We start from the raw sequence: 56,259 nt of genomic DNA on the forward strand, positions 1-56,259 counted from the left end.
TGCGCGATGTCGCGTTCGCAGCTGGTCTTGATCAATTCCTTTTCGTGGCGCAGGTCGGCCAGGCCGCCCAGGCTCAGGATATTTTTTACTGGCAAGTAGGTGTCGCGGTACAGGGGGCTGGTCTTTGGCAGTTTTTCGCGGCCGGCGATCCATTGCACCAGCTGGCCGCCGGCCGAGTGGCCCATGGCGAGGATGCGGCGCGTGTCGATCTGGTATTCGGGCGCGTGCTGCTGCAGGCTGTCCAGGGCCGCGTGCATGTCTTCGTAGGTGCCCGGATAGCCGCCGCCTGGCTCGTCAACGCGGCGGTACTCGACATTCCACACGGCGATGCCTTGCGCCACGAGGGCGCCGGCCACGTTGCGCATCTGTTTGATGCCGCCGAAGGCCACCGTCCAGCAGCCGCCATGGACGAGCACGACGACGGGGAACGGGCCGCTGCCTTCGGGCTGGAACAGCTGCGCGTATTGCGATGGCGCGGGGCCATAGGCGATCTGCGCCGTGGGGGCGGGGCCGTTCAGGGCCAGGTAGTCGTCCAGGCTCATGGGGGCGGCGACGGCGCCGTGGACGGAGGCGAGCAGGGCGGTGGCGATCAGGGAGGACGGCAAGGAGGTAGGCATGCTGGGATTCGCTTGAGAAGAGAGCAACACTTTAGCATAGGGCCGCGTGGCCGCGGAGATCAAGCAACGCGCTGTTTTCCTCCTGCAAGAGCGTTGCCCCATGGTATATTTCGGCATCAGTTTTCCCCTTATCGACACGGTGCACGCAAACAACATTCTTTCCTTGCTGGACGCCGAGCATAGTGCGCTGGGCAGCATCGCGGCAGGCGCCGACCTGGCCCATGCTCTGGAACACTTGTTGCTGGCGCTGCAAGACCTGGCCGAGGGCGGCGCGCATGCCTGCCTCGTGCTCATCGACGAGGCCGACCGCTTTTGCGGCTTGTCCGCGCCCAGCCTGCCGCAAGACCTGTGCCTGGCCTTGCGCCACGGCGGCGACCAGCCGTCCCCGTTCGGCACGGCGGCCTTTTCCGGCGCGCCCGTGTATTGCGGCGACATCACGCGCGACGTGCACTGGAGCGCGGGACGCAAGGAAGCCATGCTGCACGGCTACCGCGCCTGCTGGGTCGCGCCCGTGTTTGGCGCCAAGGGGCATATCCTGGGCGTGCTGGGCCTGTTTTTCCAGGCGCCATGCCATCCCACGCAACCCGAAATCGAACTGCTGGCGCTGGCCGCGCGCGTGGCCGCGCATGTCATCGAGCGGGGCCAGCTGGAACAGGCGCTGCACGACAGCCGCGAACACTTTCATTACGCGATAGAACTCAACACGCAAGTGCTGTGGACGGCCGACGTCGACGGCAAGCTCGACTATGTGGCGCAGCGCTGGCGTGAATGGACGGGCGGCAGCGGCCTCGGTACCAGCTGGCTCGATGCCATCCACCCCGAGGACGTGCCCCATTCCCTGGCGGCGTGGAGCGAAGCGGTGGGCAGCTGCCAGCCTTTTGACGCGGAAATGCGCGTGCGCCGGCAGGACGGTCTGTACCGCTGGGTACATTCGCGCGCGTACTGCCGGCTCGACGAGCGGGGCAAGCCCGTGAAATGGTATGGCTCGTGCGAGGATATCGACGAGCACTGGCAGGCGCGCAATGCCTTGCTCGACAGCGAGGCGCAGTTCCGTTCGCTCGCCTCGACCATGCCCAACCAGGCCTGGCTGGCGCATGGCAGCGGCGCCACCTACTGGGTCAACGAACAGGTGTGCGAATACACGGGGCAATCGATGAAGTCGCTCGTATCGAACGGCTTTCGCCACTGCGTGCATCCGGACGACGTGCAGGCCACGCAGCTCAGCTGGGAACGGGCCGTCGCCACGGCCAGCGCCTACGAACACGAGTTCCGCTTGCGCCGCGCCAGCGACGGCGCTTACCGCTGGTTCCTGGCGCGCGCCTTGCCCCTGTTCGACGAGGCGGGGAAGGTGCTGCGCTGGGTGGGCACGAATACGGACGTGCAGGAACAAAAGAACGTGCTGGAAAAGATGGCCTACCTGAATTCCTCGCTGGAACTGGAAATGGCCAACCGCACGGCCGACCGCGACCGCATGTGGCGGCTGTCGACCGACATCATGCTGGTGGCGGACCTGGCCGGCATGATCATCGCCGTCAATCCCGCCTGGAGCAAGATTCTCGAGCGGCCGGAAATCGAATCGCTGGGCATGGATTTCATCAGCCTCGTGCATCCCGACGACCGCATGGCGGCCCTGCAGGACTTGTCGCGCCTGGCCCACGGCGCGCCCACCTTGCGCATGGAAAACCGCTACCGCCGGCGCGATGGCGGCTACCGCTGGATTTCCTGGACGGCCGTGCCGGCGCAAAAGCTGATCCACGCCATCGGCCGCGACGTCACCGATGAGAAAGAGGCGCGTCTGGCGCTGGTGCGCAGCGAGCAAGCCTTGTTGCAGGCGCAAAAGCTGGAATCGATCGGCAAGCTGACGGGCGGCGTGGCCCACGATTTCAACAACGTGCTGCAAATCATTTCCGGCAATTTGCAGTTGCTGAAGCTGACGGTGGCCGACAATCCGCAGGCGGCCAGGCGCCTCGATTCGGCCGCCTCGGCCGTCGAGCGGGGCGCCAAGCTGTCGTCGCAACTGCTGGCCTTTGCGCGGCGTCAACCGTTGAAGCCGCTGGTGACGGACCTGGGCCGCTTGCTGCGCCGCATGCACGAGCTGATCCGCCGCGCCCTGGGCGAGGCGATTGCCGAGGAAACCTTCATCAGCGAGGGTTTGTGGCATACCCTGGTCGACCCGAACCAGATGGAAAATGTGCTGCTGAACATGGCCATCAACGCGCGCGACGCGATGGACAAGGGCGGCCGCCTCACGTTTACCTTGAGCAATGTCACGCTCGACGCCGCCTATGCCAGCCTGCATGCCGATGTGCTGGAGGGGCAATATGTGCTGCTGACCATCACGGACACGGGCCACGGCATGGAGCGCGACGTGATCGACCAGATATTCGAACCCTTCTTCACGACGAAAAAGGAAGGCGAGGGCACGGGCCTGGGCCTGTCCATGGCGTACGGCTTCATCCGCCAGAGCGCGGGCCACATCAAGGTGCACAGCGCGCCCGGTGCGGGCACGACGTTTAAGATTTATCTGCCCCGTTCGCTGGAAAAGCTGGCCGAACCGCCGCCGGGCCTGACGGGCCCCGTGCTGGGCGGCGGCGAGACCATCCTCGTGGTGGAAGACGATGCGCCCGTGCAGCACACGGTGGTCGACATGTTGCGCGGCCTCGGCTACGACGTGCTGCATGCGGACGACGGCGCCTCGGCGCTGGCCCTGCTGGGCACGGGCGTGGCCATCGACCTGCTGTTTACGGACGTCGTCATGCCGGGTCCCGTCAGCAGCAAGGAGCTGGCGCAGCAAGCCAGGCTGCTGCTGCCCGAGCTGGCCGTGCTGTTTACCTCGGGCTATACGCATAACGCCATCATGCGGGGCGGGCGCCTGGACCCGGGCGTGGAACTGTTGAGTAAACCCTACCAGCGCGAAGACCTGGCGCGGCGCATCCGCCATTTGCTGGCCGACCGCCGCCTGGTGGGCGCGCCCGACCCGTCCGGGCGGCGCATCCTGCTGGTGGAAGACAATGACGATGCGCGCGAAATGACCACCGAGATGCTCAATATGCTGGGGCACACCGTGCACGGCGTGGCCAGCGCGGAGGCGGCCATGCCGCTCCTGGCCATGCCTGGCCTGGACGTGCTGGTGACGGATATCAGCCTGCCCACCATGTCCGGCCTGGAACTGGCGCGCCATGCGCGCGCGCACTGGCCGCAGCTGGACGTGGTGTTTGCTTCCGGACACGACTGGGGCGCCAGCCTGATGCAGGACGCCAGCGCGCGCTTCCTGCGCAAGCCGTTTGGCCTGGAGGAACTGGCCAACGCGCTGAAGGCGCGCCAGCTCGACGTCTACTGACCTGGCGGCAGCAAGGCCCGTTGCAATTGCTCGACGGTAAATGGTTTCACCAGAAAGCGCGCCTGCGGGTCCAGCACGCCGGAATTGGCGGGGGCATGGCCGGTGGAAAACACCACTTCCAGCTGCGGCTGCTCGCGGGCGGCCAGTTCGGCCAGCTCGGCGCCCGACATCTGCGGCAGGCTGATATCGGTCAGCAGCAGTTCCAGTCCCGGCGTGGCCAGCAGCGGCAAGGCTTCCTCTGCCGTGCCCACGGCCAGTACCGTGTGGCCGAGCATGGCCAGCAGTTCGCTCGTCATGGCGCGCGCATCGGCATTGTCTTCCACCAGCAGGATGTGCCTTCCCTCCGGCCGCGTCGGAGCGGGCTGCGGCGCCAGCTGCGCGCGGTACTGGTGCAGGGCCGTCACGTGGCGGCCATTGGCCAGCAGGTGGCGGATGCGCCGCGCCAGGTCCTCGCGCCGGTAAGGCTTGCTCAACAGTTCCACGCCCGGTTCCAATCGGCCGCCCTGCATGATGGCGTCCTGCGTGTAGCCCGAGGTAAACAAGACGGCCAGCTGCGGTAGCAGCAGGCGGGCCTGGCGCGCCAGTTCCGTGCTGGCCACCTTGCCCGGCATCACCACGTCCGTAAACAGCAGGTCGATGGGCACGCCGCTGCCGACGATGGCCAGCGCGCTTTCGCCATCGCTGGCGCGCAGCACGACGTAGCCGAGGCCGCGCAGCATGTCCACCACCGTCGTCTGCACCTGCACGTCGTCTTCCACGACGAGGATGGTTTCCTTGCCGCCCAGCACAGGACCGCCCAGTTGCAGCGGCAGTTCCGTTTCCGCTTCCAGCGAGCGCGGCAGGTAGATGCGGAAGGTGCTGCCGTGGCCTGGCAAACTGTCGACCGTCAGGTGGCCGCCGCTCTGGCGCAGGAAGCCGTACGCCATGGACAGGCCCAGTCCCGTGCCTTCGCCCTCGCTTTTCGTCGTGAAGAACGGTTCGAAAATCTTGTCCAGCAGCTCGGCCGGAATGCCCGTGCCCGTATCCGAGACGGCCAGCTGCACGTAGTCGCCAGGCGTGACGTCCGCATGGCGCGCCGCGTAGTCGCTGCCCAGCACGCTGTTGCTCAGTTCGATGGTCAGCTGGCCCTGGCCAGCCATCGCGTCGCGCGCGTTGATGGCCAGGTTGAGGATGACGTTTTCCAGCTGGTGCGGGTCGACCAGGGCGCGCCAGCAGTCGTCGGCCAGCAGCCAGCGCGTCTCGATGGTTTCGCCGGTGGCGCGCCGCAGCAGCTCTTCCGTCGAACGCAGCAGTTGCGCCAGGTCCGTCACCAGCGGCTTCAACGGTTGACGCCGCGCAAAGGCCAGCAACTGGGCCGACAGCTTGGCGCCCCGTTCCACGGCGGACGAGGCGCTGGCGATGCGCTTGGCGGCCAGCGGGTCGCCGTCCAGGGTCATCTGCAGCAGTTGCAGATTGCCCGAGATAATTTGCAGCACATTATTGAAATCATGGGCCACGCCGCCCGTCAGCTTGCCCAGCGCTTCGAGCTTTTGCGACTGCAGCAGGGCCATCTCGCTGTGGCGCAACGATTCCTGCATGCGGCGCAAGGTGCTTTCCGCTTCCTTTTCCAGGGTGACGTGGCGCCCCGTGGCAAACACCAGGTCGCCTTCGGTGGCCGCCACCCACGACAGCCAGCGGTGGCCGCCATCGCGGTGCCGGTAGCGGTTTTCAAAGCTGGGCATGGCTTCCCGCGATACTTGCGCCAGCGCCTGGCGCGTGGCGGCCGCATCCTCGGGCAGCACGAAGTCGAACAGGCTGCGGCCCAGCATTTCCTCGGGCAGCCAGCCCAGGATGGCGCCGGCGGCCGGGTTGACGGCGGCAAAGCAGCCGTCGGCATCGATGGCCACCATCAGGTCTTGCGCGCTGCGCCACAGCCGCTCGCGCTCGCTGTTGCGCGCGGCCAGGTCCGCTTCCAGCTTCTTTTCCACGGTGATGTCGCGCGCGCTGCAATACACCTTCTCGCCTTCGGGCACGGCCACCCACGACAGCCAGTGCCAGCCGCCCAGCTTGTGGCGGTAACGGTTTTCGAAGCGTAGCGCCGGCTGGCCCTGGTTGGCCGCTTCCCAGGCCGCATACGTGCGCGTCAAGTCTTCGGGATGGATCAGTTCAAAAAATTTCGTCGTGCGGATTTCTTCCGCCGACCAGCCCAGGGTGGCTTGCCAGGCGGGGTTCGAGTGCTCGAAATAGCCGTCGAGGTTGAGCACGCCCAGCAAGTCGGGGCTGACGTTCCAGGTGCGGCCGAACTCGCGCGTGCGCTCGGCCACCTGCGTTTCCATGCTGGCACTGAGGGCGCGCAGGCGCGATTCCGCCTGCGCCCGCAAGATGGTCGACCAGACCCGTTCCGACACTTGCACTGCCAGTTCGATCTCGTCCGCATGCCACAGGCGCGCCGCGCTGCTGTGCACGACGAACAGGGCCGCCAGCCGGCCTTCCTTGGCAATGGGAATGTTCAGGAAGGCGCGGATGTCCAGGCGCGTGAACGTGGCCAGCGCGGCCGGCATGGCCGTGCGCGGGTCGCTCGCCACATCGCTGACGGCCAGCGCCTGGCCGGCGGCCAGCGCATCGGCCAGGCGGGCGGCATAATCGCCGAGGAAATATTCGCCCGTGGCGCCCGGCGCCAGGCCGTCGCTCCACGCATGCTGCAGGGTGGGGCATTGCAGGGTCTGGTCGATATCGAAACAGGCCACTTGCTGGGCGCCCAGGCGCTGTCCCAGCAGCTGCGCCGACAGGGACAGGATCTCGCCCGTGTCTTGCAGCAGCCGCAGCCGGCGTTCCAGTTGCAGCAAGAAGGCGACGCCGCTGGCGCCGGCCTGGCTGCGGGGGGCGGGTGTGCTGCTCATGCGGGCCTCAGCTGCCGGCCAGCGGCAGGGTGACGCTGAACAGGGCGCCATTGCCGGGCTGGCTTTGCAGGGTGATGGCGCCGCCATGCGCATCGACCAGCTGCTTGGTGATGAACAGGCCCAGGCCCAGGCCGCCCGTGCGGTCCTGGTGCATGACGCGCTCGAAGGCGTCGAAGATGCGTTCCTGGTCGCGCGCGTTGATGCCGATGCCATGGTCGCGCACTTCGATGACGGCGCTGTTCTGCGTGTGCGCCAGGCTGATTTCCACGGGCTGCCCCTGGCCGTAGCGCACGGCATTGCTGATCAGGTTGACGACGATCTGCTCGACGCGGAAGGCGTCCCAGTAACCCTGGATGGGCTCGAAGGCCAGCACTTCCAGCACGCTGCCCGTGGCGGCCGCATACGGGCCCAGGTCGTCGGCCACGCGGCGCACCAGGCTGGTCAGGTCGACGGCTTCGCGGCGGATCGACAGCTTGCCGCTGGTGATGCGCGACACGTCGAGCATGTCGTCGATCAGGCGCACCATGCTGCGGATCTGCCGCCCGTCGCGCGCCACCATCTTGCCCAGCTTTTCAGGCTCGAAGGCGGCCAGGTTGCCCCGCTCGAGGTTGACGGTGCGCATCTGCGTCTCGAGGAACAGCGTGTTTAACGGCGTGCGCAGCTCGTGCGCCACCATGGACATGAATTCGTCGCGCAGGCGCAGCGAGCGCTGCAGTTCCGCCTGGGTGGCGCGCAGTTCCTTCAATAACGCTTCCTGCTGCTGGCGGCTGTGTTCGAGCGCCTGCACCTGGCGCCGCGTCTCGCTGCGCTGCTGGTGCAGGGCGACGAACACGTTGACCTTGCTTTGCACGGCATTGATGTCGAGCGGTTTGTGCAGGAAGTCGACGGCGCCGCTTTCATAGCCCTGGAAGGCGAAATTCATTTCCTTGCCGGCCGCCGTGACGAAGACGATGGGGATGTGGCGCGTCTTTTCCGTACCGCGCATCAATTGCGCCAGCTCGAAGCCATCCATTTCCGGCATTTGCACGTCGAGGATGGCCAGCGCGAAATCGTGTTCGAGCAGCAGGGCCAGCGCTTCTTCGCCCGACGATGCCTGGTAGACGCTGCGGTCGCTCTCGCGGATCAGCGCATTGAGCGCGCGCAAGTTTTCCGGCAAGTCGTCGACGATCAGCAGTTTGGTGCTTGTTTCATTCATCATGTTTCATTCCTGGCATGTGCCGTCCAGCGTAATGGGAAGCGGCGTGCGACGGCGCACGCTTGCGGTAGAGCTTTTCGGGACCCGGCAATGGCTCGAAGTCGGCGGCAAAGCGCGTGAAATGCGTGCTTTCCTTGCTGCCCAGGCCCAGGAAACCCCGGTGGCACAGCGAATCGTGGAACAGGCCCAGGGCCCGCTCCTGCAAGGTTTTATTGAAGTAAATCAACACATTACGGCAGCAAATCAATTGCGTTTCAATAAAAACGCTGTCCGTGGACAGGCTGTGGTCGGCAAAGTTGATCCTGTCGAGCAGGCGCTGCTGAAAACGCGCCGTGGCATGCTCGACCGTGTAGTACTCGTCCAGTTGGCCCAGGCCGCCCGCGGCCACGTAATTGGCGCCATACTCCTCGAGCCGGTGCAGCGGATACACGCCGCGCGCGGCCGTGGCCAGCGCCTGCGGATTGATGTCCGTGGCGTAGATCGTGCTGCGTTCGAGCAAGCCTTCCTCGTGCAGCACGATGGCCAGCGACAGCGCCTCTTCGCCCGTGCAGCAACCGGCCACCCAGATGGTCGGCGACGGGTAGGTCTTCAGCACGGGCACGACATGCTCGCGCAAGGCGAGGAAAAAGGCCGGATCGCGGAACATCTGCGTGACGGGCACGGTCAAAATCTGCAGCAGCCTGCCAAAGGCGGCCCCGTCGTCCAGCACCAGTTGCTGCAAGGCAGGCAAGTCGGCGCAATGGAAGCGCTCCAGCGCCTGGTTCAGGCGCCGGCGCTGCGAGGGCAGGGAATAGTCGCGAAAGTCGTAGCTGTAGCGCTGATAGATCGCTTCCATCAGCGCGTGCAGTTGCGCATCCGTGTAGCGCGGGAACATCAGCAACCTTCCATCGCGTGGCGTGGCATCAGATGCGTTCCATCTTCGGCATCCACACGCGCAGCAGCGAATACAGGCGGTCCAGGTCAATCGGCTTGGCCAGGTAGTCGGAGGCGCCCGCCTGCAGGCATTCTTCCTGGTCATTCTTCATGGCCTTGGCCGTAATCGCAATGATGGGCAGCTTGTTGTAGCGGCCATCGGCGCGGATCAGGCGCGTCGCTTCCAGGCCATCCATGCCCGGCATCATGACATCCATCAACACCAGGTCGATATCGTCCACGCTGTTGAGCTTGCTGATGGCTTCGAAGCCGTTGCGGCCGATTTCCACCACCACGCCTTTCTGTTCCAGCGCATTCGTCAGGGCAAAGATATTGCGCACGTCGTCGTCCACCAGCAAAATCTTGCGCCCTTCAAACACGCGCTCGCGGCTGCGTACCTGCTGCAGCATGCCCTGGCGCTCGCTCGACAGTTCAGATTCCACCTTGTGCAGGAAGAGGGTCACTTCGTCGAGCAGGCGTTCGGGCGAACGGGCGCCCTTGATGATGATCGAGCGCGAATACTTCATCAGGTCCGCTTCTTCCTCGCGGCTCAGGTTGCGGCCCGTGTAGACGATGACGGGCGGGAAGGAGCACAGCTCTTCATGCTCCATGCGTTCGAGCAATTCGTTGCCCTGGATGTCGGGCAGCTTCAAGTCGATGATCATGCAGTCGAAAATCTGTGTCTTCAGCAATTCCAGCGCCTGTTCGCCCAAGGCCACGGCCGTGATTTCCACGTCGTTGTCGCTGATCAGGTGCACCACGCTTTCGCGCTGGCGTTCGTCGTCCTCGACCAGCAGGATGCGCTTCATCTGCTGCGTGAATTTCGATTCGAGCTTGCGGAACACCTCCTTCAGCTGCTCGCGCGTGCGCGGCTTGGTGGCGTAGCCGATGGCGCCCAGCTGCATGGCTTCCTGGATCTGGTCGTTGCCGGAGACGATGTGCACGGGAATGTGGCGCGTCAGCGGGTTTTCCTTCAATTGCTGCAAGACCAGCAAGCCTGGGCGGTCCGGCAAGCCCATGTCGAGCAGGATGGCGTCGGGCAGGAATTCTTCGGCCAGGCGCAAGCCTTCGTCGGCGCCGTGCGCCACCAGGCAGCGGTATTGCATTTCATGCGCGAGGTCGAACAGGATGCCAGCAAACGACGGCTCATCCTCGATCACCAGCACGGAACGCTGGCCCGTCTTGGCCGGGGGCACGCTATCGCGGTCATCCTGGAAGGTTGGCAGCGGCACCGGCTTGGCGGCGGGGGCCGCCTTCGGTGCGGCGGCCGCGACTTTCGCGGGCGCTTGCGGCGCGGCGTGGGGTACTGCCGCCGCTTCCACCGTGCGTTCCGGCATGACGGCCGGCAGCACCAATGTAAACGTACTGCCCTGGCCTGGCGTGCTGGCCAGTTCGATGCTGCCGCCCAGCAAGGCGGCCAGGTCGCGCGAGATCGACAGGCCCAGGCCCGTGCCGCCATAGCGGCGGCTGGTGGTGCCGTCGGCCTGGTGGAAGGCGTCGAAAATCTTGTGCTGCTGGTCGTCGGCGATGCCGATGCCCGAATCCTGCACCTGGAAGCGCACCTGGCCGGCCGCATCGGCGCTCACGTGCAGCGACACGGTGCCCGCATCGGTAAACTTGATGGCGTTCGACAGCAGGTTCTTCAGGATTTGCTCGAGGCGCTGGCGGTCGCTGACGAAGGACGGCGGCGTGTCCGGCGCCACCTTGACGTCAAATACCAGTTTCTTTTGCTGCGCCTGGGCGCCGAACAGCATCCTCATGCTGCTGAGCAGCTCGTCGAAAGGCACGGCGTCCGGCGTCAATTCCAGCTTGCCCGCCTCGACCTTGGAAATGTCGAGGATATCGTTGATAAGGGTCAACAGGTCGTTACCGGCTGAATAGATGGTTTGCGCAAACGTCACTTGCTCGGGCGTCAGATTGCCGCTGCTGTTGTCTGACAGCAGCTTCGACAGGATGAGCGAGCTGTTCAGCGGCGTGCGCAGCTCATGCGACATGTTCGCCAGGAATTCGGATTTATAGCGGCTGGCCCGCTGCAGCTCGTCCGCGCGTGCTTCCAGCTGGGCGTGCGCCTGGCCGATGGCCATGTTCTTCTGGTCCAGCGACAGCGCCTGCACGGCCAGCTGCTCGTTCGACTGCTCCAGCGCCGCCTTTTGCTCTTCCAGGTGGGCTTGCGACTGTTCCAGCACGCGCGACTGCTCGCCCAGCTCTTCGTTGGCCGTGCGCAGCTCTTCCTGCTGCACTTCCAGTTCTTCATTCAATTGCTGCGTTTCTTCGAGTACATTTTGCAGGCGCTGGCGGTACAGGGCCGCTTCCAGCGAGGTGCCGATATTGGCGCCAATCAGGTTCAGCCATTCCTTGGCGCGGGCGCTGACGGGATGCGTAAAACCCAGTTCGATGACGCCGTTGACGACGCCTTCATTGTTGACGGGCGCCAAAACCAGTTCCAGCGGCGCGCCGCTGCCCAGGCTCGACGTCACGGTCAGGTAATTCTCGGGCACTTGCTGCACATGCTTGAGGCGCTTTTCGCGCGCCGTCTCGCCCACCAGGCCTTCGCCCAGCTTGAACACCTGTTTTTCCTTCACGCCCTGTTCGTTGAAACCGTACACGGCCGTGCGGCGCAGACTGCCATCCTCGTCGACGACGTACAGGGTGGCGACGGCCACTTCCAGCCGGTGGGCGAGGAAATCGAGCACGTGCCGTCCCAGCTGAGGCAGGCCCAGCTGGCCGCTCGTGTGGGCCGCCAGCTCCGTCTGTCCCGTGCGCAGCCATGCTTGCTCCTGCAGCACGTCGTTGTCCTTGCCGCGCTGCTCGAGCGCATCGTTATAGATATCGGACAGGCGCAGCAGCTCGCGCCGTCCCAGGTAGGCGAGCAAGCCGGACAATCCCAGGCTGAGGATCAGGAACACCACCACGGCCAGCATGGTGCGTCCTTCTGCCGAGTCGGCCCGCTCCTGGCGCAGGCGCTGCTCCATGGACAGGAAGGTGAGGAATTCGCGGCGGATTTCGTCGAATTCCAGCTTGCCTTCGCCTTGGCGCACGCGCGCGAGGAATTCCTGGTTGTTGCGGCGCTGGGCGATCACGGCTTCCGCGTACTCCATCCACTGGCCTTGCAGCGCGCGGATGCGGCGCAAGCGGTCCACCTGGATGGGGCTGTCGGAAACGAGCTCGAGCAGGGTGCTCATTTCCACGGCGATCTTTGCCTTGCCTGATTTATACGGCGCCAAAAACGTTTCATCGCCCGTCAGCAGATAGCCGCGCATGCCTGTTTCCAGGTCGACGGAGAGCTTCATGACCTCGTTCGCATTGCCGATCACCCGTTCGGAATGCTCGACCGAGCGCAGGGCCGACAGCAGGTAGGCGATCAAGCCGACAAACACGAGGGCCGTGACGACCCCGATAAGCAGCGGCAAGGTGACGTTGCGGGCGAGGATGCGGCGAAAGCTGAAGGAGTCGATCGGGGTCTTGGTATTCATCATGTCCGTGTAAGGCTGTCGCGAAAAAGTCAATTTTAATTGAAATGCAAGATTTCTTGTGGCCAAGCATAGCGTGCGCTAGCATAACAGCCTTGCGCCAAATTGCCGACTCGCAAGGCGGTGCAAAGCGCGCCAGCGCACAGATGATCTTCGGGGAAAATCAAGCTGGCCGCGATTGAGGCAGATCAAAGAGACAAGCGGTTCGCATCCTAAGATGCAGGAGGTGGCGGCGTCCCCGCGGATGACCGCCGTGTGCAAACCAGCCCTTGCAGGAGGACATCATGGCTAATCAATTGACCCGTCGCGATCCGCAAAACCCGCTGGCACGTTTCGACCCGTTCAGCGACATGGAAGATTTCATGCATGACTTTTTCGCGCCCGCCTTGCGCCTGCGCGATGCGGGTTCGTCACGCATGCGTGTCGACATTTCCGAAACCGAGCAAGCCTATCAGGTGCAGGCAGACATTCCAGGCGTCAACAAGGACGACATCAAGGTCTCCATCGACGGCAACCGCGTCTCCATCAGTGCCGAACTCAAGGATGAAAGGGTGACGCGCGACGGCGGCGGCAAGACCGTGCGCAGCGAACGCGAGTACGGCCAGCAATACCGCAGCTTCGTGCTGCCGCACGAGGTGGACGAGGCCGGTGCGCAGGCGCGCTATGAAAATGGCGTGCTGCTGCTGGAATTGCCGAAGAAGGAAGGCACGGGCGGGCGGCAGCTGGCGATACAGTAAGCCTGGCCGGGGCATGAAAAAACGCCGGACGGTGCCGGCGTTTTTTCAGTGCAGTGTGCGCTACACACACTATATATATGTCAGTCGCGGATTTCCAGCGCCCGGTTCAGGCTCAGGGCGGCCAGCGAGGCGACGGCGCCCGACAGCAGGTAGAAGCTGACATAGGCGAGGCCGAAGTTGGCCGACAGACCCAGCGCCACCAGCGGCGCGAAGCCGGCACCGACCAGCCAGGCCAGGTCGGACGTCAGGGCCGCGCCCGTATAGCGGAAGCGGGCAGGGAAGTTGGCCGTCACGGCGCCGGCAGCCTGGCCGTAGGACAGGCCCAGCAGGCTGAAGCCCACGAGGATGAACACGTCCTGGCCCGTATTGCCGCCGCCCATCAGGGTCGGCACGAAGGCGCTGAAGATGGCGATCAGTACGGCCAGCACGCCCAGGGTGGTGCGGCGGCCCACTTTATCGGCCAGCAAGCCGGAAATCACGACGCCGACGGCGGCCAGCACGGCGCCTATCATCTGGATTTGCAGGAAGTCCGGGGCCGAACGCGTCTGGTAGACGGAAATCCACGACAGCGGGAACACGGTGACCAGGTGGAACAGCGCATAGCTGGCCAGCGCTGCGAGTGCGCCGATCAGCACGTTGCGGCCCTGGCCGCGGCTCATTTCAAACACGCTCACGGGCTGCAGTTCGCGTTCGTCGAGCAGGCGCGCATATTCATTCGTCGACACCAGGCGCAGACGGGCAAACAGGGCGACCACGTTGATGGCGAAGGCCACATAGAAGGGATAGCGCCAGCCCCAGTCGAGGAAGTCTTCATCCGTCAGGCTGGTCAGCATGAACCAGAACAGGCCGGCGGCGATCAGGAAGCCGGTGGGCGCGCCCAGCTGGCCCAGCATGGCGTACCAGCCGCGCTTGTTTTCCGGCGCGTTCAGGGCCAGCAGCGACGGCAAGCCATCCCACGAGCCGCCCAGGGCCACACCCTGGCCGATGCGCAGCACGGACAGCCAGATGATGGCGGCAAAGCCCAGGTGGGAGTACGTCGGCAGGAAGGCGATGCCGGCCGTCGACACGCCCAGGAGGAAGAGGGCGAACGTCAGCTTGGCGCTGCGCCCCATGCGGCGCTGGATCTCCATGAAGATCACGGTGCCGAACGGACGGGCGATGAAGGCGAACGAGAAGATCAGGAACGCATATAAGGTTCCCTCCAGGCGTTCCTCGAACGGGAAGAAGACGCGCGGAAACACCAGCACCGAGGCGATGGCGTAGACAAAGAAGTCAAAGTATTCGGAAGCGCGGCCGATGATCACGCCGACGGCGATCTCACCGGGGTCGATATGCGATTCGACCGTGCCGGCCCCGCGTGCGTCGCGCAGGGAATGGGGGGAAAAGTCGGCGGGTACATCGCCGCTGTGTGTGCGCGTGCTGGACATGATGATCGTCTCCAATATCGTTTCGAGTTCGGCCAACGCGTAACTTACCCCGGGTGTCTCACGCCCGGAGCAGGACTATTCATTAGATAGTTGTAGGAGAAGTCCTCGACTACCAAGTGAAAGTCCGAGCAAGGGGTAGGACAAAACGTCCAATTGCCAGTGCGCTCCAGTGAGAATACAGTACCATATCTTCATCCCCTGTACTGGACTTTCCTGTATGTTTTCATTAAAAGTTCGTCGCGGACTGCTTCTTTTACCTCTCGCATTGTTGGCTGGTTGCAATACGGTGGTACTGAATCCGTCTGGCGACATCGCAGTTCAGCAAGGCAATCTGATTGTCATCTCGACATTGCTGATGCTGTTGATTATCGTTCCGGTAATCGCCCTGACCCTGCTGTTCGCATGGCGCTATAGAAAAAACAACACCGCGGCCAAATACGAGCCGGACTGGGACCACTCGACTCGCCTCGAGCTGATTATCTGGGGCGCGCCCCTGCTGATCATCATCGTGCTGGGCCTGCTGACCTGGATCAGCACCCACACCCTCGATCCATACCGCCCATTGAGCCGTATCGACGCCAACCGTCCCATTCCCGCCAGCCACAAGCCGATGATCGTCGAAGTCGTGGCCCTGGACTGGAAATGGCTGTTCATCTACCCGGAGCAAGGCATCGCTTCCGTGAATGAACTGTACGCGCCCGTCGATCGTCCGATCCGCTTCAAGATCACCGCGTCGTCCGTCATGAACTCCTTCTTCATCCCCGCACTGGCAGGTCAGATCTACGCCATGCCGGGCATGGAAACGCAGTTGAATGCCGTCATCAACAAGCCGGGTGTCTATAAAGGCTTCTCCGCGAACTACAGCGGTGCCGGTTTCTCGGGCATGCGCTTCAAGTTCCACGGCGTCAACGATGCGGACTTCGACAAATGGGTGGAATCGGCACGTGCCGGTGGCGGCGCGCTGAACCGCGACGACTACCTGTCGCTGGCCCAGCCTAGCGAACGCGATCCGGTGCGCCGTTACAGCGCCGTGCCTAACGATCTGTACAAGGCAATCCTGAACCGCACCATCGTTTCCGACGCCCTGTGCGTGACGCCGGTCGAGCCATACAAATTGACGATGGCAAAAAGCCCGGTAGCGGCCGTAACGGCAGTAGTCGCTAGCGATGCAGTGGTTGAAAAGGGCGTTCAAGCCAAGTAACGACTGCATGAATCCCGCAGCGCATTGCGCTGCAGATACTGGCGCCGCTTGCCTGGCGCCTCCCTTTTTTCTCTGAGAGTAACAATGCTAGACCATATTGATCTGACGAAGCTTATATTCGGCCGTCTGACTTGGGATGCAATTCCATTTCACGAACCTATCCTGCTGGTGACCTTTGCCATGGTCGCCCTGGGCGGTATCGCACTCGTTGCGGCACTGACGTATTTCCGCGTCTGGGGTACCCTGTGGCGCGACTGGATCACCAGTATCGACCATAAAAAAATCGGTATCATGTACATGATCCTGGGCCTCGTCATGCTGCTGCGCGGCTTTGCCGACGCGCTGATGATGCGTACCCAGCAGGCGATCGCCTTTGGCGACAATGCCGGCTTCCTGCCACCGCATCACTACGACCAGATCTTCACCGCCCACGGCGTGATCATGATCTTCTTCGTCGCGATGCCTTTCGTGACGGGTCTGATGAACTACGTGGTGCCGCTGCAGATCGGCGCGCGCGACGTGGCTTTCCCTTTCCTTAACAACTTCAGCTTCTGGATGACCACCATGGGCGCCGTCCTGGTGATGGCTTCGCTGTTCGTCGGCGAATTCGCCCGCACGGGCTGGCTGGCCTATCCGCCGCTGTCGGGCATCGTCGGCAGTCCGGACGTGGGGGTAGACTATTACATCTGGTCCTTGCAGATTGCCGGGGTCGGGACGCTATTGTCCGGTGTCAACCTGATCGCCACCATCGTCAAGATGCGCGCGCCTGGCATGACCTGGATGAAAATGCCCGTCTTCACCTGGACCGCGCTGTGCACCAACATCCTGATCGTCGCCGCCTTCCCGGTGCTGACGGCTGTATTGGCCATGCTGTCGCTGGACCGCGTTGCCGGCTTTAACTTCTTCACGACGGAACTGGGCGGCAACGCCATGATGTACGTCAACCTGATCTGGATCTGGGGTCACCCGGAAGTCTACATCCTGATCCTGCCGCTGTTCGGCGTGTTCTCGGAAGTGGTCGCCACGTTCAGCAGCAAGCGTCTGTTCGGCTACGCCTCGATGGTGTACGCGACCTGCGTCATCATGATCTTGTCCTACCTGGTATGGCTGCATCACTTCTTCACCATGGGTTCGGGCGCCAGCGTCAACTCCTTCTTCGGCATCACGACGATGATCATTTCGATCCCGACGGGCGCGAAGATCTTCAACTGGCTGTTTACCATGTACCGCGGCCGTATCCGCTTCGAACTGCCGATGCTGTGGACGATCGGCTTCATGGTCACCTTCACCATCGGCGGCATGACCGGCGTGCTGCTGGCCGTACCGCCAGCGGACTTCGTGCTGCATAACAGCCTGTTCCTGATCGCCCACTTCCATAACGTGATTATCGGCGGCGTGGTGTTCGGTGTATTTGCTGCAATTAACTACTGGTACCCGAAAGCCTTCGGCTACAAGCTCGACGTGTTCTGGGGCAAGTGCTCGTTCTGGTTCTGGTTCGTCGGCTTCTACCTGGCCTTCATGCCGCTGTACGTGCTGGGCCTGATGGGCGTGACCCGCCGTGTCAACCACTTTGAAGATCCGTCGCTGCAAATCTGGACCATCATCGCCTGGTTCGGCGCCGTCTCGATCGCGCTGGGCATCGGTTCCCTGCTGATGCAGTTCTATGTCAGTTTCCGCAACCGTCACGCCCTGCGCGACGTCACCGGCGACCCATGGGGCGGCCGTACGCTGGAATGGTCGACGTCGTCGCCACCGCCAGACTATAATTTCGCCTTCACGCCACAAGTGCACGAACTCGATGCATGGACTGACATGAAGAAACACGGTTACCAGCGTCCGACGTCCGGTTTCACGAAGATCCACATGCCGAAGAACACCTGGGCTGGTTTCGTGATCGCCGCACTGTCCGCACTGGTCGGTTTTGGCCTGATCTGGCAAATGTGGCTCGTCGCCAGCATTGGCTTCGTGATCATGATGGTCACCATCATCGTCCATACCTTTAACTACAAGCGCGATTACTACATTCCTGCGGAAGAAGTGGTCCGTACCGAAGACGCTTATACTAAATTGCTGAGCAGCCATGTCTGATACCATCGCCCATAACACCGGCGCCGCTGGCGCCGCACCAAGCACGCGCAGCTACTTTGTGCGCGAGCACCACCCGGAAAACGGCAGCCTGCTGGGTTTCTGGCTCTACCTGATGAGCGATTGCCTGATCTTCGCCTGTCTGTTCGCCACCTATGCAGTGCTGGGCCGCAGCTATGCGGACGGCCCGACGGGCGCCGCGCTGTTCGACCTGCCGCTGGTGGCCGTCAACACGGCCATGCTGCTGCTGTCGTCGATCACCTACGGCTTCGCCATGCTGGCCATGCAGCGCAAGCAATTGCGCAGCACCCTGGTCTGGCTGGGCATCACGGGCCTGTTCGGCCTGGCCTTCCTGTCGCTGGAAATGTATGAATTCATGCATCTGATCCACGAAGGCGCCGGTCCGCAACGCAGCGCGTTCCTGTCGTCGTTCTTTGCCCTGGTCGGTACCCACGGCTTGCACGTGACGTTCGGCGTGATCTGGCTCGTGACCTTGATGTTCCAGTTGAACAAGCATGGCCTGACCCCGGAAAACGGCCGCCGCATGATGTGCCTGTCGCTGTTCTGGCACTTCCTGGACGTCATCTGGATCGGCGTCTTCACCTTTGTCTACCTGATGGGAGTGCTGCCATGAGCGACCACCACACACACGGCGATAGCCACCACCATGACAACCACGATCATGGCAGCCTGAAAAGCTACGCCATCGGTTTCATCCTGTCGGTGATCCTGACGGCCATTCCGTTCTGGCTGGTGATGACGAAAGCCATCACCAACTCGGGCACCATGGGTCTGGTCCTGCTGGCGTTCGCGGCCGTTCAAGTGGTGGTGCACATGGTGTACTTCCTGCACATGAACACCAAGTCCGAAGGCGGCTGGAACATGATGGCGCTGATCTTCACGATCATGATCGTGGGTATCGCCATGGCCGGTTCCCTGTGGGTCATGTACCACATGAACCACAACATGATGCCGGATCTGATGCCTGAGTACATGCATACGAAAACGGCTCCATGATGAGTAATACGCGCCCAAGCAACACCGGGCGCGCCCCTGGCGCCGCATCGCAAGATGCCGCGCCAGGCCCACGCGGCATGGCTGTGCGGTATGCGCTAGCCTTGCTGGCGGGGATCTTGTTTGCCGGTTTCTGTGCCCTGGGCACCTGGCAAGTCAAGCGCCTGTTCTGGAAGCTTGACCTGATCGAGCGCGTCGAACAACGCGTACATGCGCCCGCAACGGACGCGCCTGGACCCGCAGCCTGGGTCAGCATCACGCCACAAACGGATGAATACCGCCACGTGCGACTCTCCGGTACCTATCTCCCCATTTTGAATACCCTGGTGCAGGCAACGACGGCATTGGGCAGCGGCTATTGGTTAATCACGCCCTTGCGCCTGACCGACGGCAGCACCGTACTCGTCAACCGCGGTTTCGTGGCCAAGCGCGCCGGCATCGCCGCCGGCACGCCGCCCGGCATCGTCGAGGTCGACGGCTTGCTGCGCGTCAGCGAGACGGGCGGCGGTTTCCTGCGTGAAAACAGTCCCGCCACGCAGCACTGGTATTCGCGCGACGTGGCCGCCATCGCCGCCTCGCACATGCTCACCAACGTGGCGCCGTATTTCGTCGATGCGAAGGAAAAATCGGAAACGGCCGTTGACGCCCCCGTCGGCGGCCTGACCGTGATCTCCTTCCACAACAACCATCTCGTGTATGCGCTGACCTGGTTCGCCCTGGCCCTGATGGTGGCCGGCATCACGTGGTGGATCGTGCGCGAGGACAAGCGCCGCCGCGCGCGCCGTAGCGCCGCCACGCAAGAAAGCGACCATGCCGGGCAGGATTGAAATCCTGCCCAACCGCGAAGTACTGGAGCGCGGTACGGTGGCGGCCGAGATGGAACATCCGGCCGGCCACCAGAACATGAAGCTGCTGATCCAGCTGCGCTGGCTGGCCGTGATCGGCCAGATCAGCACCATCTTCGGCGTGGGCGTGGGACTGGGCATCGCCTTGCCCGTGCCCTACATGCTCGAAGTGCTGTCCTGCCTGATCGCCTTCAATCTGGCCAGCCTCTTGCGCTGGCACGAACGCCAGCCCGTTTCCAATACGGCCCTGTTTCTGGCCCTGCTGGTCGACGTCACCGTGCTGACGGCCCAGCTCTACCTGAGCGGCGGCATCAGCAACCCGTTTGCCTTCCTGTACTTACTGCAAGTCATCCTCAGCGCCGTGCTGCTGGAAGTGTGGTCGACCTGGATCATGGTGGCCATTACCAGCCTGTGCCTGGCCGGCCTGGCCTTGCTGCCGGGCCCCCTGATCCTGCCGATCGACCCCGAACGGGGCTTTTCCAGCCTGTACGTGCAGGGCCTGCTGATCTGTTTTATTTTGAACGCCGCCTTGCTGGTGGTGTTCATCACGCGCATCAACCGCAACCAGCGCGCCGGCGACGCCAAGGTGGCCGATTTGCGCCAGCGCGCGGCGGAAGAAGAGCACATTATCCGCATGGGCCTGCTGGCCTCGGGCGCCGCGCACGAGCTGGGCACGCCGCTGGCGACCTTGTCCGTCATCCTCGGCGACTGGCGCCGCATGCCGGAACTGAGCAAAAACAGCGAATTGCTGGAAGAAATCACGGAAATGCAGGCGCAATTGCAGCGCTGCAAGAGCATCGTCAGCGGCATTCTGTTGTCGGCGGGCGAGGCGCGCGGGGAATCTTCCGTGAAAACGACGATCAATACCTTCCTCAACGACCTGGTCGACGAGTGGCGCAGCAGCCGCCCGATCCAGGATTTCGAGTACGATAACCGCATCGAGCACGACGTGCCCGTCGTCTTCGATTCGACCCTGAAACAAACCATCTGCAACGTGCTCGACAATGCGCTGGAAGCGTCGCCCGAGTGGCTGCGCTTCGAAGCGACGCGCGAAGCGGACGCCCTGCACCTGGTCGTTACCGATGCGGGCCCCGGCTTCGAGCCGTCGATGCTGACGCACCTGGGCAAGCCATATCAAAGCAGCAAGGGCAAGCCCGGCGGCGGCCTGGGTCTGTTCCTGGTGGTCAATGTCGCGCGTACCCTGGGCGGCACGGTGACGGCGCGCAACCGGGTGCAGGGCGGGGCGGTGGTGCACCTGGCCTTGCCGCTGGCGGCCATCAAACTGGAAAGAGAAAGCGACCACCATGCAGGATGACCGTCTGTTACTGATCGTGGAAGACGATGCCGCGTTTGCCCGCACCCTGGGCCGCTCGTTCGAACGGCGCGGCTACCAGGTCATCCTGGCCACCAATTTCGACGAGGCGAGCGCCTTGCTGGAGCAGCATTGCCCCGACTACGCCGTCGTCGATTTGAAACTCAATGGCAATACGTCCGGCCTGGCCTGCGTGCAGATGCTGCACCAGCACGACCCGGAAATGCTGATCGTCGTGCTGACGGGCTACGCCAGCATCGGCACGGCCGTCGAAGCCATCAAGCTGGGCGCCTGCCAGTACCTGGCGAAACCGTCGAACACGGACGACATCGAAGCGGCCTTCGGCCATGTGGCCGGCAACGCCGACATCGAACTGACGAATCGCGCCACCAACATCAAGACCCTGGAATGGGAACGCATCCACGAAATGCTGGCCGAGACGGATTTCAATATCTCGGAAACGGCGAGAAGGCTGGGCATGCACCGGCGCACCCTGGCGCGCAAGCTGGAGAAGCAGCGGGTCAAGTAGACATTTCGGTAGTCACTGCGCAGTGTGGTCGTTCTCGAATGTCAGTTCGATCGTACTGTCGTCGCTCCAGTCCTGCTCCCGCAACGGCGGCGTGAACGACGAGCCGCTGAATGGCACGGGCGCGCTTTTGCCGTTGAAACTGATCGTCGCAGCCGTGATGCGCCGCCCCTCGGCAAAGCTGTAGGTGCCTTTCTGCGACACAAAATTGCAGGGCCCGCCCATTGCGCTCATCATGGTGCGCATGGCGAAAGGCAAGGTATCCTTGTCGATGGCCCAATGGACTTCGCAGGCCAGCCGCAAGTCGCCCAGACGGCGCAGCGTGTCGCTGGTCGCCGGGCTCCTGACGTAGGGAATCCACCTGACCGAGCCCGCCTTGCGGTTCACTGTCAGCTCGGCCTTGTCGTACAGCGGACCCTGTCCGACGGGCAAGCTGAAGATATTGCGCTCCTCCAACGGTATCGCCATGCCCGCCTCGTCGCTTTCCAGCCTGAGCGCGATGCCATGCATGTCAACGTCGGCACGGCGCGGCTCCAGGATGAATTTCAACTCAGTGCCGGGCGCCAGCGCATGCTTTTCCTCGAAGCGTTCGACGCCCTTGAGCATGGCACTGTAGGGCTTCCAGTCCGGATCCCGCATGCCTTTTACGTTGACGGACGCCGCCGCCTCCTGGCTGGCCTGTTCCGCGGCTGGTTCCGTATCAGCGCAGGCCTGCGCCGCAGCACCGCACAAACACAGCAGAAGCCCCGCTCTTTTAATGGCACGCATACCCGATCTTTCTATTCATCAATGAAAACGTGAGTGTAGAAAAAAACACAGGGACGAGCAGGTTTTTAAGACAGAGCGTCAATTGGGATGAATGAAGTGCTTGAAACCGCTGTTTTCCCGGATTCGATGGCAAGATATCGCATAGCCGCCGGACTGGCCGCCGGATACATAACAAAATAAGGCCATTATGCCGGCACCCGCCACTCCATCTTCTGCACCTGAATATGCGGATGGCTTTCCAGCGCTTCCCATTCCGGCAAGAACACAAAGCCCTGTTTCTGATAGAACGCTGCCGCGCGGGCATTCTCGGGCGCGACGTCGAGTACCAGCCGGGAATGGCCATTGTCCACCGCGCATTGTTTCACGGCGTCGACCAGGCCTTGTGCCACGTCCAGGCCGCGATATGCGGACTGTACCCACATGGCGATCAAATGGCACTCGCCATTGCCGGCCACCACTTGCGCGGCCAGGCCGATGGCTTGTTCTCCATCAAAGGCAAGGAAAAACGTGCGCTGCGGCGTGCTGACGGCGCGCTGCCGCCAGTCGGCATCGGAAAAACGGGCCGCGCTGGCGTGGCTGGCGCCAAAGGCCGTGGGGGCATCGAGCAGCGCGGCCAGGCGCGTGGACTTCAGCGCCGGCCAGTCGGCGGCGCTGGTGGGGCGGATGATGATGCGGTTCAAATCTGTGACATTTCTTCACTTGTGGGCACGGCCGTGGACGAGGAAATCTTCTTGTACGCTTCCGCCAGCATCTTGACGGTCGCCACGTCGTTCACGCTGCGCGCCTCGATGACTGTCTCGCCCGCAGCGATGGTGACGTCGCCGTTCGCATAGCTGGCGGGATAGCGCCGCTCGGTGATCTTGTTGGTCAGCACATTGCGCGCGTAGCGCAGCGCCACGAGCCGCTCGCCTTCCTGCCTGATGACGACATAATTGGGCACGGTGGTGCGTTCCAGTTTCCAGGTTCCAATAAAGTCTTCGACGGGGGCGGCGGCGGCGTGCAGCGAGCAGCAGGCGGCGAGGGCGCCCAGGAGCAGTTTTTTCATGGTGTTGACAGCCTATGCAAAAGTGGCCTGCGGTGCAGGAAAATACGTCACATATGCTTGAATGGCGTGGCGCTACGCTCCATGCGTCGCCCGCCATTTAAGTATTTGGCAATATTAACAGGTACGCGGGCTTGCGCATTCGTATTTGTTGCGTGCGACCTAAGATTGGTCCCACACTTCAATGCTCAGCAGTTGCCCGGGCGTGCACGCGGCAATACGCTGCGGATACACGGTAATGCTGCCGGGCCAGCCCGTCAGCTGATCTTGCGGAAACTCGCCCTCCTGCGCTTCGGCGATGCCCGCCAGCAGCAGGGGCGCGATGACGCCGGCCTGGGCCGTGTAGCGGTTGGGAAAGCCGTTGAAGGCCAGCTGAGTCGCCTTGCCTTGCTGGCACAATTGCGCGATCCAGTCGGCGCCGAACAGGCCCGCTTCCCAGCTGGCGAGAAACGCATCCTTGTTGACTTTCGTCATATCGGCCATTTGCTCCGGCGTTTCCGTCGAGATAATCGTCCACCAGCCTGACATGGGTATTCCTTGTGAAAAGTGAAAATTAACGGGTCATGGCGCGGCGCAGCAGGTAGCTGAGGCCATCGACGGCGGCCACCATCAGCAGCATGGCGACGATGACGGTGGCGGCGTTCTGCATCTGGAACAGCGACAAATGGTACTTCAGCATCTGCCCCAGGCCGCCCGCGCCGACGACGCCGAGGATGGCGGCGGCGCGGATATTGTTCTCCCAGCGGTACAGGGTGTAGGACATCATCTGCGGCCCGCACTGCGGCAAGGTCGCGTACAAAAAAGCCACGGCGGGGCGGGCGCCGTTGATGCGCAGGGTGGCGGCCGGCAAGGGCGGGCAATTTTCAAAGGCATCGGCAAACAAACGGCCCAGCACGCCCACCGTGTGCAGGGCCAGCGCCAGGGTGCCTGCGAACGGGCCCAGGCCGGCGGCGATCAGCAGGATCGAGGCCCACACCAGTTCCGGGATCGAGCGCAGCACATTCAACACGCCACGCGTGGCGTTGCGCGCCAAGTGACCAAAACGGCCGCTGGCGGGCAGGGCCAGCAGCGCGCCCAGCAGGGCGGCGATCACCGTGCCGATGGCCGACATGGCCAGGGTTTCGAACGTGGCCACGCCGACTTTCATCAGGAAGGGGCTGGCCAGCTCGGGCGGGGCGAAGCCGTGCAGGAAATCGGCGCTCGTGCGCACGGCGTCGGCGCTGAAGAATTCTCCCCATTTCAGGGGCAGGGTGGCGAAGCTGGCGATGACCAGCAGCACTAAACCGGCCAGCAAGGCCCAGGTCGACCAGCGCACGGGAGGGGAAACCGGGAGCATGGATGTGTCGCCCTTCATGCCAGCCTCCGGCGCAGCATGGCGGACACGGCATCGGCGCCCGCCACCAGCAGCACGAACACCATCAGCATGGTGGCCAGCTCATTGCCTGCCATCATCTTCATCGATTCATCCATGCGCTGGCCCAGGCCGCCCGCGCCGACAAACCCCATGACGACGGAGCCGCGGATCGCGCATTCCCAGCGGTAGATCGTGTACGACACCAGTTCGGCGGCCGATTCGGGCAGGGCGCCGTACAGCAAGGCCTTTAATCTGCCGCTGCCGTTGTGCAGTAAAGCGTTGCAGGCGGACGCATCCGACGATTCGAGGATTTCCGCGTACACCTTGCCCAGCATGCCGCAATACGTGAGGGCGATGGCGATCACGCCGGCCGTCGGCCCCAGTCCCACGATGCGCACCAATAACAATGCCCACACGAGTTCAGGCACGCTGCGCAGCAGCACCAGCAGCGCGCGCACGCAATGGCGCACGCTGGCGGCCAGCGGCGACACCTGGCCGGAGCCGATGCGCGAAATCGACAAACGCTCCGTCACCAGCAAGGTCAAGGGGATGGCCCCCAGCATGGCCAGCGCCATGCCTGCCGTGGCCATGGCGATGGTTTCCCAGGCGGACGTGGCCACCAGTTGCAAAAATTCCGGCGTGTGGGCGGGCGGCACGAAGCTGGAAATAAACTGCCAGGTGGCCGCCAGGCTTTGCGCATCCCAGAGTATCCACGGCTTGAACTCGGCCTGCACCAGCATCGGCCACAGCACGAGCAGGACCACGACCGTGATGGCCAGGCGGCCGCGCCAGGCGGGATCGCGCGGCATGGCGGTATTCTTCAGCAAAGGGGCCTCGCGGCGTCCAGTTGCGCTGCGACCGATTCGAACTGGGGCGCAGGATCGGCCTCGTTGCGGTACAGTTCGGCGATCATGGCGTCGCTGACCTCGGAGCCAGGCAGGTCGAAGACGATCTGGCCGTCGCGCAAGGCGACGATGCGCGTAAAGCAGGCGCGCGCGATGTCCACCTGGTGCAGGCTGCAGATCAGGGTGGCGTTGCGCGCCGTCGCTTCCGCCTGCAGCACATGGATCGTCCGCAAGGCCAAGGTGGGGTCGAGCGCGGACAGCGGTTCGTCGACGAGGAAGAGTTGCGCATCCGACACGAGCGCGCGCGCCATGCCGCAGCGCTGGCGTTCGCCGCCGGACAGGCGGTCGACCCTGGCGTACAGCTTATCCTGCAGATTGAATTTACCTAAAGCCTCCCACGCGGCGCGCGGATCGACGGGTGCCAGCAGCGAGCGGATGGCCGTCCACAAGCTCCATTGCGGCAAGCGGCCCGCCAGCACGGCGTTGACGACGCGCTGGCGCGGCGGCAGCGGCGGCGTTTGCGGCGCCAAAAACAGGCGCGCGCGCAAGGCGTGGCGTTCGCCGTTGGCAAGTTGCCAGGGAGAACTGCCGAGTATGCTCAAGCTGCCGGACTCAGGGCGCAGCGCGCAGGCCAAGGTGTGCAGCAAGCTGGTCTTGCCGGCGCCGGAAGGGCCGATCAGGGCGATCTGTTCGCCCTGGGCCACGTCCAGGTCCACGTCGCGCAGGGCCAGCGCACTGCCGGCGGCACCCGCGTGGTGGACGCAGACCTTGTGAAGTTGGAATGTCATGCGATGTTCGGTGTGGGGGGGGCGGTGGTGTGTCGGATGACGCCATGCGACGGCAGCGTAGGTCGGATTAGGCCGGAGGCCGTAATCCGACAACATTGTTGGCATTATCGCTTGTGTCGGATTACGCGGCTTTGCCGCTAATCCGACCTACGATAAAACGCGTCGACGTCGTTTACTTCAACAGCTTCGCATCGCGCGCGGCCGCTTCGATATCCTTGTAGTTCTCGGCCTTGGTCGGAATGAACTTGGTGGCGCGCTGCAGCTCGAGGATTTCCTTGCCTTCGGCCGTCGATGGGTCCAGCGCCAGGAAGGCGTCCGTCAGCTTCTTGCGCACGACGGGATTCATGTCGGCGCGCACGCTCCAGTTGTAATCGTAGTAGCCCGGTGTCGTGTAGAACACGCGCACCTTGGCTGGGTCGACCTTTTTCGCTTCGACCAGCTTTTCCCACACGGAAATGTTCAAGGTGCCCGCATCGACCTTGCCGCCGGCGACGGCGGCCACGGTGGCGTCATGCGCGCCCGAGAACGCGATGCGCTTCATGTCCGTGTCCGGGTTGATCTTGGCGGCCAGCAAGTAGTAACGGGGCATCAAGTGGCCCGAGGTCGACGATTCCGAGCCGAATGTGAAGTTCTTGCCTTTCAGGTCAGACAATTGGTTGATGTCCTTGCTGGTGGTCACGAACACGGAGCGGAATTTCGTGTCTTCCTCGCGCTGCACCAGCGGCACGATCTTGCCGCCGCTGCGCACGTTGGCTTGCACGAAAGTAAAACCGCCGAACCAGACCATGTCGAGCTTGTGATTGATCAAGCCTTCCACGGAGGCTGCGTAATCGGTGACGGGCGTAAATTCCACCTTCATGCCCAGCTTTTTCTCCAGATAGCTGCCCAGCGGCTTGAACTTGCGCTGCAATTCCGTCGGCGCTTCGTCGGGGATGGCGGACACACGCAATACCTGCTGCGCCTGCGCCAGGCCGCTGTGGATGGCCAGGGTGGCGGCGACGGTGGCCAGGATGGCGGGGAACTTGTTGGAGAACGTGGTCATGGGAATGCCTTTGAAAGATTGTTCATTAATATACGGAAACACCGGTCGTGCCATCCTGCATCTCGCCGATGACGACGGCGTCGCCAAAGCCTTCGGCGCGGAAAATCGCCAGCACTTGCTCGACGGCTTCCGGCGCACACGCCACCAGCAGGGGGCCGGCCGTTTGCGGGTCCGTCAGGATCGCCTTGTCGATGGCGCTGAGGCTGCCGTCCAGCGCCACTTGCGCGCCGTAGCCCTGCCAGTTGCGGCCCGAGGCGCCCGTGATGTTGCCATTCTGCGCCAGTTGCTGCACTTGCGGCAGCAGCGGCACGTCAGCCATGGCGATACGCGCCTGCAACTTGGCGCCGCGCGCCAGTTCCAGGGTGTGGCCCAGCAAGCCGAAGCCCGTCACGTCCGTCAGCGCATGCACGCCGTCGAGCAGGGCCAGTTTCTTGCCCGGGGTATTCAATTTGGTGGTGTTGTCGATCAGCGAGGCGTAGCCGTCCGCGTCGAGCGCATTCTTCTTCAGCGCGGCCGACAGGATGCCCACGCCGATCGGCTTGCCCAATACCAGTTTATCGCCGGCGCGCGCGCCCGCGTTGCGCTTCACTTGCGACGGATGCACCAGGCCCAGCACGACGAGGCCGTAGATCGGCTCGACGGAATCGATGGTGTGGCCGCCCGCGATGGGGATGCCGGCCTGGGCGCAGATGGTTTCGCCGCCTTTCAAGATGAGGCCGATGGTTTCCACGGGCAGCTTGTTGATCGGCATGCCGACCAGGGCCAGCGCCATGATGGGCGTGCCGCCCATCGCGTACACGTCGGAAATGGCGTTGGTGGCGGCGATGCGGCCGAAGTCGAAGGGATCGTCGACGATGGGCATGAAGAAATCGGTCGTGGCGATCAGCGCCTGCTCGTCGTTGAGCTGGTAGACGGCCGCGTCGTCGGAGGTTTCTATGCCGACCAGCAATTCCTTCGGCAGGGGAAAGCCACCGCTGCCCTTTAAGATGTCGGCCAGCACGCCGGGCGCAATCTTGCAGCCGCAGCCGCCGCCATGGGCAAATTCGGTCAATCGGATGGGTGTATTGGATGTTGCTGCGCTATCGGACATGGTCGTCATCCTGCTCAAAAAGGTCACTAAAAGCTGCGCCGGCGCTTACGCGGCGCTGGCGGTACGGGGTTCGCCGACGATAGCACATAATGCGCGCGCGGCTTGCTCAAAGGCATGTTCTGAAATATCGGGCAAGACCAGCGGCGTCGCCTGGGCGTAGCGGCTGAAGTTGCGGGCGATCGATTGCCGGTAGACGGGGTCGTAATGCTGGACCAGCAGTTCTTCCACCAGTTCGGCCATCTGGCCTGCCGTCGCCAGCTGCTGCCAATGGGCAATTTTCTCCTTGCCATGCAGCTGCGTCAACAGGGCCAGCTGCACGTTCAGGCGCTGTGCATCGCCGACGAAATGCGCATAGTCCTGCATCAGCAATTGCACGCGCTGGGCCGTATCGAGCCGCACGTCCGTGCAGGCGGCCGCGCGCATCTTGTCCATCAGCGCGTCGGGCACGCGCACGCGGCCCACTTTCTTGCTTTCCGATTCGATGAAGACGGGCAATGCCGGGTCGAACTGGCGCAACTGCTGCCACAGCGCGCTTTCGAACGCCTTTTGCGAGGGCTGGTCTTCCTCGGGCAAGCCGCCCAGCACGGAACCGCGGTGCGCTGCCAATTGTTCCAGGTCGATCACTTGCGCGCCTTGCTTGTCCAGCACTTGCAGCAAGCGGCTCTTGCCGCTGCCTGTCGGGCCGCACAGCACGTTGATGAAGTCGAAACGCTCGGGCAGGGTGGCCAGTTCGGCGTTCACGTGGCGCCGGTAATCCTTGTAGCCGCCGTCGAGCTGCGTGACGGGCCAGCCGATGCGCGCCAGGATGTGCGCCATGGCGCCGCTGCGGTTGCCGCCGCGCCAGCAGTAGACGAGCGGCTTCCAATGCTGCGGATGAGCGAGGAAACCGTCTTCGATATGCCGCGCGATATTCTTCGCCACCAGCGCCGCACCCAGCTTCTTCGCTTCGAAGGCACTGGTCTGTTTATACAGGGTGCCGACGCGCACGCGCTGTTCGTCGTCGAGCACGGGCAGGTTGATGGCGCCCGGCAAATGATCTTCCGCGAACTCGGACGGGCTGCGCACGTCGATGATGGCGTCGAATTCATGCAGGCGTGGCAGGATGTCGCTGAAGGGAAGGACTGCGGGGTATTTCATCGTGGCGCGGCTGCTTGGAATGGGGAAAGACGTATTATCCCCGATAAAGGCCGCCGGCGTGGGGCTTTGGCGCCGCCTTTCACACTTCGCGTGCCGGGCCGGCGTCCCGCATGCCCGTGAAGAACTGCACCAGGCTGTGCGGGGCATCGTCGCCGAAGCACAGGCGCAGGATGCGCTCCGACTCGGCCGCGGCCGCGCTGCTGCGCGCAAACAGGGCCGTTTCATACGCCAGCAGGGCCGCCGCCACGTCGCTTGGGTGCGCGGCAAGCGCCTGCGCCAGCTCGGCGCCGTCCAGCATGGCCAGGTTGGCGCCTTCTCCAGCCGGGGCCATCAGATGGGCCGCGTCGCCCAGCAAGGTCACGCCCGCCACGCGCTGCCAGCGGTGGCCGGCGGGCAGCATATGCACGGGACGGGGCACGGGCGGCGTGTCCGCGTCCGTGATCAGGGCCGTGAGCGCCGGCGTCCAGCCGGCAAACTGGGCGGCGATGGCTGCCCGCGCGGCGGCCGGGTCGGCAAAATTGATGCCTGCCAGCCACTCCTCGGGTTGACTCAGGGCCACATACGCATGCAGCACGCCATCGGCTTCGCGGTGGGCCTGGATGCCCTTGCCTGGCGCCAGCGCGAACAGGGCGCCGGCGCCCACGGCTTGCGCGCTGGCCGGATGGCGGCGGTCGCTGTCGAACAGATACGTTTCAATGAAAACAATGCCGCTGTAGGCGGGCTGCGCGCTGGAGAGCAGCGGCCGCACCCGGGACCAGGCGCCGTCCGCGCCCACCAGCAGGTCGCTGGCCGCCGTGGCGCCATGCGCAAAGTGTAAAAGGTGTTGGCCGCCGTCCAGCGTTGCGATGCCTGTCAATTTGTGGCCCCAGCGCACGCAGCCGTCAGGCAAGGCATCGAGCAGCATGCGGCGCAGCTCGCCGCGCGGCACTTCGGGGCGGCCGCCCGTGCCGTCGTCGCCTTCGTCGTGCAGAACCGTGCCGTGCTGGTCGAGCACGCGGCTCGCTTCGCCGCCCGCATGGATGAGGGCGCGGAAGGCGTCATGCAGGCCGGCCGCCCGCAGCGCTTGCTGGCCGCTTTCTTCGTGGATATCGAGCATGCCGCCCTGGCGGCGCGCCTGCGGCGATGCATCCGCTTCATACACGGTGGCGGCGATGCCGTGGACGTGCAGCACGCGGGCGAGCATCAGCCCGCCCAGGCCCGCGCCGATGATGGCGATATGCATGGTGATCCTTCAGATGGTTTTCAAAACAATGATGGAACAACGTTCCAGAGGAATTTTGCGGCAAGCCAGCATCTGTGTCAAGATAGGCTATGCCCCATACCGTAACGACCCCACCACGACGCGCCGACTCGCTGACGCGCGACACCATCATCGACGCCGCCATCGCCCTGCTCGACACGGCGGGCGAGGGCGGCCTGACCTTCCGCGCCCTGGCCGCGCGCCTGGCGACGGGGGCGGGTGCCATCTACTGGCACGTGGCCGACAAGGACGACCTGTTCACGGCCGCCAGCGACGCCATCGTCGCCCGCGCCATGCAGGCCGCCCCGTCCGGCGATACGCCGCAGGCGGGCATCCGCGCCGTGGCGCTGGCCATGTTCGAGGCCATGGATGCGCATCCGTGGCTGGGCTCGGCCCTGTCGCGCGCGCCGGGCCAGCTGCCGACCGTGCGCATCCTGGAACGCCTGGGCCGGCAGGTCGATGCGCTGGGCGTGCCGCAGGACCGGCAGTGGATGGCGGCTTGCGCCTTGCTCAATTATCTGCTGGGCGTGAGCGGGCAGAATGCGGCCAATGCCGTCATCGCCCGGGAACGGGGCCTGGAACGCGCGCATTTCCTCGACACCCTGGCGGGCGCCTGGTCACGCCTCGATGCGCAGGCGTTTCCGTTTGCCCGCAAGGTGGCGGGCCAGCTGCGCGCGCACGACGACCGCGCGGATTTCCTGGCGGGAATCGACCTGATCGTGCATGGCATGCAGGCGCTGCAAGCGGGCAGCTAGCCCAGCAAATGTCCCAGCAGCGGCGCCAGCAGCACCGTCACGACGCCGGAAAAGATCATCGTCAAGCTGGCCACTGCGCCTTCTTCCGTGCCCACGCGGCGCGCCACGGACAAGCCAAAGCCGTGCGCGGCCGCGCCGTATGGGGCGCCGCGGGCGATGCGCATGCGCAAGGGCAGCAGTTTTAACAACGGCTTGCCCAGCATCAAGCCGAACAAGCCCGTCATCACCACGAAGATGCCCGTCAACTGCGCCGAGCCGCCCATGTGGCGCGACGCTTCCAGCGCGAACGGCGTCGACACGGAACGGGCCAGCAGGCTGCGCGCCATGTCGCCGTGCACGCCAAATACCCGGTCCAGCAGCAGGGTGGCGGCGACCGATGCCACGATGCCGGCGCAGCTGCCCAGCGACAAGGCCAGCCAATGCTTGCGGATCAGCTTGCGCTCCTGGAAGATGGGCAGCGCAAACGCGATGGTGGCCGGACCCAGCAGCCACGGCAGCCAGCGCGTCTCGCCGAAATACGTGGCGAACGGCGTCGACGTGGCCTGCACGATGACGATCAATATCGCCGAGGTGCAGATGGCGGGCGTCAGCAAGAAGTGCGGATGGCGGCGGTGCACGGCCTGGTTGGCATAGAACAGCACCAGGGTCAGCAGCAAAAACAGCAGCGACAGCAGCAGGGTGCTCATGCTGCCGCCCGGGCTCTGCGCTGGCGCAGCAGTTTATTCAGGCGCAGCTTGCGTTCATAGCGGCATACCCATTCCACCGTCAGCGCCGTGGCCAGCATCACGCTGGCAAAGCCCAGGCCGATATTTACGAACAGCATCAAGCCCTGCGACTTCAACAGTTGCGTAAATTGCACCACTGATACCACCAGCGGTATGAAGAACAGCAGCATATTGGCCAGCAGCCAGTTCGCGCCCAGTTCGATGGCGCTGGGGCGCACCCAGCCCGCCAGCAGCAGGGCCACCAGCACGAACAGGCCCACGACGCCGCCCGAAAACGGCAAGTGCAGGGCGGACGCGGCCGCGTCGGCCAGCCACCAGGCGGCAATCAAGATACCCACTTGCCACGCGGTCTGCGCGGGCTGGCGCCAGACGGGGGCGGAGGGCAGGGCGGCGGTGGAACAAGGGACGGCTTTCACGGCGAGCTTTCAAACGGCTGGGGAGGTTTTCATTGTAGTGAGCCCACATCAAAAGATAAAATGACTTAAACTCATGATTATCATTCGGTATTGGAATGCATCATGGATATCCGCTCCCTGCGCTACTTCGTCGAAGTGGTCGAACAGAACAGTTTTACGCGGGCGGCCGCCAGGCTGCACGTGACCCAGCCCACCGTCAGCAAGATGATTGCCCAGCTGGAGCAATCGCTGGACCTGGCCTTGCTCGACCGCGCGGGCAAGCGTTTTACCCTGACGGACGCCGGCAAGGTGGTGCTGTCGCGCGCGCATGAGCTGCTGGCCCTGCACGCGGAGCTGAAGGTGGAATTGCGCGACCTGCAAGAACTGGAGCGGGGAGAATTGCGGGTCGGCGTGTCGCCGCAGACGCACTCGACTCTGGCGCCATGGCTGGCCGAATACCACCAGCGCTATCCGGGCATCGAGCTGAAAATGTACGAGAGCGGCACGCAGGCCATCGAGCGCGACTTGCGCACCGGCACGGTGGAACTGGGCACCATGCTCGACTACCCGGGCAATGCGGCCACCTGGCAGGATTTCGAAGCCTTGCCCCTCGTGCGCTCGCCGCTGTGCCTGCTGGCCGCGCCTGGCTCGCCGTGGCAGGGCCGCGCTGCCGTCGCCCTGGCCGAGCTGGCCGACAGCCCCTTCATTTTCTACGGCGCCGCATTTGCCCTCAACGACATCGTGCAGGATGCCTGCCAGCGCGCCGGTTTCGCGCCGCGCATCACGGGCCGCAGCGGTCAGTGGGACTTTATCGCCTCGCTGGTGCGGCTGGGCGTGGGTGTGTGCCTGCTGCCGAAGATGTATTGCGATACGCTTGATGCCGCGCAATTTGACGTGATTCCCTTGGACGGCCCGCCCGTGGAGTGGAATTTGATGCTGGCCTGGCGCCGGGGCGGGCGGCTGTCGTTCGCGGCGCGCGCCTGGCTGGAGCTCGTCAGGGCGCGCATGGCGGACGCGGCACGTTTACAATAGACGAATCCCAACTTCCGCCCGACCCGATGAACATCAACGTCAATACCAGACTCAAACGCACGGCCGGCTCATTGCTGCTGGGATTGTTATGCACCGTAGGCCTGATGAGCGAAATGGGCTACGCCCAGGCCGCCTTGCCCGTATATGGCTATTTCGTCAAGAATACCTATCCGCACGATCCCCAGGCGTTCACGCAGGGCTTGCTGTTCAAGGATGGGCATTTATATGAAAGCACGGGCCAGAACGGCCAGTCTTCCTTGCGCAAGGTGGAGCTGACGACGGGCAAGGTCTTGCAGAAAAGCATGCTCGATAAAAACGTGTTTGGGGAAGGCATCACCGACGTGGGCGATGAAATCCTGGGCCTGACGTGGATTTCGCAGACCGGCTATGTCTTCGACCTGAAGACCTTCAAATTGAAACGCAAGTTCAGCTACCAGGGCGAAGGCTGGGGCCTGGCCAGTGACAGCCAGTTCGTCTACATGAGCGACGGCACGGCCGCCATCCGCGTGCTGAATCCGAAAACGATGGCCGAGGTGCGCCGCTTCGAGGTGAAGGCCGAGGGCCGCCCCATCGAGCGGCTGAACGAGCTGGAAATGGTCGATGGGCAACTGCTTGCCAATGTGTGGGGCGCGGACGTGATCGCCCGCATCGACCCGGCCAGCGGCAAGGTTGTCGGCTGGATCGACCTGACGGGCTTGCTGCCGCCCGAGCAGCGGGGCACGGCCAATCCCGACGCCGTGCTCAACGGCATCGCCTGGGATGCACGGGGCAAGCGCTTGTTTGTCACGGGCAAACTCTGGCCCAAGCTGTTCGAGATCGAGCTGATCGAAATCCAGCGCCGTTGATGTTGGCTATCGGACAGTGTTGCTGGCGATGAATCGTTTATGATGGCATCCTTCGCCCGGTGCGACCTTCACAGGATGCCATGTTGTCCCTATCTTTATGCCGTCTGGCGGCTGCCGCCAGCTTGCTTGCCGCCGTCCTGCCCGCCGCGCAGGCGCAAACATCATACGTGCCGGTGATGCAGCAATACGGCGACTTTGTCGTCACGCGCGATCGCCACGACCCGCTCGTTACCTTGACTTTCCGCAAGCACGGTTATTGGCCCGGCGGCGCGCGCGAAGTGGTGGAAGTGCGGCCCCTGGCGGCCACGCGCGAGGGCCAGCCCATGCTGCTGGCATTCACCAAGGGTTATACGGGTCAGGGCACCATCCTCATCGGCGTGCAGAATGGCGAACCGCTGATGCGCCCCATCAGCCCCCTGCAGCGCGACAACATGGTGCGCACGGAGCGCGACCCCGAATGGGGCGTGCCGCAGCCGGGCCGTCCCGAGATGCTGCTGTTCGCCCGCGACGGCCGCGCGCTCGATACGCGCACGGGCGAGCTGCTGTGGTTTGACGTGGCTGGCGGCGTCACCGGCGATTACGCGTCCGCCATGCTGGTGTCCGTCTCGCCCGACGGGCGGCGCGGCGCGTATCTGACGAATGCGCTGACGAAGGTGGGGATCATCGTCGCCACGCGCGACGACGGCGTGGCCGGCGTGCTCGCTTTGCCGCCCGATACCTATCAGCGGTGGCTGAAACCGCTGTCGGATGCCGCTGCCGCGCAGGCGGGCGCCGCCATCAAGGCGCGCCAGGGCCGCACGGATTCAAACCGCATCCGGCGCGAGCTGGAACTGGCCTGGTTCGGCCAGCAATTTCAATGGAAAGAAGGCAAGGGCGGCTGGCAAGTGACGGGCCTGGGCCTCGCTTCCGCGCCGCCGGAGGGAAAACAGCCATGAGCATACCTAGACTGATCGCCGGCTGCCTCGCCGCAGCCCTGCTGGCCGGCTGCGTGCACAGCGAGATCGCCCCCAGGGATTATCTGGCGCAAGACATCGACAAGAGCCAGGCCCTGGTGGAAGTGGACGTCGTCATCGGGCAAGCGCCCGATGACAAGCTGACGTCGCGCATGACGGCGCGCAACAGCGTGGAATACGGGGGCGCGCCGCATATCGTCGTGCCGTTCTACCAGAAGGGCCTGGGCTTCGACCAGGGTTTCGCGGGCACCTATATGTTTGCCGTGCCGTATCCGATCGCCAAGGTCGAGACGGCCACGGCCAGCAGCCGCGTCTTCGGCCAGAAACTTGACGGGCAGCAGCCGGGCAGCCCGCGCTACCGTTTCCGCGTGCCGGGCAAGGCGCAGTGGAACAGCAATGAAACCTTCATGCTGAGTTTTGCGCGCAAGGGCCGCCGCGAAGAAATCACTTTCCGTTTCAGCAACGAGCAAAGCTGCCCGTCCGCCTTCCTGGCCACCACGCCAAGATATGGCTTTCCCATCAAGGTCGTCGCCACCTTCAAGGACAATAAAGGCTGCCTGAAAGTGTGCGACAGCCGCGACCAGTGGCCCGGCTTTTGCGCCTTCCAGCCGCCGCCGGCCGCCTGACTATCATCATGCAAGCGCCGCGCCGGCGTTGGACGGCGCGGCGCTTATACACGCGCGCGTTTTGCCGATTCTATTCAATTGTCATCGAATGATGGCGTAAAACGCCTATTTTCACGGCCAAAGCGCAGCTGAATTGATGCAGATCAATGCCTGGAGCAGTGCATAAATCTTGCCGCAAAAATATCTTTCTCAGGCGTATGATTTCTGTGCCGTGAGCAGCGCACGCAGATGGCGCGGCGCGGCCCGATATCCGAAACGCATCCTTCCTGTGGAGAGACAGAATGAAAATGCCCGTTTTAGGAAGCACCCAGGCCGCCATCAGCAACCGTCCGCTCGACATGCTGGCCACCGACACTGCCGCCGTGCGCGCCATCGCCCAGGCGGCCGTCAGCGTGGAGCTGTTCACGATTCCCCTGTACATGGCCACCATGTATTCGATCCAGGGCACGCACCAGATCAACTCGAAAGGCATCACCTACTACGAAGGCCGCCAGTGGCCGGGCATGGGCACCACGGCGCGGCCCGAACTGAAGGAGCAGAAGGCTTTCAATATCATCTTCAGCGTCTTCATCCAGGAAATGCTGCACCTGCAGATGGCGGCCAACCTGGCCACGGCCATCGGCACGGCGCCATGCTTCACGGGCTCGGAGCTGCAATCGCAAGACCACGGCTGGACCTGCTACGGCAAGGACTGCACGCTGATCCCGCACATCGTCGACTTGCAGGACACGGCTGACTACCGCCACGTGCGCGTCAACCTGGAAGAGCTGAACGACAACCAGTGCGACCTGTTCCTCGCCATTGAGCAGCCGGAACAGCAGGCGCGCGCCCAACTGGCGAAGTTTGACGCGCACAACCACACCAAATATTTCCCCGAGGTACCGTTCGTGGGCTGGACGCCGGGCAAGCACGTGCATGACCTGCCCCTGTTCGGCACCATCGGCTACATGTATGAATGCTATGCGCGCTACATCAGCATCGAATACACGGATGGCCAGACCTTGTGGCACAAGCTGTTCGTCAACGGCTCGGTGCAGCAGGACATGTTCAACAGCCAGGTGCAGGGCCATGCGCGGGCCGAGTTTCCCAAGTTCGACACCTGCTTCGGCCCGCAGGACCAGGATGGCGGCCAGACGGGCTCGTTCAACAAGGCCATCGACATGATGGCGGCCATCACCGACCAGGGCGAGGGCAGCGATACGGCCATCCAGCGCTACCGCCGTGACGCGGCGCAGCGCCTGATGGCCGTGCAGCCCGACTACCGCGAAGACCTGGCCGCCCTGAAGTGCGATTACCCGTCCTACGCGAACAATGGCAAGGACGCCGAATCGCGCGATGCGGCCGCGCGCCACGACAGCGCCCCGTTCGACCATTACGAGCGCTTCGGCCAGGTCAAGGCCATGCTGCCCGTGCAGACCTGGGCCGGCTGGCACAGCGAAGGGGGGCGCTGGAGCGAGGCCATGCTGACCAACGAGCGCTACAACCCGGCCACCGCGCCGAAGAACATCCCCGCGCCCGCTGCCGTGGCGGGCGCCCTGAACCGCCTGAAGGACGCCGGCGGCACCCTGCAAATGCTGAGCACGGTGGCCACGGGCGCAATCTATGGCATCACTTCCGTGCTGGACAAGTACTGGCTGAACCAGAAACTGGAGTTTCCGTATCCGTCGATGGTGGGGGCGGGCGACCGCATGGCCATCTGCTGGGCCGTGCTGGGCCAGGCGCCGAACCTGGCGACGGGCGTGCCGCTGGCCGAGAAGGGCGTGCTGTACCACGCCTGCCAGGGCATGCATCTGGAGGGCGAGGCGTCGTCCACCTGCGCCGCGCTGGCCGTCTACCACACCTGCCGCGGCTCTAACGGCTGCCACGCCCAGGGCGGCTGCGGCTTTGCCCAGCCCGACACGGGCGGCTCTTCCTGCGGCCATTCGGTCAAGGCTGCCGCGGCGCCGGGCAGCGAGTGCTACGTGCCGCCACCGCCACCGCAGGACGATCAAGTCTACAGCGCGCCCAGCGACAACAAATGCGGCGGCTTCGGCGGCTGCGCCGTGCCGATTTCGGCCTCGCAGCTGTATCCGAACACCACGAAGAAGGACCCGCCCGAACCCGCCACCATGACCCTGTACGATTTCGGTCCCGCGCCCGAGCACCGCAGCATTCCGCTGGGCCAGAGCATGCGCTTCGCGCTCGGCGACAATGTCTACGACAAGGCCTGGGAAGCCTACGGCAAGGTGATGGCGGCGCGCGGCACGCCGGTGGGCGCGCCGCCGGCGCCCACCGACCTGCGCCTGGCCTTGCCTCCGTCGACCTGATGCGGGGCATCCTGCACGAGGCGCGGCCGCGCCTGGGCCTGCCGAACCTGGGCCTGGGCGTGGGGCTGCGCCCGCCCCATTACGCGCACATCCTGGAACACGGTCCGCAGGTGGACTGGTTCGAGATCATCAGCGAGAATTTCATCGACAACCACGGCTATGCGCGCCATGTGCTCGAGCAGGTGGCGGCGCAGGTGCCCATCGTCATGCATGGCGTGTCGCTGTCGATCGGCAGCAGCGATCCGCTGAGCCTGGCCTACCTGCGCAAGCTGCGCCAGCTGGCCGCCGAGATCCGCCCCGCGTGGATTTCCGACCACCTGTGCTGGACGGGCGCCGCCTCGCTCAACAGCCATGACTTGCTGCCCTTGCCGCTGGACGAGGCCAGCCTGCGCCACGTGGGCGCGCGCGTGCGCCAGGTACAGGAATTCCTGGGCCGGCCCCTGATCCTGGAAAACCCCAGCACCTATGTGGAGTTTGCCCAGTCCAGCATGCCGGAATGGGAATTCCTGGGACGCCTGGCCGAGGAGACGGGTTGCGGACTTTTGCTCGACGTTAATAATGTCCACGTCAGCGCGCATAACCACGGCTATGACGCGGCCGCCTACATCCGCCAGCTGCCGCACGACCACATCGTGCAAATCCACCTGGCCGGGCCCACCGTCTGCGGCGACGTGCTGATCGACACGCACGACGCACCCGTGCCGGCCGCCGTCTGGCGCCTGTACGCGCTGGCGCAGCAGTTGACGGGCGGCGTGTCGGCCCTGCTGGAATGGGATGCGGATATCCCGCCCTATCTGCAGCTGCTGGCTGAACTGGACAAGGCGCGCGCGGCCGGGCGGGGAGAATTCGCCGACGCGGCGCCCGCCACGGCCAAGATTGCCGCCGCCGTCCCGGCGCCGCTGGGCTTTCACCTGGAGGCGGCCCATGCCCCGTAGCGCCGATGGGGATGCCCGCGCCCCGCTGGTGCAGTTGCAGGCGTGGTTTTTGACGGCCATGACGGCGCCGGGCGGCGTGGCGCGCGGTGCGCAGCTGGCCAGCGAGCGCCACGGCCTGACGCAGGAGCAAGTGCTGAAACGGGCGCGGGGCGGGCCGGCGCCACTGCACATCCATGCGGACGGCTACGTGCAGCGCCTGCTCGAATGCCTGCAAGCCGACTATCCCGTCTTGCGCAAGGTCATGGGCGACGAGCTGTTCGCCTTCTTTGCCCGCGCCTATGTCTGGCGCCACCCGTCCGCGTCGCCCACCCTGTATGACCTGGGCGGCGGCTTTGCCGATTTTCTCGCCGCCAGCCAGGGCGCGGCCGGCGCGCAGGGGACGGCCTTGCGCTTTCCCGTCGAACTGGCGCGGCTGGAGCGGGCGCGCAGCGAGGCGGGCAGGGCGCCGGGGCTGGAAAAGCGGGCGCAGCCCGTTCTGCCTTCCGGTCTGGACTTGCTTTTGGGAAATGCGCCGGCCTGGCGCCTGGCGCCGTGCACGCGGCTGCTGGCCCTGTCATTTCCCTTGTGTGCATTCTGGCAACAGGTGCAGGCCGCGCCGGACGCTGCCGTGCCGGCCCAGCCGCAGGCCAGTTCCGCTTACGTGGCCATTTCGCGCATGCATTACCGGCTTGCCATGCACGAGTTGCAGCCCTGGCAGTTTGACTGCCTGCAGGCGCTGGCCGGCGGCGCGCCGCTGGCACAGTGCGCGCGGCAGGCGGCACAGTCCAGCGGCAGGGCGCCGGACGAGGTGCTGGCCGACACCATGCTGTGGCTGCCCATGGCGGCCGCGGCCGGACTGGTCACCAGCACTGCCTGAGCGGAAAGCGGCGGACGCAAAAAAGGCCGATGAAAATCGGCCTCGATGACAACTGCAGGTGTTGCTTAGCGGTAAAACGCTTCGACTTTGCCTTTCAGCTTGATCTGCAGCGGACGGCCGCGGCGGTCGAGGGACTTGGTGGATGCGACCTTGATCCAGCGTTCGCTGATGCAATATTCTTCCACGTCAAGACGTTCCTTGTCGTTGAAGCGGATGCCGACGTCGTTCTCGAACACGGCTGCAACGTGGTAAGGGCTGCTCGGGTCGATCGACAGGCGATCGGGCAATGGGGGTAAGGTAGTGGTATCGTTCATGGGCGTAATTATCGCCCAGAATGCCGATCCAGACAACGGCCTTTCGCGCGCCATCTGTGTGGGCGGGTGCAAAATAGCGGGGCGGCCGTAGCACACCCATGGAGCGGCACGGCCACGCCGCACCGGTCCATGCTGCTACGGATGACCGGCTGACTTGCCGGCAATCACACTGCCCGGGAATCAGGATTTGTCGTCATTCTTGTGGCTTTGACGTCCCGCTTCCACGTGCTGCTCGTGCGTGCCGCCCCGAGAACCGGAGCCGGAACCCGATTGTTCGCTGCCGCTCCTGCCCTGGCCCGATTGCTGGCCCGACTGCTGCGAACCCGATTGCCTGTCGCCGTCATTCTTGTGGCTTTGGCGGCCCGCCTCGACATGCTGCTCGTGCGTGCCACCCTGGGTGCCGCCCGACGATTGGCGGCTGCCGGACTGCTTGTCCGACTGTTGGCTGCCCGATTGCTGTTTGTCCGATTGGCTGCCGGATTTGTCGTTGCTGTTCGAAGTCATGGTCATTCCCCTATGGTTAGTCTGCGTCATCATCCGGTCCGACATTGGGGCGGATGCTCCTGCCTGCGCTCCGGCGCCGTGCGGCACCGTTGCGACGATTCTCGCCGCCCGCGTCGGGCTTAACCATAGGGACACTCCTTGCCGCCACGTAGGAAAACTCCGTGGTAGCTGACAACCATTTCTAGATTTGCATTATCTACAGATGCCGCGTTTCCTGCGGCGGCGTGTCCCAGTCGTCATGCCAGCCATCGACAAAGGTGACGGGCGCCCGGGCCAGCTCGGCCACCGCCGCATCGTCGAGGCAGTTCACGCCGATGCCGACAAACGGGCCGCTGCGGGGCGAATCGCCGCGGCCAAACGGGCGCACCCCGCAGTGGCGGCAAAAATAGTGGCGTTCGCGGCCGGCGCCGAAGCGGTATTCGCTCAAGGCCTCCTCGCCGGCCAGCAAGCGGAAGTCAGCGGGCGGCACCTGGCTGGCCCAGCAGCGGATCTTCAGGCAATAGGAACAGTTGCAGCGCAGGCTGGGGTCCGCCAGGTCGATCTCGGCCGCGAAGCGCACGGTGCCGCAGTGGCAGCTGCCACGGTAGGTTTTTTTCATCGTGCCCACTCTACAGCGTGGCCGTGCTGTCATGCAACTGCTGGAATTGCGACAGCTGCTGCTGCATCAGCCGCGCATACTGGCCGCCCGCGCGCAGCAGCTGGGCATGCGTGCCTTGCTGGCAGATCTTGCCATCCTGCATGACGATGATGCGGTCGGCCTTGACGATGGTGGAAAAGCGGTGGGCGATGATGATGGTGGTGCGCCCTTGCATCAGGGTATCGAGCGCCCGCTGCACCAGCTGTTCGCTGGCCGCGTCGAGCGCGCTGGTGGCTTCGTCCAGAATCAGGATTTTCGGCGCGCGCAGGATGGCGCGGGCAATCGCGATGCGCTGCTTCTGTCCGCCGGACAATTGCACGCCCCGTTCGCCCACCACGGTGTCGTAGCCTTCCGGAAACGTCTCGATGAAGTCGTGGGCGTGCGCCAGGCGCGCCGCTGCCAGCATTTCGTCGCGCGTCACCTGGCGGTCCGGCACGGCAAAGGCGATATTGTCCGCGATGCTGCCGGAAAACAGGGCCGGCTCCTGCTCCACCACGGCCATCTGGCGCCGCAGCTGCGCCAGGCCCAGCACCCGCGCATCGATGCCGTCGAACAGCAGGCTGCCGGCCCCGGGCTGGTAATGGCCAAGTACCAGGCTGGCGATGGTGGACTTGCCCGCGCCTGAGGCGCCCACCAGCGCGATCTTTTCCCCGGCCCGGATGGACAGGCTGACGCCGTCGAGGGCCGTCGCCTGCATCCGCTCGGGGTAGGAAAAGCGCACATCGCGCAGCGCGATATGGCCGGCCAGCGGCGGCTGCGGCGCCGCGTCGGGCACGGGACGGTGGCTGCGCAGGATCTCGAAGATGCGGTCGGTCGAGCCCATGGTGCGCATCCAGGTGTTCCAGAATTCGCTGATGGAGCCGGCCGTGTCCGTCACCATGCTGGCATAGATGACGAAGGCCGTCAGCTGGCCCACCGTCAGCTGGCCCTGACCGATCAGATGGCCGCCGAAGCACAGGGTGGTCAGCAGGGCCACGAAGGCGAGCAGCCCCTGCGCGCCCTGGAACACGGCCAGCAGCCGCGTGCCGGCCAGCGACACGTCGAGCAGTTGCCGCATGGCTTGCGCATAGCGGGCCATGGCGCCGCCTTGCTGGTTGAAGGCCTGCACCAGGCGCGCATGGGCGAAATATTCCTGCGCCACCTTGCCGCTGGCGGCCAGGCTGGCGGAAATGGCCCGCGAACGCAGCCGGTAATTGCTGCCTGATAACTTACCGAAATACAGGCTGATGGGAATGAACAGGGCCAGCGGCAGGCTCAGCATGGGTGACAGCTGCAGCAGCATGGCGATGCCGCCCAGAAACACGCACAGCGAGCGCAAGGCATTGGCCGCGCCGATGGTCAGGCTTTCGTGCAGGGCCGACACGTCGGATGTGAGCCGGCTGTTCAGCTCGCCGCCATGGTGCTTGTCGAAGAAGGCGATGGGCTGGTTGATCACCACGTCGAACAGACGCCGGCGCACGCCCATGACGACCATGTGGCCGCTCGACTGCAGCAGGTAGAAGCGGGCAGCCGACGCCAGCGCATACAGCACGCTGAAGGCCAGCATGGCGGCCGCCATGCCGGGCGTGATGCCGCGCCGCGTCAGTTCCGCCACGTGGTCGATGAAATACGCGATGGCTTGCGGAAAGGCCAGCTGCGCGCCCACGGTGAGGGCCATGCACAGCAGGCCGGCGGCGATGCGCCAGCGCACGGGGTACAGCAGGCGCAGGCGTTCCAGGTGGGGAGCGGCATTCATGCCGCCTGCTCCTCGGGACGTGCTTCCTGTTCCAGCTGCTGCGCCAGGGCCAGCCAGTCTTCGTCGCCGATCAGGCCGCTCGCCTCAAGCATGCCCTCATGGTTGACAAAAAGATAGGATGGAGAGCTCATCAGCGGATTCAGGCGCCGGTAGTCGCGCAGGCTGACGCGTGCCGCCGCCGCCCGCAAGGGGCCGTCGGGCAGGAAGGCGCGCAGGCGGCGCGGCACTTCCTCGCTGAGCAGCCACACGGCCAGGCCCGCATCCCGCGCCAGCGGCAGCAGCCGTTCGATGCCGGCCAGCTTTTCCGCGCATTTCGGGCAGCGGCTGGCGAGGAACAGCAGCACGGCCGCCTGGCCGCCAGCGCCCGGCTGAAAAGGCGCGCCGCCAGCCAGCGCGCGGGCTGGCACGGCAGGCAGGGGCTCGCCCGGCGCCAGCGCCGCGGGCACGATGCGTTCGCGGCGGCTGGCGCGCAGCACGGCCAGGCTGAGCCAGATATTGCCGGCGATGGCGAACGCCAGTGCCGCCAGCACCAGTTGCAATGTGGTGGCATCCATCAGTCCGCCTTTGCCAGGGTGGCGATGTCGTGCAGGGAAATGATGGCCACGCAGGCGATGGCGGCCAGGCCGGCTGCCAATACAGTGGTGGCCACGGGCAAGGCCGTTTCCTGCGCCAGCGCACAGTAGGCGCCGTTGATGGCGACCGCCAGCACGTTGCGCAGCAGGTCGTAGTGCGACACGGGCCGCGCCGCTTCGCCGAAGCAGCTGCAGCGCACCACGCTGTGCGTGAAGTAGCGCCAGGCCAGCACGGCGGTGAGGGTACTGAGCAGCAATAGCGACAGCAGCATCGGCAGATGCGTGCCGCCGGCCAATATCCAGCCCGCCAGCAGCAGTTCGGCCGTGACCAGGGCTGGCGCGGCCCAGGCAGCGGCGGCGGGCGGCAGGCCGAACGAGGTGGCCAGGTTGCCGCGGAAGGCAGCATAGCTGCGCAGCTTGCCCACCCCGGCCGCCAACAGCAGCAAGGCGATGCAGCAGCGCGCAGTATCAGATAGCAATGCCGTCAGCATGGCGGCTGCGCTTGCGTAGTCCACAGGGGCGCGAAGCCGCCCGGACGCTGGCGCCGCAGCTGCACGCCGTCGCGCGAGGCCAGCAGCGCATCGTTCCACGCCTCGTCGGGCGCGCTGCGCAGGGCGCCGCCTATGCTCGCCTGCAACTGGACCGAGATGGCCCAGCCCAGCCGTTCAGCCTGGGCATCGCGCGCCATGTTCAGCCCCAGCTGGGCCAGCTCTTCGCGCGTCAAGGCATAGTTGTGCGAGTGGTATCCGGTCACCAGTTGCGCGACGATGGCGCGCCGCGCCTCTGGCGTGGCATCGGGCAATTGCCACGCCAGCAATTCCTCGCCGATCTGCGCCAGTTCCAGCGTGGTGCGGTAAAAGGCCGTCAGGGACGGGGGAAAGATGCTGCCGCACAGCAGGGACAAGGATTGCTGGCGCGCTTCGCCGGCATCGACGCCGAACCACTGCTGCGCCATGTCGCCGAAGACCTTGATGTCCAGGCTGGACATTGAGCCGCCGTCCACGCCGTCGAGCTGCGGGTCGATGGGCGAGAACAAGGCCAGGTCGCCGGCGATGATTTCGTCGGCGCCCAGGGCCAGCAGGGTGGCGGCCGACTGGCAGTGGAAGGGCACGATAAAGCTCAGGTGGCGCGCATGCTGGCGCAGCAGCAGGGCGATGCGGCGCGCCGCGTTGACGATGCCGCCCCGTCCGTGCAGCACCACGTCGAGGCGCGCCACGGGGCCGATGCCCTGGCACAGCTGGTACAGGGCGGGCAGCAGTTCCATGTCCAGGTGCGAGGCGGCCAGGACGATGGCGCGGCTGTCGCGCGCCTGCTCCAGTGCGCACAGCTGCGCCGGCAGCAGGGTCAGGTCTGGCTGTGGCATACGGCTCCTTCGATCAGGGTATCGGCAACGCTTTCCAGCAGGGGTAGGGCGGGCAGCAGTTGTTGCACATATAAAAATTGCCCGACAGGATTGTTTTCCAGGAAAACATACTCGCCCTCGGGCGTGACGATCAGGTCCAGCGCGCCGTACTCGAGACCATAGCTGTGCACGAAAGCGAGGCAGCGCTGGTGTATCTCGTCCGGCAAGGTGGCCGCCTCATAGCGGATGGGCGCCGACATGTCGCGCGAATCGATGGCCGTGCGCGCATCGTCCTGGGAATACAGGCGGGCGGCAAACAGTTTCTGGCCTATCACGGTGATGCGCAGTTCGTATTGCTTGGCGATATATTCCTGGAACTGGCAGCTCAGTTCGCCGACGGCGTCCAGGCTGTCGAGCATGGCGTCGTCGACGACGGTGGTGCCGATGCCCGCGCTGACCCTGTCTGCATCCTCGACGGTTTCGGCCGCCAGGGTGGGCGTGGACATGCTCTTGAAAATGATGGGCCCGCCAACGGCGGCGCGGAAAGCGCGCACGTCGTCGGGCACGTTGCTGATCATGGTGGCGGGTACGCGAAAGCCCATGCGCGCGGCCCTTTCCAGCTGTTCGCCCTTCCATTGCGCGCCGCGCAGGGCGAGAGGATGGCTGAGCCAGTAGCAATCGAGTCCGTACAGCACGCTGAAGATGGCTTGCTCCGTTTCCAGCCGGGCGTAGGCGCGCTCCTGCGGCGTCAGGTCGGCGCTGGCGTAGGCATAGTCGGCCGGCTTGCGCAGCCAGACGGCGCCCACTTGCCGCAGGTCCAGCCAGTCGCCGTCGGGCAGGCGGCGCAGGCGCGCGCTGGCCTGGCCGCGCAGCAGGCGCTGGCACAGCTGGTAATCGCGGGGGAAGGCATCGAGGTCGATACGGAAGGGGGCATGGCCGCGGGCGGCCAGGATACGGGAAACCAGGTCGGCATGCAAATCGCCGCTATGGCTGATAATCAATACCTTTTTATGCATTCAGGGGCCTGCGGCGAAGGAAAATAAAAGGCCTTGCCGTGGCAAGGCCTTCAGTTGGCTACGGTATCAGCAATACACGCCCGTATCGTTGGGCGCAAAGCGCGAACTGTCGCGCAGATTGTAATCTTCCGGATCGCCGTAATACGTGCAGCCGGCCACGGCTACGCCATCGCGCACCTGCCATGGTTGCTTGACTTCCTTGCCTGCCTCCTTTTCCGCCAGTTTGAAAGCAAACAGCTTGGTTTTATCGTGCATGAGATCCTCTATTAATGGTGGTGTTTCGATTTTTGCCGATAGCTACTTTTAAAAAATGGAATCTCCAATTGAAAGGCGTTGATATATTCATCGCGCGCGGAAAAGCCGCGCCGCACGGCGCCAGTTTGAATATGGGAGAATATAGGCAAGCCCCGCGCCCGGCGGGGTTATGGCGTGCCGGGAATCAGCAATACTGGCCGCTGTCGTTCGGCTTGAGGCGCGAAGAGTCGCGATATTGATCATTGGTGCCGACCGCGGTGCAACCGGCAACGGCGACGCCGTCGCGCACTTTCCAGACGGTGGCGGGCGCCGCTTGTTTTTCTACCTGTTTCTCAGCCAGCTTGAACGCGAACAATTTGGTTTGGTTTTGCATTGTACTATCCTCTTGTGATGGTTAAGTACTGCTTGCGCTGTATGCCATGGTATATGGCCATTCGATATTGGCGCCGGAATAAATAGGCGTCAACTCGAATTGAATCGTATTCGCGATTATATTTCCAGGATACTCACCAAATATCACGCGGTTCATTTATATTATTGCGGTGCGGTAGATAATAAAATGGCGCTTTAAATAAGGGGTGGGTCGTTTGATTATGAATGCGAAACGGATCGACCATGGCCGCGGCGAGGCACTATAATGGCGCCTGTTGAATGGATAAGGCAGGAGTCACTCTATGGAAATGGCGGTTACCGACAGCCTGCGGCAGCTGGCATACGCGCAGGCCGCGGCCTTCGTGCAAACGCTCGATCGGCGCGATCCTGTTGCGCTGCAACGCGACTGGGGCCTGTCGCCGGCCGTGGCCGCGGAGATCGTCGACATGCTCGACAGTTATTTTGCGCGGGCAGCGGCCCTGTCCCTGGCGCCGCTCGCGCAAGCGTTTGTGCCGGGCAAGGGCGGCCGTCCCGGCGTCGACGTGTATGCCACCGACGCCGGCCCGCTGGGCCTGGAATGCATGCTGCTGGCCGACGGCAAGCCGGGCGAAGCGATCTTGCACCTGGAAATGTCCGGCCACGATGGCGCGCTGCGCCTGCATTACCGATACATCGGATCCTGAGAGCACCATGACTGAACTGATCAGCGAAACACAGCAGCGCATCTGCGACAAATTCGGCTTGCCGGCGCAAGCGCCCGAGCCCATGGTGGCCCTGGCCATCGGCAGCCTGGCGCAGTCGCCCATCTACGGCACGCGCATCGTGCTGCCGGAAAACGGCACCATCAGCTGGTTCATCCACTGCGGCGAACACGATGACGCCAGCGGCTTTTACCAGGCCCTGCATGCGGAGCACCTGCACGAGATGCTGCCGCAGGTGGTCGATTACCTGGCCTTGCCCAGCGGCGCCAAGTTCATCCTCGACCGCGAAGGCTACGAGGACGTGTGGCTGGAGGCGGCGGACTAGGCCTGTGCCTGTAAGTTTTGCTCAGTTATAAATATTTCTTGTGGACTAGACTTTCATTTCCCTAATCTCCCTGCATACGGAGCCGAGATGAAAAAGTCAGCCGCGGAAGTTGGATTGAAATGGCAGTTCCACAAGCGCAACGGTGTCGACACGATCGTGTTGCTGAACGCCAGCCAGCAGGAGCTCTACATTTCCTGCCTGGAAATCACCCTGAATATCGCCATCGGCACGGTCGTGGGCGGAAACAGCCTCGATGCCATCATGGTGGCGAAAAAGATAGAAGAGAAGGACTGGCCGCAGAAGAAGCAAGAGTTTTTTCTGGAGGAAATGAACAAGCACGAAGGTCCGCTGGACAAACGGGCCATCGCCGCCACGGACGTGTTCTTTGCGCCATGGGGCGCGCTGGCCTCGTCGGAAGAGCATCCGGCGGAATACTCGCGCTCGGTGAGCTACAAGGGAGGCGACTATGAGGCCGTGATCAGTGTCGGCACGGAAGCAGCGGGCCGCATGGAACTGGGCGGCATGCCGGAATATGTCTACCAGGTCCGCTATCTGCGCAAGCCGGCCGTGATCCCGGCCAACCTGGGCCGCGACCTGTCATATGTCAGCAGTTTTAAATACCTGGTCTGCCGCTCCTCGATTGATGGCCTGACCCGCCTGCCAGCTATCCGCGTCCAGCTTGACGGTAGCAGCGACTGGCTGGAAGTGCCGCTCGACCTGCTGCAAGCGAGCATGGGCGACAAGCGCAGCCGCGTGATCGACCAGTCCTGCCGCGGCCTCGTCTCTGCCGCCGCCTTTTCGCGCCGCTCGCTTGGCTATTACGCGAACTATTTCGGCTACCAGCGCGACGTGTTCATCCGCGACGTGCCGTTCCAGAACATCAACGAGCTGTCATACGGCATGTTCACGATCAACCTGGACGGCACCCCGGCCAGTTCCGATCCCTGGGGCGACGACTGGCAGCTGTCGTCGCTGCAGTTCATGAAGCAGCTCAATCCCGACCTGAAAGTGCACCTGATCGTCGGCGGCTGGCCCAAGGTGGTGGAATTCGACGTGGGCGACTGCGTCACCCTGCGCGAGATGCAGGAGTCGGCGGCGCGCGATGTGCCGCTCAACGACGGTGTCACGATCAGCCTGTACCGCGTCAAGGAGGGGGAGGACGGGAGCGAAATGTACTACCGCCTGTGGCAGCCGCTGACGGTGAACGGCAGCGTGCTGCAACCCAGCGCGACAGCCACGCGCTTTGCCTGGGGCAAGGGCTTGTTGACGCAGTATCTGAGTGGATACTGGGGGAATGTCGCCCTGGTGCTTGGCAGCGCGATTGTCGGCAACGGCAGGCGCCAGGACTATCCAGCGGAATACAGCGTGCGTATCCAGCTTGCGCTTGCCGCCGCCTTGCAGCAAAAAATCCAGCCGGCGGCAGAGCTGTTCAGCATGGTCGGCAACGACCCGGCCAAGGCCCGGCGTTTTGCCGAGGCGATGGTGCAAAGCGTGGTGCTGATGGGCTTTGACGGCATCGAGATCGATTGGGAGTATCCGGGCAAGGACGACGGCCCCGCCTACGTGCGTATCCTCGAGGCGCTGCGCGCCGCCGAAGCCAACCCCGGCTTGAACCCCGAGCGCCGCAAGATTTACCTGGGCATCGCCTCGCCGGCCGCGGCGGCAAAGATCCGTCTGATTGACAGCGGGACATTGCCGTCCGGCACAGACACCTACTGGCGCCCCATCGGACGGCTGGTCGACACCATCCACATGATGACCTACGACTACGGCGGGCCATGGCTGAAGTATTCCGATTTCAACGCGCCCATGCTGCCCGCTTCGGACGCGGGCACGGGCGAACAGCCGAGCGGCGTGCGCGAGACGCTCGCCACCATGCTCGACTATGCCGACCGCCTGTGCTTCACGCGCCAGCAGCTCTCGCTGGGCTTGCCCATCTACGGGCGCGGCGTGAAAGTGGTGCCGGAAGCGGGCGGCCAGCGCGATCCCGACGCACGCCTGGGCATCAATTGCCGTACGGATGGCCCCGCCGAAGGGCAGTTCGCCGACCAGCCCGGCACCTATCTGTACAGCCATATCGCCAGCCAGATGAAGCTGGGCAGCCGCTCGGACAAGTTTCCCAATTTCGTGGCGCCCGGCCTGCACCCGAAGGCGCGCGCGCCCTACCTGTACGTGCCGGCGCGCAAGGACCAGCCGGCCATTTCCGTGACGTATGACGATCCCGCGTCGATACGCGAGAAGATCCGCTATGCCAAGACGGAATCGCTGGGCGGCGTCATGGCCTGGGACCTGTCCGGCGACTTGCCGGCCAGCGACCCGCGCTCGCTGCTGCGCGCCATCGGCGACGAACTGCGCCAGGAACGCCCGGCTGCGCAGCCTGAACTGCTGGCCTTGCCCGATTCCAGCCTGTACCGGCGCGCGGCCAGGGAAGGCACGGCGCTGCCTGCCAGGCCCCTGTGGAGCGTGGGCCGCGACTACGGCGCGCCGCTGGCCAGCCGCGACATGGCGGTGAGCGCCGAGGTGCTGGCGATGGCGGCCCTGCCGGGCGGACGCCTGGCCCTGGCCCTGGCGGACGGCGCAGTGCAGATCATGGCGCCCAACCGCGCCGTCGCGCCGTGGGAATGGGAAGCGCGCGCCGTCTGGCACCTGGCCAGCCCCGTGGTCGCACTGCTGGCCTTGCCTTCAGGCCGCCTGCTTGCATTACAGCAAAATGGCGAGCTGGCGCGCATCGATGCGCAAGACGGCACGACGCCCGTGCAGCGGATTGCCGCCGGACTGGCGCCGCAGGCGGGATGCTTGCTGGCCGGCTGGGGCGAACAGGCGCTGTGCTTTGACGGCGCGGCGCTGCGCACCGTCACGGCGCCGGCCCGGCACGAGCAGCCATGGCAGGTGTCGCCGCCCATGCCGCTGGCGGCAACGGCGCTCGTCGCGCTGCCGGGCGGTTTGCTGCTGAGCGGTGCGGCGCGCAGCGCCGAGCTGCCATCGGTGGCCTTGTGGAAGATCGATGGGGGCAAGCTGGCCTTGCAGGCGGCCGTGCCCCGTTCCGGCAGGGAAGACTGGGGCGCCATCGCGTTCCTGAGCGCCTTGTCCGACGGTTCCGTGGCGGCCCTGACGGCAAATGGTAATTACCAGGCCTACGGCCCGGCGGCGCTGCAGCCGGCGCGGCCGCAGGCAGCCGCGTGGAGCGCGCTCAGCGACGGCGAGCAGGTCGGACGCGCGCTGCTGCCGCTGCCGCAGGGCGGCTTTATCAGCATCAGCGATGGCGCCTACATGTTCTGGGGCCGGCGCGGCACCGGCTATGTGATGCTGCAGCGCCTCAGTTCCAGCCGTTCGGCCGACGCGGCCGCCGTGCTGGACAACGGCGACGTGGTGATCGCCAAGGGCTGCGAACTGCGTTACCTGGCGGCGCGTGGCTGGCCCCGTGCGCAGGCTGGCCTGCATTCTAGCTGGAATTGGCGCGACGGGGATAACGGCCGTTCCTGGCTGCATCATCTGGCCGTCTCCGGCAACCAGGCCGGCATGGCGCAAGCGCTGGCGGAAGGCGCGCCGCCCGAATTGCAGGCCACCGATGCGGCCAGCGGCGCCCAGGAAAGCCTGGCCGAAACGGCCTTGCGCGCGCAGCACTGCGCCATCGTGCCTCAGCTGACGGCCGCCGGCGCGCCCTTGTGGAGCGGCGACAATGCCGAACGCACGAGCGCCTTGCTGAACGAACCCGTGCTGGCCGCCTTGCTGCCGCCGGAACTGCTGGCCAGCACGCCGTATCTGTTGCCCGACCTGCCGCTGGCGGGCGCACCGATCGCGCCCGCGACGGCGGCCTTCCTCAGCGACAATCCGCGCATCGCCACCCTGATCGCCACGGCGCTGGCGCCCGTGCTGCCGGAAACGGCGCGCCAGGTGCAGCACCTAGTGCAGGACTACGCCATCGATGACGCCTTGCTGGCGGCCGCGCGCGGGGAAGGCGATACCTGCCTGATGCATGTGCTGGTGCCCGATGGCGCCAGGGCCGACGATTGCAAGCAGGCCGAGGGCGTGGGCGAGGATTTGCGTCAGGTGCTGGTGCAGCTGCTGGGCCAGCGCCATGCCGACCCCGACGCCTTCATCGCCGCCATCGATGCCGTCTGGACGGCGGCGGACAAGGTGCGGCCGTGGCGCCGCCAGGAGTGCCGCCAGTTGGTGGCCGCCGCCGCGCGGCCCAAGCGCCCGGACGCCTACCGCGTCGTCAGCGAACCGGCCGTCTACGAGCAGGCGCTGCTGCATTACGCCGCGTTGGTGGAGCTGGGCTGGCCGGCGCCCGCTGGTGCGCCGCAGGAACCCCTGTCCCGGCGCGCGCCGGCCCACTATCGCATGCTGATGCAGGCCGGACGCGACGCCCTGACGCCGAACGGCTGGGATGATCCCGTGCTGCGCACCGACCTTGCCAAGCGGGCCTTGCCGAACGAAGTGACGGCCCTGCTGGACATGGCGCCGTGGATGGCCGCGCCCATGGGGGCGGCCGCCGATGCCCTGATCGGCGGCATGGGGGCGGCCGTGCGCGCCTATCACCAGCAGGAACTGGACGCCGGCCGGCTCGTCGCGTCCGACCTGGCGGCGGTGCAGGACCCGTACACGGCATTGGGCGAATTTTCCGGCGGCCCGGCCATGGCCGGCCTGGCCATGCAGCAATTGCTGCTGTGGTCTTGCACGACGCCGCAAGGCGCCGTCCTGGCTTTGCCCGCCGCGGCCGCCTTTCTGGCCCTGCGCGCGCCCGCGCCGTGGATACCGCAAGGCGATGTGAATGCGTATGCGCAACAGTGGTTCAGCTGGGCGGAGGATCCGCCGTATCTGGCGCAGGACCCGACGGCGCTGCCGGAACAGACGGACGCCGTCACGCCGCTGCCTGCGCGCAGCAGCAATGCTCCCGTGCGCCGCGTGCTCGATCCGGCCGACACGTCGGCCGTGCCCGGTATCGAGGAGGAAGCCAGCCGGCGGCGGCGCCTGGAACAGAGCGTGCGCGCCACGCAGATGAAATTCATGGTGCAGACGTGGCAAAACAATATGCTGGTCGACAGCAAGCTGCAGGCACAGGAAGATGAGCGCCTGCTGAAAAGCCCGTATACGGCGCGCATCGACGAACTGACCCGCAACGCGGCGCAGGCCGATGCGACGCTGAGCAATACCCGCGCGCGCCGCGAGCTGGTCCGGGACCTGGAAAACAAGCCGTTCGGCATGTCGGCGGCCGAGCTGCGCAAGGCGGGTATCGACGTCAAGCTGCCGGCGGGCATGCGCGACGACCAGCGCTTGCCCGACGACCTGTACGACGACGCGCTCGAACACGAGCATGCGCGGCTCGACGGCGTGGAAAAGGACGCGGTGGCTGCGCGCAGCAAGGCGATCGGCGAAGTCGACAGCCTGCGCCGCAAGCGCGACATGGACCCGCAGCGCCTGCGCCAGCTGGAGCAGCAGGCCAAGCTCAAGGGGCAGCTGGAGGCAGCCCAGCGCAAGATCAGCAAGATGCAGGATTACGCGCTGCTGGCCGACAGCATCGCCTATTATGGCGCCTCGGCACTCGACTGGCTGCACGACAAGGGCGTGATCTCGGGCAAGTTTGCCGAAGTGGCCAAGACCATACTGACGTGGGCCAACCGCATCGTGCAGATCGGCATCGCCGTGGCCACCATCGCCTATGGCTGGAAACAGATGCGCGCCATGCAGGGGCTCGGGTCGATCGGCAAGGGCGGCGGCATCTCGATGATGTTTTCCATCGGCATGGCCGCGTTCAATATCGTGCAGTGCGCCATCTTCGGCCCGCCGCCCGACCCGATGGAGGAAATGTACAAGGCCTTGAGCAAACAGATCGAAGAGGTGGGCAAGGCCTTGCAGGAAAGCCTGGCCGCCATGTCGCAGCAGCTGGCATCGATGCAGGCCGGCATCTACAACCGCCTGGACGGCATCGAGGACAAGATCGACGGCCTGGGGCGCGAACTGGGGCGCCAGATGGCGGAACTGTCGGCGCAGATGGACGAAGGCTTTGCCGCCGGCCGCGCCGAGACGCGGCAAGCCACGGCGCAGGTGCTGCTGGCCATGCAGCGGGGCTTCGACAGCGTCGAGCGCCGTTTCGACCTGATCGAGGACAGGCTGGGCAGCGACTTGCATTATCTGCAAGAAATGATGACCGTCAGCCTGATGGATGACTATGCGACGATGGATATCGCCATTGCCAACGCCGAGACGGAAAGCTTGCACGGGGCGACGGTGGCGGCGGCCGACGGCCCGCGCCTGGCCGACGACCCCGCGCGCCTGGCGGACTACCGCAACCGCCTGGTGAACGGCGTGCGCAATAAGCTGCTGGGCCTGCCGCGCCGGAAGCTGGAAGACACGCTCGACAGCAGCTGGCTGCAAACCTGGCCGCTGCCGGCGGGCGCGGCGACGCGCCAGGCGGGGCAAGTGAGCATCAACCGCATCGGCGACTGCCATGATTTCTATGTGCGCCGCAGTACGGGGGCGGAGGAAGCGAGCCAGCGCGTGTATTTTTCTGCCGCCTATGGCAAGACGCTGGCCAGCCGGCTGCTATGGGTCTCCGAACACCTGATGCAGTTTTCCGACCATCCGCAGGGCATGATCGCCGACCTGGACGAGCTGATCGTGGCGCCGTCGGAAACGCTGCAGGGCTTTCTCAGCGATTTTGCCGACAATCAACCGTTCCTCGACGGCTTGCTCGACGATTATGTGCAGGCATTGGCGAGCCTGGCGGCGCGCTGCCGCGCCATCATTCCCGTGCAGGGCAGCCAGGATTGGCGGCTGCCGCCAGGCCGGCTGTGCGATGCCGCCTTGCTGCATGGCTTGATGTTCGACGCCGTGCCCGTGCTCGACCTGGCCGAACTGGAAGTGGAGAGTGTCGCGGCAACGCAACTGGCCGAGCGCGCCAGCCACCTGGGCAGCATGTCGCGCTTCCTGACCAGCCCCAGCCTGGGCTGGCGCGCCGTCAAGCTGCAGCGCGTGCTGGCCGTGGCCCACGTCTTGCGCGTGGCCGAGCTGTCGCTCGTCAGCGACGAGGGGCAAGTCACGCTGTGGGTGGCTTTCCGCGGCGCGCGCCAGCCGGTGGCGCAGCTGCGCCTGGTGGCGGGGCAGGTGGTCGACAGCCAGTTGTTGATCATCGGCAATAGCCTGCTGGTGCAGATCCAGTGCGCCATGCACCCCGTGCAGCAGCGCTGGATCGCGCAGTACAACGGCCGCATCGGGGCCGATGCGAAGGCGGAATTGGCGGCGCTCGACGGCAGCGTGGCGCGCCTGATCCAGTTCATGGCGCTGGCGGGCCTGGCCGAGACGGCCATGTCGGAAACGCTGAGCCTGATCTGGACGTCGGGCCGCCTGGCCGCCTATCTGTCCAGCCAGGCCAGTCTGGCCAGCAGTACGCAAGGCAGCCAGTTCAGTCCGCCCGTGGCCGCCATGCTGCAGGCGGGCCAGCTCAGTGCCGAGGCGGCGCGCGCACGCCTGCGCGCCACCCTGGCGGCGCGTGCTGGCCGCCAGGCCGACGACGTGGGAAGCGATCCCCTGGTCGACCGGCTGCGCCAGGAAACGCATGACTTGCTGGAACGCACGCTGGCGCACCGCGCCATGCTGCAGCGCTGCGTGCTGCCGCCACTGCTGGGAGCGCTGGATCCCGAGCCGGCGCCCAGGTTGCAGGGGGAGGGGGCCTTGACGTAGGCAAGCCGGCGTATCCGCGTCTATACATTTATTTGCAATAGTGCTATTTTGCAATAGTGGTCCGTTCGGGCCGCCATGCGCCGCATGCCCGGCTTGGCCGGATATGCGGCGCTTTGTCGTCCGGGCCGCGCCAGCGCGGCAGGCCCGCTTGCCCAGCATGATCCAGATTACGAGAGAGAGCCGTACGATGCGTGTCCATTTTTCATCCGCCGCCCTGGCCCTGACGCTCGCCACGGCGTTTCCGGCAGCCGCCACGGGCGCCAGCGCCTTGCCCGCCGCCCAGCAGCAAGGCCAGGTCCAGCGGGACATCGCCGCCTTTGTGCGCAGCGAAATGCGGGAGCGCCAGATTCCTGGGCTGCAACTAGCCGTGATCCAGCACGGCAAGGTCGTGCTGAAGCGCAATTTCGGCCTGGCCAGCCTGCAATACCAGGTGCCGGTGACGGACGCCAGCCTGTTTTCCATCAACTCGGCCACCAAGGCGTTTGCGGGCGTGGCCGTGATGCAGCTGG

At 64.8% G+C, this 56,259-nt stretch carries 50 protein-coding genes (1 of these 50 only partly in view); 21 read left to right on the forward strand and 29 right to left on the reverse strand.

Going from position 1 to position 56,259, the window contains the following annotated elements; all coding sequences use genetic code 11:
* A partial coding sequence (locus AC0V2Y_RS21840) for an alpha/beta hydrolase (protein WP_475418368.1) occupies nt 1-617 on the reverse strand: 617 nt, incomplete at its 3' end.
* A gap of 100 nt (nt 618-717) precedes the next feature.
* Here AC0V2Y_RS21840 and AC0V2Y_RS21845 point away from each other — a divergent pair.
* Entirely contained in the window at nt 718-3,957 is a 3,240-nt protein-coding gene (locus AC0V2Y_RS21845; RefSeq protein WP_475413838.1) for a PAS domain-containing protein, read from the forward strand.
* On the opposite strand, the gene AC0V2Y_RS21850 is transcribed toward AC0V2Y_RS21845, so the two are convergent.
* The 4 genes from AC0V2Y_RS21850 to AC0V2Y_RS21865 are packed head-to-tail and all read right to left on the reverse strand — an operon-like array spanning nt 3,951 to nt 12,416.
* A complete protein-coding gene (locus AC0V2Y_RS21850; RefSeq protein WP_475413837.1) occupies nt 3,951-6,836 on the reverse strand; it encodes a hybrid sensor histidine kinase/response regulator in 2,886 nt (961 codons plus the stop codon). The genes AC0V2Y_RS21845 and AC0V2Y_RS21850 overlap by 7 nt on opposite strands.
* A 7-nt stretch (nt 6,837-6,843) precedes the next feature.
* The gene (locus tag AC0V2Y_RS21855) at nt 6,844-8,034 is read right to left on the reverse strand and encodes a hybrid sensor histidine kinase/response regulator (protein WP_475413836.1); all 1,191 of its coding nucleotides are present in this window, start codon (nt 8,032-8,034) and stop codon (nt 6,844-6,846) included.
* A complete protein-coding gene (locus tag AC0V2Y_RS21860) occupies nt 8,024-8,905 on the reverse strand; it encodes a CheR family methyltransferase (RefSeq protein ID WP_475413835.1) in 882 nt (293 codons plus the stop codon). Before AC0V2Y_RS21860 ends, AC0V2Y_RS21855 begins: the two co-directional genes overlap by 11 nt.
* A gap of 28 nt (nt 8,906-8,933) precedes the next feature.
* Entirely contained in the window at nt 8,934-12,416 is a 3,483-nt protein-coding gene (locus AC0V2Y_RS21865) for a response regulator (RefSeq protein WP_475413834.1), read from the reverse strand.
* A gap of 281 nt (nt 12,417-12,697) precedes the next feature.
* Between AC0V2Y_RS21865 and AC0V2Y_RS21870 the strand changes: the two genes are divergently transcribed.
* On the forward strand, nt 12,698-13,150 hold the full coding sequence (locus tag AC0V2Y_RS21870) for an Hsp20/alpha crystallin family protein (protein WP_475413833.1): 453 nt from the start codon (nt 12,698-12,700) through the stop codon (nt 13,148-13,150).
* Between the two features lie 80 nt (nt 13,151-13,230).
* Here AC0V2Y_RS21870 and AC0V2Y_RS21875 read toward each other — a convergent pair whose 3' ends face one another.
* Nucleotides 13,231-14,577, reverse strand: coding sequence for an MFS transporter (locus tag AC0V2Y_RS21875; protein WP_475413832.1), 1,347 nt, complete (start codon nt 14,575-14,577; stop codon nt 13,231-13,233).
* A gap of 217 nt (nt 14,578-14,794) precedes the next feature.
* On the opposite strand from AC0V2Y_RS21875, the gene cyoA reads away from it, so the two are divergent.
* From cyoA to AC0V2Y_RS21910, 7 genes are all read left to right on the forward strand, one after another.
* Nucleotides 14,795-15,778 carry a ubiquinol oxidase subunit II gene (gene cyoA, locus AC0V2Y_RS21880; protein WP_230537640.1) on the forward strand — a complete coding sequence of 328 codons (984 nt, stop codon included), beginning with the start codon at nt 14,795-14,797 and terminating at the stop codon, nt 15,776-15,778.
* A gap of 84 nt (nt 15,779-15,862) precedes the next feature.
* Nucleotides 15,863-17,866, forward strand: coding sequence for a cytochrome o ubiquinol oxidase subunit I (gene cyoB / locus AC0V2Y_RS21885; RefSeq protein WP_475413831.1), 2,004 nt, complete (start codon nt 15,863-15,865; stop codon nt 17,864-17,866).
* Complete coding sequence (gene cyoC, locus AC0V2Y_RS21890; protein WP_475413830.1) at nt 17,859-18,497, forward strand: cytochrome o ubiquinol oxidase subunit III; 639 nt, start codon at nt 17,859-17,861, stop codon at nt 18,495-18,497. The genes cyoB and cyoC overlap by 8 nt, the downstream gene beginning before the upstream one ends.
* On the forward strand, nt 18,494-18,880 hold the full coding sequence (gene cyoD, locus AC0V2Y_RS21895; RefSeq protein ID WP_034788483.1) for a cytochrome o ubiquinol oxidase subunit IV: 387 nt from the start codon (nt 18,494-18,496) through the stop codon (nt 18,878-18,880). Before cyoC ends, cyoD begins: the two co-directional genes overlap by 4 nt.
* A complete protein-coding gene (locus AC0V2Y_RS21900; RefSeq protein ID WP_475413829.1) occupies nt 18,877-19,704 on the forward strand; it encodes an SURF1 family protein in 828 nt (275 codons plus the stop codon). Before cyoD ends, AC0V2Y_RS21900 begins: the two co-directional genes overlap by 4 nt.
* Nucleotides 19,688-21,037, forward strand: coding sequence for an ATP-binding protein (locus AC0V2Y_RS21905; protein ID WP_475413828.1), 1,350 nt, complete (start codon nt 19,688-19,690; stop codon nt 21,035-21,037). Before AC0V2Y_RS21900 ends, AC0V2Y_RS21905 begins: the two co-directional genes overlap by 17 nt.
* Entirely contained in the window at nt 21,027-21,563 is a 537-nt protein-coding gene (locus tag AC0V2Y_RS21910; RefSeq protein WP_034788474.1) for a response regulator transcription factor, read from the forward strand. Before AC0V2Y_RS21905 ends, AC0V2Y_RS21910 begins: the two co-directional genes overlap by 11 nt.
* 12 nt (nt 21,564-21,575) lie before the next feature.
* On the opposite strand, the gene AC0V2Y_RS21915 is transcribed toward AC0V2Y_RS21910, so the two are convergent.
* The 11 genes from AC0V2Y_RS21915 to AC0V2Y_RS21965 all read right to left on the reverse strand — a co-directional run bounded on the left by AC0V2Y_RS21915 (nt 21,576) and on the right by AC0V2Y_RS21965 (nt 30,848).
* The gene (locus AC0V2Y_RS21915; protein WP_475413827.1) at nt 21,576-22,328 is read right to left on the reverse strand and encodes a hypothetical protein; all 753 of its coding nucleotides are present in this window, start codon (nt 22,326-22,328) and stop codon (nt 21,576-21,578) included.
* 185 nt (nt 22,329-22,513) lie between these two features.
* Nucleotides 22,514-23,008: an N-acetyltransferase family protein gene (locus AC0V2Y_RS21920; RefSeq protein WP_475413826.1), complete on the reverse strand. Its 495-nt coding sequence runs from the start codon at nt 23,006-23,008 to the stop codon at nt 22,514-22,516.
* Nucleotides 23,005-23,373, reverse strand: a complete 369-nt coding sequence (locus AC0V2Y_RS21925; RefSeq protein ID WP_475413825.1) for a hypothetical protein — start codon at nt 23,371-23,373, stop codon at nt 23,005-23,007. Before AC0V2Y_RS21925 ends, AC0V2Y_RS21920 begins: the two co-directional genes overlap by 4 nt.
* A 159-nt stretch (nt 23,374-23,532) precedes the next feature.
* A complete protein-coding gene (locus AC0V2Y_RS21930; protein WP_475413824.1) occupies nt 23,533-23,898 on the reverse strand; it encodes a hypothetical protein in 366 nt (121 codons plus the stop codon).
* A 25-nt stretch (nt 23,899-23,923) separates the two neighbouring features.
* Nucleotides 23,924-24,724 carry a phosphonate ABC transporter, permease protein PhnE gene (gene phnE / locus AC0V2Y_RS21935; RefSeq protein WP_475413823.1) on the reverse strand — a complete coding sequence of 267 codons (801 nt, stop codon included), beginning with the start codon at nt 24,722-24,724 and terminating at the stop codon, nt 23,924-23,926.
* A complete protein-coding gene (locus AC0V2Y_RS21940; protein ID WP_475413822.1) occupies nt 24,721-25,533 on the reverse strand; it encodes a PhnE/PtxC family ABC transporter permease in 813 nt (270 codons plus the stop codon). The genes phnE and AC0V2Y_RS21940 overlap by 4 nt, the downstream gene beginning before the upstream one ends.
* Nucleotides 25,534-25,544: 11 nt before the next feature.
* Nucleotides 25,545-26,357 carry a phosphonate ABC transporter ATP-binding protein gene (locus AC0V2Y_RS21945; protein ID WP_475413821.1) on the reverse strand — a complete coding sequence of 271 codons (813 nt, stop codon included), beginning with the start codon at nt 26,355-26,357 and terminating at the stop codon, nt 25,545-25,547.
* Nucleotides 26,358-26,529: 172 nt separating this feature from the next.
* Entirely contained in the window at nt 26,530-27,399 is an 870-nt protein-coding gene (locus AC0V2Y_RS21950; RefSeq protein ID WP_076568598.1) for a putative selenate ABC transporter substrate-binding protein, read from the reverse strand.
* Nucleotides 27,400-27,424: 25 nt separating this feature from the next.
* Nucleotides 27,425-28,489, reverse strand: coding sequence for a selenide, water dikinase SelD (gene selD, locus AC0V2Y_RS21955; protein ID WP_475413820.1), 1,065 nt, complete (start codon nt 28,487-28,489; stop codon nt 27,425-27,427).
* A 45-nt stretch (nt 28,490-28,534) separates the two neighbouring features.
* Nucleotides 28,535-29,626, reverse strand: a complete 1,092-nt coding sequence (mnmH, locus tag AC0V2Y_RS21960; RefSeq protein ID WP_475413819.1) for a tRNA 2-selenouridine(34) synthase MnmH — start codon at nt 29,624-29,626, stop codon at nt 28,535-28,537.
* 79 nt (nt 29,627-29,705) lie between these two features.
* Entirely contained in the window at nt 29,706-30,848 is a 1,143-nt protein-coding gene (locus AC0V2Y_RS21965; RefSeq protein WP_475413818.1) for an FAD-dependent oxidoreductase, read from the reverse strand.
* Nucleotides 30,849-30,937: 89 nt separating this feature from the next.
* On the opposite strand from AC0V2Y_RS21965, the gene AC0V2Y_RS21970 reads away from it, so the two are divergent.
* On the forward strand, nt 30,938-31,621 hold the full coding sequence (locus AC0V2Y_RS21970; protein WP_475413817.1) for a TetR/AcrR family transcriptional regulator: 684 nt from the start codon (nt 30,938-30,940) through the stop codon (nt 31,619-31,621).
* Here the strand turns inward: AC0V2Y_RS21970 and AC0V2Y_RS21975 are convergent.
* Complete coding sequence (locus tag AC0V2Y_RS21975) at nt 31,618-32,307, reverse strand: LrgB family protein (protein WP_070288450.1); 690 nt, start codon at nt 32,305-32,307, stop codon at nt 31,618-31,620. The two genes, AC0V2Y_RS21970 and AC0V2Y_RS21975, sit on opposite strands and share 4 nt — an antisense overlap.
* A complete protein-coding gene (locus AC0V2Y_RS21980) occupies nt 32,304-32,762 on the reverse strand; it encodes a CidA/LrgA family protein (RefSeq protein WP_475413816.1) in 459 nt (152 codons plus the stop codon). The genes AC0V2Y_RS21975 and AC0V2Y_RS21980 overlap by 4 nt, the downstream gene beginning before the upstream one ends.
* Nucleotides 32,763-32,864: 102 nt before the next feature.
* On the opposite strand from AC0V2Y_RS21980, the gene AC0V2Y_RS21985 reads away from it, so the two are divergent.
* From AC0V2Y_RS21985 to AC0V2Y_RS22015, 7 genes are all read left to right on the forward strand, one after another.
* On the forward strand, nt 32,865-33,773 hold the full coding sequence (locus AC0V2Y_RS21985) for a LysR substrate-binding domain-containing protein (RefSeq protein ID WP_475413815.1): 909 nt from the start codon (nt 32,865-32,867) through the stop codon (nt 33,771-33,773).
* Nucleotides 33,774-33,799: 26 nt separating this feature from the next.
* The gene (locus tag AC0V2Y_RS21990) at nt 33,800-34,618 is read left to right on the forward strand and encodes a glutaminyl-peptide cyclotransferase (RefSeq protein ID WP_475413814.1); all 819 of its coding nucleotides are present in this window, start codon (nt 33,800-33,802) and stop codon (nt 34,616-34,618) included.
* An 80-nt stretch (nt 34,619-34,698) separates the two neighbouring features.
* The gene (locus tag AC0V2Y_RS21995) at nt 34,699-35,553 is read left to right on the forward strand and encodes a hypothetical protein (protein WP_475413813.1); all 855 of its coding nucleotides are present in this window, start codon (nt 34,699-34,701) and stop codon (nt 35,551-35,553) included.
* Nucleotides 35,550-36,197, forward strand: coding sequence for a hypothetical protein (locus tag AC0V2Y_RS22000; protein WP_475413812.1), 648 nt, complete (start codon nt 35,550-35,552; stop codon nt 36,195-36,197). The genes AC0V2Y_RS21995 and AC0V2Y_RS22000 overlap by 4 nt, the downstream gene beginning before the upstream one ends.
* Before the next feature lie 281 nt (nt 36,198-36,478).
* A complete protein-coding gene (locus tag AC0V2Y_RS22005; RefSeq protein WP_475413811.1) occupies nt 36,479-38,503 on the forward strand; it encodes a ferritin-like domain-containing protein in 2,025 nt (674 codons plus the stop codon).
* Entirely contained in the window at nt 38,503-39,438 is a 936-nt protein-coding gene (gene bufB / locus AC0V2Y_RS22010) for an MNIO family bufferin maturase (RefSeq protein WP_475413810.1), read from the forward strand. Before AC0V2Y_RS22005 ends, bufB begins: the two co-directional genes overlap by 1 nt.
* Nucleotides 39,428-40,294, forward strand: a complete 867-nt coding sequence (locus tag AC0V2Y_RS22015) for an HvfC/BufC family peptide modification chaperone (RefSeq protein WP_475413809.1) — start codon at nt 39,428-39,430, stop codon at nt 40,292-40,294. Before bufB ends, AC0V2Y_RS22015 begins: the two co-directional genes overlap by 11 nt.
* Before the next feature lie 65 nt (nt 40,295-40,359).
* Here AC0V2Y_RS22015 and AC0V2Y_RS22020 read toward each other — a convergent pair whose 3' ends face one another.
* From AC0V2Y_RS22020 to AC0V2Y_RS22065, 10 genes are all read right to left on the reverse strand, one after another.
* The gene (locus AC0V2Y_RS22020; protein ID WP_010398340.1) at nt 40,360-40,608 is read right to left on the reverse strand and encodes a DUF3297 family protein; all 249 of its coding nucleotides are present in this window, start codon (nt 40,606-40,608) and stop codon (nt 40,360-40,362) included.
* A gap of 180 nt (nt 40,609-40,788) precedes the next feature.
* Complete coding sequence (locus AC0V2Y_RS22025) at nt 40,789-41,112, reverse strand: hypothetical protein (RefSeq protein WP_475413808.1); 324 nt, start codon at nt 41,110-41,112, stop codon at nt 40,789-40,791.
* A gap of 196 nt (nt 41,113-41,308) precedes the next feature.
* Nucleotides 41,309-41,710, reverse strand: a complete 402-nt coding sequence (locus AC0V2Y_RS22030) for a GFA family protein (RefSeq protein WP_475413807.1) — start codon at nt 41,708-41,710, stop codon at nt 41,309-41,311.
* Nucleotides 41,711-41,720: 10 nt separating this feature from the next.
* Nucleotides 41,721-43,484, reverse strand: coding sequence for an ABC transporter ATP-binding protein (locus AC0V2Y_RS22035; protein ID WP_475413806.1), 1,764 nt, complete (start codon nt 43,482-43,484; stop codon nt 41,721-41,723).
* Nucleotides 43,481-44,038: a hypothetical protein gene (locus tag AC0V2Y_RS22040; RefSeq protein ID WP_475413805.1), complete on the reverse strand. Its 558-nt coding sequence runs from the start codon at nt 44,036-44,038 to the stop codon at nt 43,481-43,483. Before AC0V2Y_RS22040 ends, AC0V2Y_RS22035 begins: the two co-directional genes overlap by 4 nt.
* Nucleotides 44,038-44,547, reverse strand: a complete 510-nt coding sequence (locus tag AC0V2Y_RS22045; protein ID WP_475418369.1) for a MauE/DoxX family redox-associated membrane protein — start codon at nt 44,545-44,547, stop codon at nt 44,038-44,040. Before AC0V2Y_RS22045 ends, AC0V2Y_RS22040 begins: the two co-directional genes overlap by 1 nt.
* Nucleotides 44,541-45,419: an SDH family Clp fold serine proteinase gene (locus tag AC0V2Y_RS22050; RefSeq protein ID WP_475413803.1), complete on the reverse strand. Its 879-nt coding sequence runs from the start codon at nt 45,417-45,419 to the stop codon at nt 44,541-44,543. The genes AC0V2Y_RS22045 and AC0V2Y_RS22050 overlap by 7 nt, the downstream gene beginning before the upstream one ends.
* A complete protein-coding gene (locus tag AC0V2Y_RS22055; protein WP_475413802.1) occupies nt 45,401-46,414 on the reverse strand; it encodes an ATP-grasp domain-containing protein in 1,014 nt (337 codons plus the stop codon). The genes AC0V2Y_RS22050 and AC0V2Y_RS22055 overlap by 19 nt, the downstream gene beginning before the upstream one ends.
* Before the next feature lie 66 nt (nt 46,415-46,480).
* Nucleotides 46,481-46,669: a hypothetical protein gene (locus AC0V2Y_RS22060; RefSeq protein ID WP_475413801.1), complete on the reverse strand. Its 189-nt coding sequence runs from the start codon at nt 46,667-46,669 to the stop codon at nt 46,481-46,483.
* Nucleotides 46,670-46,853: 184 nt separating this feature from the next.
* A complete protein-coding gene (locus tag AC0V2Y_RS22065) occupies nt 46,854-47,042 on the reverse strand; it encodes a hypothetical protein (protein ID WP_475413800.1) in 189 nt (62 codons plus the stop codon).
* Nucleotides 47,043-47,343: 301 nt separating this feature from the next.
* On the opposite strand from AC0V2Y_RS22065, the gene AC0V2Y_RS22070 reads away from it, so the two are divergent.
* The 4 genes from AC0V2Y_RS22070 to AC0V2Y_RS22085 all read left to right on the forward strand — a co-directional run.
* Nucleotides 47,344-47,724, forward strand: coding sequence for a hypothetical protein (locus tag AC0V2Y_RS22070; protein WP_475413799.1), 381 nt, complete (start codon nt 47,344-47,346; stop codon nt 47,722-47,724).
* 7 nt (nt 47,725-47,731) lie between these two features.
* Nucleotides 47,732-48,067, forward strand: coding sequence for an immunity protein Imm33 domain-containing protein (locus AC0V2Y_RS22075; protein ID WP_475413798.1), 336 nt, complete (start codon nt 47,732-47,734; stop codon nt 48,065-48,067).
* An 87-nt stretch (nt 48,068-48,154) separates the two neighbouring features.
* Nucleotides 48,155-55,750 (forward strand): glycosyl hydrolase family 18 protein, encoded by a 7,596-nt coding sequence (locus AC0V2Y_RS22080; RefSeq protein WP_475413797.1) that lies wholly within the window; start codon nt 48,155-48,157, stop codon nt 55,748-55,750.
* Nucleotides 55,751-55,937: 187 nt separating this feature from the next.
* On the forward strand, nt 55,938-56,259 hold the 5' portion of the coding sequence (locus AC0V2Y_RS22085) for a serine hydrolase domain-containing protein (protein WP_475413796.1). 1,154 nt of this gene lie beyond the right edge of the window; 322 of the gene's 1,476 nt are visible here — the first part of the coding sequence; its start codon is at nt 55,938-55,940; the stop codon falls past the right edge of the window.

The sequence above is a fragment of the Janthinobacterium sp. BHSEK genome, from assembly GCF_056174685.1.

Excerpts from the sequence above, each read along its gene's own strand:
- AC0V2Y_RS22015 (WP_475413809.1), top strand. The coding sequence starts at position 39,428 with ATGCCCCGTAGCGCCGATGGGGATGCCCGCGCCCCGCTGGTGCAGTTG.
- AC0V2Y_RS21975 (WP_070288450.1), bottom strand. The coding sequence starts at position 32,307 with ATGAGCACCCTGCTGCTGTCGCTGCTGTTTTTGCTGCTGACCCTGGTG.
- AC0V2Y_RS22035 (WP_475413806.1), bottom strand. The coding sequence starts at position 43,484 with ATGAATGCCGCTCCCCACCTGGAACGCCTGCGCCTGCTGTACCCCGTG.
- AC0V2Y_RS22040 (WP_475413805.1), bottom strand. The coding sequence starts at position 44,038 with ATGGATGCCACCACATTGCAACTGGTGCTGGCGGCACTGGCGTTCGCC.
- AC0V2Y_RS21995 (WP_475413813.1), top strand. The coding sequence starts at position 34,699 with ATGTTGTCCCTATCTTTATGCCGTCTGGCGGCTGCCGCCAGCTTGCTT.
- cyoD (WP_034788483.1), top strand. The coding sequence starts at position 18,494 with ATGAGCGACCACCACACACACGGCGATAGCCACCACCATGACAACCAC.
- AC0V2Y_RS21850 (WP_475413837.1), bottom strand. The coding sequence starts at position 6,836 with ATGAGCAGCACACCCGCCCCCCGCAGCCAGGCCGGCGCCAGCGGCGTC.
- AC0V2Y_RS21965 (WP_475413818.1), bottom strand. The coding sequence starts at position 30,848 with ATGCATATCGCCATCATCGGCGCGGGCCTGGGCGGGCTGATGCTCGCC.
- AC0V2Y_RS21925 (WP_475413825.1), bottom strand. The coding sequence starts at position 23,373 with ATGAAAAAACTGCTCCTGGGCGCCCTCGCCGCCTGCTGCTCGCTGCAC.
- AC0V2Y_RS22070 (WP_475413799.1), top strand. The coding sequence starts at position 47,344 with ATGGAAATGGCGGTTACCGACAGCCTGCGGCAGCTGGCATACGCGCAG.
- AC0V2Y_RS21945 (WP_475413821.1), bottom strand. The coding sequence starts at position 26,357 with ATGACATTCCAACTTCACAAGGTCTGCGTCCACCACGCGGGTGCCGCC.
- AC0V2Y_RS22065 (WP_475413800.1), bottom strand. The coding sequence starts at position 47,042 with ATGCAAAACCAAACCAAATTGTTCGCGTTCAAGCTGGCTGAGAAACAG.
- AC0V2Y_RS21875 (WP_475413832.1), bottom strand. The coding sequence starts at position 14,577 with ATGTCCAGCACGCGCACACACAGCGGCGATGTACCCGCCGACTTTTCC.
- AC0V2Y_RS21870 (WP_475413833.1), top strand. The coding sequence starts at position 12,698 with ATGGCTAATCAATTGACCCGTCGCGATCCGCAAAACCCGCTGGCACGT.
- AC0V2Y_RS22060 (WP_475413801.1), bottom strand. The coding sequence starts at position 46,669 with ATGCACGATAAAACCAAGCTGTTTGCTTTCAAACTGGCGGAAAAGGAG.
- AC0V2Y_RS21970 (WP_475413817.1), top strand. The coding sequence starts at position 30,938 with ATGCCCCATACCGTAACGACCCCACCACGACGCGCCGACTCGCTGACG.
- cyoA (WP_230537640.1), top strand. The coding sequence starts at position 14,795 with ATGTTTTCATTAAAAGTTCGTCGCGGACTGCTTCTTTTACCTCTCGCA.
- AC0V2Y_RS21915 (WP_475413827.1), bottom strand. The coding sequence starts at position 22,328 with ATGCGTGCCATTAAAAGAGCGGGGCTTCTGCTGTGTTTGTGCGGTGCT.
- AC0V2Y_RS21845 (WP_475413838.1), top strand. The coding sequence starts at position 718 with ATGGTATATTTCGGCATCAGTTTTCCCCTTATCGACACGGTGCACGCA.
- AC0V2Y_RS22075 (WP_475413798.1), top strand. The coding sequence starts at position 47,732 with ATGACTGAACTGATCAGCGAAACACAGCAGCGCATCTGCGACAAATTC.
- cyoB (WP_475413831.1), top strand. The coding sequence starts at position 15,863 with ATGCTAGACCATATTGATCTGACGAAGCTTATATTCGGCCGTCTGACT.
- AC0V2Y_RS21855 (WP_475413836.1), bottom strand. The coding sequence starts at position 8,034 with ATGATGAATGAAACAAGCACCAAACTGCTGATCGTCGACGACTTGCCG.
- AC0V2Y_RS22020 (WP_010398340.1), bottom strand. The coding sequence starts at position 40,608 with ATGAACGATACCACTACCTTACCCCCATTGCCCGATCGCCTGTCGATC.
- AC0V2Y_RS21950 (WP_076568598.1), bottom strand. The coding sequence starts at position 27,399 with ATGACCACGTTCTCCAACAAGTTCCCCGCCATCCTGGCCACCGTCGCC.
- bufB (WP_475413810.1), top strand. The coding sequence starts at position 38,503 with ATGCGGGGCATCCTGCACGAGGCGCGGCCGCGCCTGGGCCTGCCGAAC.
- AC0V2Y_RS21930 (WP_475413824.1), bottom strand. The coding sequence starts at position 23,898 with ATGTCAGGCTGGTGGACGATTATCTCGACGGAAACGCCGGAGCAAATG.
- AC0V2Y_RS22045 (WP_475418369.1), bottom strand. The coding sequence starts at position 44,547 with ATGCTGACGGCATTGCTATCTGATACTGCGCGCTGCTGCATCGCCTTG.
- AC0V2Y_RS22025 (WP_475413808.1), bottom strand. The coding sequence starts at position 41,112 with ATGACTTCGAACAGCAACGACAAATCCGGCAGCCAATCGGACAAACAG.
- AC0V2Y_RS21900 (WP_475413829.1), top strand. The coding sequence starts at position 18,877 with ATGATGAGTAATACGCGCCCAAGCAACACCGGGCGCGCCCCTGGCGCC.
- cyoC (WP_475413830.1), top strand. The coding sequence starts at position 17,859 with ATGTCTGATACCATCGCCCATAACACCGGCGCCGCTGGCGCCGCACCA.
- AC0V2Y_RS21990 (WP_475413814.1), top strand. The coding sequence starts at position 33,800 with ATGAACATCAACGTCAATACCAGACTCAAACGCACGGCCGGCTCATTG.
- AC0V2Y_RS22080 (WP_475413797.1), top strand. The coding sequence starts at position 48,155 with ATGAAAAAGTCAGCCGCGGAAGTTGGATTGAAATGGCAGTTCCACAAG.
- mnmH (WP_475413819.1), bottom strand. The coding sequence starts at position 29,626 with ATGAAATACCCCGCAGTCCTTCCCTTCAGCGACATCCTGCCACGCCTG.
- AC0V2Y_RS22055 (WP_475413802.1), bottom strand. The coding sequence starts at position 46,414 with ATGCATAAAAAGGTATTGATTATCAGCCATAGCGGCGATTTGCATGCC.
- AC0V2Y_RS21940 (WP_475413822.1), bottom strand. The coding sequence starts at position 25,533 with ATGCCGCGCGATCCCGCCTGGCGCGGCCGCCTGGCCATCACGGTCGTG.
- AC0V2Y_RS22050 (WP_475413803.1), bottom strand. The coding sequence starts at position 45,419 with ATGCCACAGCCAGACCTGACCCTGCTGCCGGCGCAGCTGTGCGCACTG.
- AC0V2Y_RS21910 (WP_034788474.1), top strand. The coding sequence starts at position 21,027 with ATGCAGGATGACCGTCTGTTACTGATCGTGGAAGACGATGCCGCGTTT.
- AC0V2Y_RS21905 (WP_475413828.1), top strand. The coding sequence starts at position 19,688 with ATGCCGGGCAGGATTGAAATCCTGCCCAACCGCGAAGTACTGGAGCGC.
- phnE (WP_475413823.1), bottom strand. The coding sequence starts at position 24,724 with ATGAAGGGCGACACATCCATGCTCCCGGTTTCCCCTCCCGTGCGCTGG.
- selD (WP_475413820.1), bottom strand. The coding sequence starts at position 28,489 with ATGTCCGATAGCGCAGCAACATCCAATACACCCATCCGATTGACCGAA.
- AC0V2Y_RS22030 (WP_475413807.1), bottom strand. The coding sequence starts at position 41,710 with ATGAAAAAAACCTACCGTGGCAGCTGCCACTGCGGCACCGTGCGCTTC.
- AC0V2Y_RS21865 (WP_475413834.1), bottom strand. The coding sequence starts at position 12,416 with ATGAATACCAAGACCCCGATCGACTCCTTCAGCTTTCGCCGCATCCTC.
- AC0V2Y_RS21860 (WP_475413835.1), bottom strand. The coding sequence starts at position 8,905 with ATGTTCCCGCGCTACACGGATGCGCAACTGCACGCGCTGATGGAAGCG.
- AC0V2Y_RS21985 (WP_475413815.1), top strand. The coding sequence starts at position 32,865 with ATGGATATCCGCTCCCTGCGCTACTTCGTCGAAGTGGTCGAACAGAAC.
- AC0V2Y_RS22005 (WP_475413811.1), top strand. The coding sequence starts at position 36,479 with ATGAAAATGCCCGTTTTAGGAAGCACCCAGGCCGCCATCAGCAACCGT.
- AC0V2Y_RS22000 (WP_475413812.1), top strand. The coding sequence starts at position 35,550 with ATGAGCATACCTAGACTGATCGCCGGCTGCCTCGCCGCAGCCCTGCTG.